This is a genomic window from Paenibacillus sp. FSL K6-1566 (assembly GCF_038050475.1).
Classification (GTDB): Bacteria; Bacillota; Bacilli; order Paenibacillales; family Paenibacillaceae; genus Paenibacillus_AQ; species Paenibacillus_AQ lactis.
In genome coordinates this window covers 3795831-3853501 of sequence record NZ_JBBOSR010000001.1, presented here as the reverse complement: position 1 = coordinate 3853501, position 57671 = coordinate 3795831, and the positions used below count along the sequence as shown (strand labels likewise).

General features: G+C 47.2%; 47 protein-coding genes and 2 riboswitches (2 of these 49 cut by a window edge). Of the genes, 41 read left to right on the top strand and 6 right to left on the bottom strand.

Annotated features, from left to right (window positions below; all coding sequences use genetic code 11):
* The 3 genes from NST08_RS16910 to NST08_RS16900 all read right to left on the bottom strand — a co-directional run.
* On the bottom strand, positions 1-18 hold the 5' end (the start) of the coding sequence (locus tag NST08_RS16910) for a carbohydrate ABC transporter permease (RefSeq protein WP_210094938.1). Its footprint begins 873 nt before the window's first position; 18 of the gene's 891 nt are visible here — the first part of the coding sequence; it begins with the start codon at positions 16-18; the stop codon falls past the left edge of the window.
* 65 nt (positions 19-83) lie between these two features.
* Positions 84-974, bottom strand: coding sequence for an ABC transporter permease (locus tag NST08_RS16905; protein ID WP_007131906.1), 891 nt, complete (start codon positions 972-974; stop codon positions 84-86).
* Positions 975-1074: 100 nt separating this feature from the next.
* Entirely contained in the window at positions 1075-2775 is a 1701-nt protein-coding gene (locus NST08_RS16900) for an extracellular solute-binding protein (protein WP_341033526.1), read from the bottom strand.
* Between the two features lie 439 nt (positions 2776-3214).
* Here NST08_RS16900 and NST08_RS16895 point away from each other — a divergent pair, with 439 nt between their 5' ends.
* The 7 genes from NST08_RS16895 to NST08_RS16865 all read left to right on the top strand — a co-directional run bounded on the left by NST08_RS16895 (position 3215) and on the right by NST08_RS16865 (position 11918).
* Positions 3215-4960 carry a sensor histidine kinase gene (locus NST08_RS16895; RefSeq protein WP_007131908.1) on the top strand — a complete coding sequence of 582 codons (1746 nt, stop codon included), beginning with the start codon at positions 3215-3217 and terminating at the stop codon, positions 4958-4960.
* The gene (locus tag NST08_RS16890; protein ID WP_341342031.1) at positions 4957-6381 is read left to right on the top strand and encodes a response regulator transcription factor; all 1425 of its coding nucleotides are present in this window, start codon (positions 4957-4959) and stop codon (positions 6379-6381) included. Before NST08_RS16895 ends, NST08_RS16890 begins: the two co-directional genes overlap by 4 nt.
* Before the next feature lie 448 nt (positions 6382-6829).
* Entirely contained in the window at positions 6830-8299 is a 1470-nt protein-coding gene (locus NST08_RS16885) for a serine hydrolase domain-containing protein (protein ID WP_251535266.1), read from the top strand.
* Positions 8300-8439: 140 nt separating this feature from the next.
* Positions 8440-9234, top strand: a complete 795-nt coding sequence (locus NST08_RS16880; protein WP_251535040.1) for a DUF2935 domain-containing protein — start codon at positions 8440-8442, stop codon at positions 9232-9234.
* A 274-nt stretch (positions 9235-9508) separates the two neighbouring features.
* Positions 9509-10078: a YdeI/OmpD-associated family protein gene (locus NST08_RS16875; RefSeq protein WP_144867722.1), complete on the top strand. Its 570-nt coding sequence runs from the start codon at positions 9509-9511 to the stop codon at positions 10076-10078.
* A gap of 279 nt (positions 10079-10357) precedes the next feature.
* On the top strand, positions 10358-11104 hold the full coding sequence (locus NST08_RS16870) for a GntR family transcriptional regulator (RefSeq protein ID WP_007131913.1): 747 nt from the start codon (positions 10358-10360) through the stop codon (positions 11102-11104).
* A gap of 82 nt (positions 11105-11186) precedes the next feature.
* Positions 11187-11918 (top strand): sugar isomerase domain-containing protein, encoded by a 732-nt coding sequence (locus NST08_RS16865; protein WP_007131914.1) that lies wholly within the window; start codon positions 11187-11189, stop codon positions 11916-11918.
* A gap of 122 nt (positions 11919-12040) precedes the next feature.
* Here NST08_RS16865 and NST08_RS16860 read toward each other — a convergent pair whose 3' ends face one another.
* On the bottom strand, positions 12041-15121 hold the full coding sequence (locus NST08_RS16860; protein WP_341342030.1) for an FIMAH domain-containing protein: 3081 nt from the start codon (positions 15119-15121) through the stop codon (positions 12041-12043).
* Between the two features lie 511 nt (positions 15122-15632).
* On the opposite strand from NST08_RS16860, the gene NST08_RS16855 reads away from it, so the two are divergent.
* Positions 15633-17036, top strand: a complete 1404-nt coding sequence (locus tag NST08_RS16855; protein ID WP_341342029.1) for an outer membrane protein assembly factor BamB family protein — start codon at positions 15633-15635, stop codon at positions 17034-17036.
* Between the two features lie 358 nt (positions 17037-17394).
* Positions 17395-18165 (top strand): class I SAM-dependent methyltransferase, encoded by a 771-nt coding sequence (locus tag NST08_RS16850; protein WP_341342028.1) that lies wholly within the window; start codon positions 17395-17397, stop codon positions 18163-18165.
* Between the two features lie 227 nt (positions 18166-18392).
* Here NST08_RS16850 and NST08_RS16845 read toward each other — a convergent pair whose 3' ends face one another.
* Positions 18393-18563 carry a hypothetical protein gene (locus tag NST08_RS16845; RefSeq protein WP_007131919.1) on the bottom strand — a complete coding sequence of 57 codons (171 nt, stop codon included), beginning with the start codon at positions 18561-18563 and terminating at the stop codon, positions 18393-18395.
* Between the two features lie 312 nt (positions 18564-18875).
* Here NST08_RS16845 and NST08_RS16840 point away from each other — a divergent pair, with 312 nt between their 5' ends.
* From NST08_RS16840 to NST08_RS16715, 26 genes are all read left to right on the top strand, one after another.
* On the top strand, positions 18876-19571 hold the full coding sequence (locus tag NST08_RS16840) for a response regulator transcription factor (protein WP_007131920.1): 696 nt from the start codon (positions 18876-18878) through the stop codon (positions 19569-19571).
* 2 nt (positions 19572-19573) lie between these two features.
* Positions 19574-20509 (top strand): sensor histidine kinase, encoded by a 936-nt coding sequence (locus NST08_RS16835; RefSeq protein WP_213614032.1) that lies wholly within the window; start codon positions 19574-19576, stop codon positions 20507-20509.
* A gap of 178 nt (positions 20510-20687) precedes the next feature.
* Positions 20688-21611: an ABC transporter ATP-binding protein gene (locus NST08_RS16830; protein ID WP_341342027.1), complete on the top strand. Its 924-nt coding sequence runs from the start codon at positions 20688-20690 to the stop codon at positions 21609-21611.
* Positions 21604-22302 carry an ABC transporter permease gene (locus NST08_RS16825; RefSeq protein ID WP_007131923.1) on the top strand — a complete coding sequence of 233 codons (699 nt, stop codon included), beginning with the start codon at positions 21604-21606 and terminating at the stop codon, positions 22300-22302. The genes NST08_RS16830 and NST08_RS16825 overlap by 8 nt, the downstream gene beginning before the upstream one ends.
* Positions 22303-22486: 184 nt before the next feature.
* On the top strand, positions 22487-23062 hold the full coding sequence (locus NST08_RS16820) for an RNA polymerase sigma factor (RefSeq protein ID WP_341342026.1): 576 nt from the start codon (positions 22487-22489) through the stop codon (positions 23060-23062).
* Positions 23016-24338, top strand: coding sequence for a DUF4179 domain-containing protein (locus NST08_RS16815; protein WP_341342025.1), 1323 nt, complete (start codon positions 23016-23018; stop codon positions 24336-24338). The genes NST08_RS16820 and NST08_RS16815 overlap by 47 nt, the downstream gene beginning before the upstream one ends.
* Before the next feature lie 331 nt (positions 24339-24669).
* Positions 24670-25278 (top strand): hypothetical protein, encoded by a 609-nt coding sequence (locus tag NST08_RS16810; protein WP_341342024.1) that lies wholly within the window; start codon positions 24670-24672, stop codon positions 25276-25278.
* Positions 25279-25321: 43 nt separating this feature from the next.
* Positions 25322-25765 carry a peptidylprolyl isomerase gene (locus NST08_RS16805; RefSeq protein ID WP_341342023.1) on the top strand — a complete coding sequence of 148 codons (444 nt, stop codon included), beginning with the start codon at positions 25322-25324 and terminating at the stop codon, positions 25763-25765.
* Between the two features lie 256 nt (positions 25766-26021).
* A complete protein-coding gene (locus NST08_RS16800) occupies positions 26022-29222 on the top strand; it encodes a discoidin domain-containing protein (RefSeq protein ID WP_341342022.1) in 3201 nt (1066 codons plus the stop codon).
* 254 nt (positions 29223-29476) lie between these two features.
* Entirely contained in the window at positions 29477-29713 is a 237-nt protein-coding gene (locus NST08_RS16795; RefSeq protein WP_007131928.1) for a DUF896 domain-containing protein, read from the top strand.
* Between the two features lie 128 nt (positions 29714-29841).
* Complete coding sequence (locus tag NST08_RS16790) at positions 29842-30774, top strand: helix-turn-helix transcriptional regulator (protein WP_341342021.1); 933 nt, start codon at positions 29842-29844, stop codon at positions 30772-30774.
* A gap of 64 nt (positions 30775-30838) precedes the next feature.
* Positions 30839-31375, top strand: a complete 537-nt coding sequence (locus tag NST08_RS16785) for a DinB family protein (RefSeq protein ID WP_210094985.1) — start codon at positions 30839-30841, stop codon at positions 31373-31375.
* A 151-nt stretch (positions 31376-31526) separates the two neighbouring features.
* Positions 31527-31613, top strand: a riboswitch (cyclic di-GMP riboswitch).
* Positions 31614-31675: 62 nt separating this feature from the next.
* Positions 31676-31763: riboswitch (cyclic di-GMP riboswitch) on the top strand.
* Positions 31764-31776: 13 nt separating this feature from the next.
* On the top strand, positions 31777-32577 hold the full coding sequence (locus NST08_RS16780) for a transglutaminase-like domain-containing protein (protein ID WP_341342020.1): 801 nt from the start codon (positions 31777-31779) through the stop codon (positions 32575-32577).
* A 170-nt stretch (positions 32578-32747) separates the two neighbouring features.
* The gene (locus NST08_RS16775; RefSeq protein WP_341342019.1) at positions 32748-36443 is read left to right on the top strand and encodes a collagen binding domain-containing protein; all 3696 of its coding nucleotides are present in this window, start codon (positions 32748-32750) and stop codon (positions 36441-36443) included.
* Positions 36444-36762: 319 nt separating this feature from the next.
* Positions 36763-37350 (top strand): TetR/AcrR family transcriptional regulator, encoded by a 588-nt coding sequence (locus NST08_RS16770; protein WP_251535022.1) that lies wholly within the window; start codon positions 36763-36765, stop codon positions 37348-37350.
* A gap of 202 nt (positions 37351-37552) precedes the next feature.
* On the top strand, positions 37553-38983 hold the full coding sequence (locus NST08_RS16765) for an MFS transporter (protein WP_341033494.1): 1431 nt from the start codon (positions 37553-37555) through the stop codon (positions 38981-38983).
* A gap of 201 nt (positions 38984-39184) precedes the next feature.
* The gene (locus NST08_RS16760; protein ID WP_040739603.1) at positions 39185-39625 is read left to right on the top strand and encodes a helix-turn-helix transcriptional regulator; all 441 of its coding nucleotides are present in this window, start codon (positions 39185-39187) and stop codon (positions 39623-39625) included.
* Positions 39619-40353 carry an ABC transporter ATP-binding protein gene (locus NST08_RS16755; RefSeq protein ID WP_007131276.1) on the top strand — a complete coding sequence of 245 codons (735 nt, stop codon included), beginning with the start codon at positions 39619-39621 and terminating at the stop codon, positions 40351-40353. The genes NST08_RS16760 and NST08_RS16755 overlap by 7 nt, the downstream gene beginning before the upstream one ends.
* Positions 40350-41087, top strand: a complete 738-nt coding sequence (locus tag NST08_RS16750) for an ABC transporter permease (protein WP_251535018.1) — start codon at positions 40350-40352, stop codon at positions 41085-41087. Before NST08_RS16755 ends, NST08_RS16750 begins: the two co-directional genes overlap by 4 nt.
* Before the next feature lie 392 nt (positions 41088-41479).
* Positions 41480-42496: a helix-turn-helix domain-containing protein gene (locus NST08_RS16745; RefSeq protein ID WP_144878919.1), complete on the top strand. Its 1017-nt coding sequence runs from the start codon at positions 41480-41482 to the stop codon at positions 42494-42496.
* Positions 42493-44331, top strand: a complete 1839-nt coding sequence (locus NST08_RS16740) for a cache domain-containing sensor histidine kinase (RefSeq protein ID WP_341033493.1) — start codon at positions 42493-42495, stop codon at positions 44329-44331. Before NST08_RS16745 ends, NST08_RS16740 begins: the two co-directional genes overlap by 4 nt.
* A gap of 121 nt (positions 44332-44452) precedes the next feature.
* Positions 44453-45979 carry an extracellular solute-binding protein gene (locus NST08_RS16735; protein ID WP_245256025.1) on the top strand — a complete coding sequence of 509 codons (1527 nt, stop codon included), beginning with the start codon at positions 44453-44455 and terminating at the stop codon, positions 45977-45979.
* 80 nt (positions 45980-46059) lie between these two features.
* The gene (locus tag NST08_RS16730) at positions 46060-46956 is read left to right on the top strand and encodes an ABC transporter permease (protein WP_341033492.1); all 897 of its coding nucleotides are present in this window, start codon (positions 46060-46062) and stop codon (positions 46954-46956) included.
* Between the two features lies 1 nt (position 46957).
* Complete coding sequence (locus NST08_RS16725) at positions 46958-47824, top strand: carbohydrate ABC transporter permease (RefSeq protein WP_210094958.1); 867 nt, start codon at positions 46958-46960, stop codon at positions 47822-47824.
* A gap of 41 nt (positions 47825-47865) precedes the next feature.
* The gene (locus NST08_RS16720) at positions 47866-48615 is read left to right on the top strand and encodes a glycerophosphodiester phosphodiesterase (protein WP_341342018.1); all 750 of its coding nucleotides are present in this window, start codon (positions 47866-47868) and stop codon (positions 48613-48615) included.
* Between the two features lie 384 nt (positions 48616-48999).
* Positions 49000-50253, top strand: a complete 1254-nt coding sequence (locus tag NST08_RS16715; RefSeq protein WP_341342017.1) for an MFS transporter — start codon at positions 49000-49002, stop codon at positions 50251-50253.
* Positions 50254-50319: 66 nt separating this feature from the next.
* Here the strand turns inward: NST08_RS16715 and NST08_RS16710 are convergent, their stop codons facing one another.
* On the bottom strand, positions 50320-51123 hold the full coding sequence (locus NST08_RS16710) for a phytanoyl-CoA dioxygenase family protein (RefSeq protein WP_028404232.1): 804 nt from the start codon (positions 51121-51123) through the stop codon (positions 50320-50322).
* Positions 51124-51301: 178 nt separating this feature from the next.
* On the opposite strand from NST08_RS16710, the gene NST08_RS16705 reads away from it, so the two are divergent.
* From NST08_RS16705 to NST08_RS16680, 6 genes are all read left to right on the top strand, one after another.
* Positions 51302-52102: a helix-turn-helix domain-containing protein gene (locus NST08_RS16705; protein ID WP_341342016.1), complete on the top strand. Its 801-nt coding sequence runs from the start codon at positions 51302-51304 to the stop codon at positions 52100-52102.
* Between the two features lie 100 nt (positions 52103-52202).
* A complete protein-coding gene (locus NST08_RS16700; protein ID WP_341342015.1) occupies positions 52203-54710 on the top strand; it encodes a WG repeat-containing protein in 2508 nt (835 codons plus the stop codon).
* A 289-nt stretch (positions 54711-54999) separates the two neighbouring features.
* On the top strand, positions 55000-56316 hold the full coding sequence (locus NST08_RS16695) for a hypothetical protein (protein ID WP_341342014.1): 1317 nt from the start codon (positions 55000-55002) through the stop codon (positions 56314-56316).
* 245 nt (positions 56317-56561) lie between these two features.
* Positions 56562-56666, top strand: a complete 105-nt coding sequence (locus tag NST08_RS16690; protein WP_232239234.1) for an ATP-binding protein — start codon at positions 56562-56564, stop codon at positions 56664-56666.
* Between the two features lie 49 nt (positions 56667-56715).
* Positions 56716-57462 (top strand): AAA family ATPase, encoded by a 747-nt coding sequence (locus NST08_RS16685; RefSeq protein ID WP_341342013.1) that lies wholly within the window; start codon positions 56716-56718, stop codon positions 57460-57462.
* Positions 57463-57472: 10 nt separating this feature from the next.
* Positions 57473-57671, top strand: the 5' portion of a protein-coding gene (locus NST08_RS16680; RefSeq protein ID WP_007131293.1) for an RNA ligase family protein. Its footprint extends 434 nt past the window's final position; the window shows 199 of its 633 coding nt (coding positions 1-199); it begins with the start codon at positions 57473-57475; its stop codon lies off the right edge, out of view.

Below are 57671 nucleotides of genomic sequence, written 5' to 3'. Positions count from 1 at the left end.
CGTCCGATCTCTGACCACGGTCAGCACCTCCTACTCTAGTTGGAATGGGATGCGTTTGTATAGCTTTGCATCAGGATGAATCCTTAGAATATGCGATAGTTAACAAAACGGTAAGCCAGATAATACGAGACGGATATCAGCAGGAAGCCTACAACGGACTTCAGCAGGCCGACGGCGGTCGCAAGTTCATACTGCAGGTTGAGCAAACCTGTACGATAGACCCAGGTGTCAATAATATCACCTGTCGAATAGACGAGCGGGTTATACAGATTGAAGATTTGGTCGAAGCCCGCGTTAAGCACATTACCCAAGCTAAGTACCGTAAGCAATACGGCTGTCGTGCGGATCCCGGGCAGCGTGATATGCCAGAGACTTCTCCAGCGTCCTGCGCCATCGATGTTAGCAGCCTCGTACAGTGCCGGGTTGATTCCGGTAAGCGCAGCAAGATAGATAATGGTACCAAAACCGAATTCCTTCCAGACGTCACTGCCGACTACGAGGAACGGAAACAGCTGGGCATCGGCAAAGAACAGTTTGGGCTGGAATCCGAACAAAGCTGTCAGTTGATTAACGGGTCCGTTATAGGAGAACAGATCGAGTACAATGCCCCCCAGAATAACCCAGGATAAAAAGTGAGGCAGATAGACAATGGTCTGAATCCAGCGCCTGAGAATCATCAGACGCAGCTCATTGAGCATCAGTGCAAACAGCAGGGGCGCAATCAGGTTGGCGACAATCTTCATGGACGCGATGACTAGCGTATTGCTGAAGACTTCCTGTGTATCCTTCAGCAAAAACATATACTTGAAGTGTTCAAGCCCCGCCCAATCCGAGCCCAGTATTCCTTTGCCTGGATTAAAATATTGGAACGAAATGATGATGCCGAACATCGGAACGATGCTGAAGACGAACAGCCATAGAAATCCCGGAATCAGCATCAGATAATAATGTTTGGCGAAGCCTTTCATTCGCATGACAGCACTCCTTTCCCCGCATCCTGCATCGAGTGTTCCAGAGCTCCTGACAGGTGCCTGAAGCTCTGGCTATATGATTCGTTGTGAAGCCTTAAGATGATTACTGCGCAAGCGCATCCTTAACCTCTTGGGTAATCTGGTCGCCGCCTTGACGCTTCCAGTTTTCGACGAAGGTGTCGAATGTCTCTAATGGAGCCGCACCCATGATGATGCGCAGAAAGGTCTCATCCTCTAACTTGCGCAGATTCACCCAACGGCTCTCCATTAGTGGCGTTTGCTCATACAGAAGACTGGACACCGCCTCAAACTCGGTATCAACCAGCGGCCTGCCGCCCACCATGATGGAGTACGCTCGAGTCCATGCTCCCCAATTCGCTTCCGGGTTCCATGTTGATATATCCATAGAATCGTAAGGCTCCTTTTTGATCGTCTTGATGCTTGCGATGTCCGAAGGCAGCAGTTTGTAGGCTTTGTCATTCGCAAAATCCTCTGCGGTTTTATTGCCTGCCAGCACATCACGGAGGGCTTTGACCGTAAATTCAATTTCATCGGATGGAGCGTACACCACGCGGAGCGGATAATAACCAGGACCGCCTTTGCTCGGGTCAAAGGTGTTCTCCTGCTCGTTTTTAAACAAATTGTTTAGTAATTTCATAGGAACTTCCGGATGCTCGTAATTTTTCCGAACCACCACAAACTCAGTTGAAGGCGTGGCAGCATGTGGTCTAAATTCGCCATTTTGATTTAAAGGCAGGGCGTAAGCTTGCCAGTTGGCTTCGGGATCGTTTTTTACGGCATTGGTTAGCGGACCGTAAGCCATCCACCAAGGCGCAAAAAACATTCCGGATTTTCCGGCGATAATGGGTTCATCCGCTTTGTTACGAACACCCATCTCTGGATCAATAAGTCCCTTGGAATACAAATCTCTCAAATTAGCTAACGCCTCGCGAGTCTCCGGCAGGATTGACCCGTACACAGGGCTGCCATCCTCGCCCTCGAGCCAGTATCCAGGGAACGCGTCATGCGCGGAGAAAATGGGGTCAAAACCGTACAAATTGTTCTTCGACTCAAGGAAGTTCGCGTACAGCTTACCGCCGCTCTCCGGTCCGGTAATCCCAATCGTGTCGCGCTTACCGTTGCCATCCGGATCATCTTCGACGAAAGCACGGGCGACGTCCTCAAGTTCTGCCATCGTGGTTGGCGGTTCAAGGTTCAGCTTATCCAGCCAGTCTTGCCGGATCCACAAGAGGTGAATGCCATCGGCATTGGCTTGAACACCCGGAAGGGCCATGATTTTGCCATCGAAGGTTACTGCATCCAAGGCAGCACCGTTGGTGTTTTCAATGATGCTCTTTATATCCGGGGATGCATATCGCTCATACACCTCCGTTAAATCGGCAATCTGGTCGGCTTCGACCAATTGGCGCAGCTCAACGGCATTAACGACCATGGCATCCGGCAAATCGTTACTTGCAATAGCGAGACTAATTCTCTGGCGAAGATTCTGGCCGGCGGCAGCAAATTGATGATCGACGTCCACATTAAGCGCTTCCTTAATCTGACGAGTGTATTGATTGTCCAGCGGCGTGTCGCCAGGCGGCAGCTCATTATCGGTGGGATCGATTTCAATACTGATGCTGATCTGGACAGGCTCTTCGTAGCGGCCAAATGGATCAGCGGGTTCGCTTGACTCCGCGCTTTTCTCCGGTGCAGCCGGCGTGTTATTAGTTGTGTTGCTGCAAGCACCTAGCACGAGAAAGCAGGCCAGTAAAAGCGCTAACGGTTTTGACTTGTTTTTCATAATTACACCCCTTCTACGAGATTGAATGGAATAACTATCCTTATGGACCATTTAACTGTAACACAATGAAACCGCCTTCAAGGATAGAAGGTGGTTTCTAAATGAGGGGGTCATTTGTACAAAAATTTACGGCTGCTCCGGATGGTTGGACATTTCACCTACTAAGGAGAAGACATTTGTCTACCCGTGATTTTTTCATTGGAAAGATAACAGCTTAGGCATCTGATTTATTGAATTCTTTGCTCAATAATCATTTTTATTTGTGTTATATTCTAGAAAGATTTTTCACCTGTTTCTGTTGTATGCACGTCATAAGCAATACCATTCAAAGAGAGGAGGAGTCTAGTTCAATTGGAAGACCCAATAAAATGGCAGGACCCAGGAGAGCACTCGAATCTGCAGTCATTCTTACTGAGAAAGTATGGATGGGGGTGAAACGATGGAACCGGAAAAGGATTGGAAATCCGGCCTGAAGCGATTGACCTTGAAAAATAGAATTCTTTTACTGTTCGCCGCAGCAACATTGATCCCGTTCATCTGCACCTGTTATCTTTCCTACAACACCATTACATCCATTCTGAATACGAAGTTGCAATCCGGCATTCAAAGCAATTTAAAGCAGGTCAGATTGTCGCTTGAGAACACGCTGAACAATCTGAACCACGTTTCCCAACAACTGACCTTCAAGGGGAATGTCGGTAGGCAGCTTGAAAAGTTTTTGACAGCGAAGCAGCCATATGACCGGAGTTATCTGACGGACGAGATCAAAAGTCAGCTGAATCTCATCACGTTCACTAATCCCAATGTAGGATTAACGTTGTATTATTTACGCGACGATCAGACCACTCTTTTTGAGAATACCGGCATGAAGCAGCCATTCCATATCGATAATCTTCCAATCCTCGCAGAGTATTATGGCATCACCTATTTTGGACCGCATATCAGTCAAGACCGTTTCAACAATCAATATGTGCTTTCCGCGTTGCGAAAGGTGGATTTGCCGGAGAGGGAGGATGCCTATGTCTACATTGAGTCCGGTTTCAAGCTGACGCAGAGCATTCTTGATTTGGATGAAGTCAGCAAGCATACCAATCATTTAATTCTGGACAACAACGGAAGAATTTCTTACAGCGAACTTCAAGATATCTTCCCTGAAAATTCATTTTTTTCGGACACACTATCGCCATCCCTGGTAACAGGTATTACGTCCGACTATTATTGGTATCGACAAGTCAGCAATCAGGGCTGGAGCGTGGTCTCGCTTATTGCGAAATCCGACTACAACCGCGAGAAAAACCGCTGGATGATGCAGATGCTGGGGCTGGCGCTGCTGTTCGCCGTAGTCAGTCTGACGATTGGCTGGCTTCTATGGAAAATGGTGTACCGGCCGCTGTCGCGCTTCCATAAGGAGATCAAATCGATTGCGGGCAGCAATTTTAATGCGGCAGCCACGCAATCGAGCATACCGGAATTCGAGATGTTGTTAAACCAATTTCAACATATGAAGGTTCAGATTACGCAGCTGTATTCTGAAATCAAGGCCAAGGAGAAGCGCAGAGCGGATCTGGAGATTGAGAAGCTTCAGTATCAGATCAATCCGCATTTCTTGATGAACACGCTGGATACTGCTCACTGGCTTGCCGTTATGAACGGTCAGGAGGAGATCGACAGGCTTGTCACTTCGTTGAACAAACTGCTCTACTACAATCTCCGCAAAGGCAACAGTGTCGCGACGATCAGGGATGAGATTGATTCACTGAAACAATATCTCATTCTCCAGCAAATTCGATACAATTTTCAGTTCGATGTCAAAATTTACGTGGACGACGCATTGCTCGAAGTGACGGTTCCCAGATTCATTCTGCAGCCGTTGGTTGAAAATTCACTCTATCACGGGCTGGATGACAACGGCAGAATCGAGGTGGTGGTTAGAAAGAATGACAGACTCGAGATCGAAATTCGGGATAACGGTGGGGGGATCTCTGAGGAAACGATTGAGGCATTGCTTGAGCAGGAACAGACCGAGCACCATCGAGTGGGAATGGGAATCGGACTGAATTATGTCAAACGAATGTTAGCCTTTCATTACGAAGGGAAAGCGAGTCTTTCGGTAACAAGCGAGCTTGGCAAAGGTACCCGCATCATCATTTCGATACAAATCGGGGAGGGGAAATCAACAAAATGATCCATGTTCTCATCGTAGACGACGACAAGCTTGTACGTAAGGGACTGATGTCCTTTTTGCCTTGGGAATCGTTCGGAATGAGAGTTGTAGGCGAAGCTGCCAACGGGGAGAAGGCGCTTGATTTTCTGAAGGCGAATCGGGTAGATCTGTTAATGACCGATCTGGCCATGCCCGTGATGTCGGGCATCGAATTAATTCGGATTGTACGCAAGTTATATCCGGATATCGCGATCGCCGTGCTGACGCTTCATCAGGATTTTGAATACATCCAGGAAGCGCTGCGCCTGGGCGCCATTGATTACATTGCCAAGGTAGAGCTTGAAAAAGAACAGTTCGAAGAAGTGTTTCAGCGCATTCACTCGCGCATTATGGCAGAGAAGCAGAAGCACAAGAACGAGGCGGATTCGATCGTAGAAGTTAATTCTTGCGAAACGGCCTATGCGCTATTGACGTATCCGGATGAGCCAATTACAAGCAGAATGGTTGCGGATTGCGTATCCTTGGGCTGGATAGCCGAAACGGAAGGCTCTATTCTGTTGTGGTTGACCGATCTTACCAGGGAGGTTCAGCCTCAAAGTCCCTATGAAGATGCCCCGTTGCCGCCGCTTCCAAACGGAGTGGGAAGCACCGGATGGCATTTGGTACAGCTGCGGCATACTGCCGGTTTATCTCCCTCCGATCTGTTTCAACGGATCCGCGCCTATAGAAGAAGAGATTTTTTCTACGACTGCGACGGCCATGAGCCCTATCCGATTGAGAAGTCTGTCATGGACCTGCTGGTGGAACAACCTGAACCGGGAGAAGAAGAGACGGAGACTGTGAAGGAATTACTGCATGCCTTCACATGGGTCCATGACGACGAGGCTTTTGATAAGCTTTGTAGCCGATTCAAACAACTGCGTATACCTGTCTCCAAATTAATGCAATGGATCTACGGTTTTATGGTTGACTGGAACCGGCTATTTAGAGCGATACAACCTGATGAGATCAAGATGCCTGACACATTTACGTGCTGGCGGGAGGTGGTGGACTGGCTGAAACATTTCAGGGAAATGGGGATAACGCTGTCAGGCAGCCTGCAGCTGAGCCCGGAAGTGAGCGGCAGCATTATGAACGCGGTCAAGATCGTACACGACGAACTTGATACTCCGTTATTCGCCATCGATGTAGCGAAGCGGGTCAATTTGAGCCGAAGCTACTTTTATCAATGTTTCAAAGAAATCGTAGGCTATTCCTTCAATGAATATCTACGCAAGGTACGAATCGATAAAGCGCGGGAATATCTGGAGCAGACGTCGAGGCCAATTGTCTGGATTGCCAAGCAAACCGGATACGAGGATGAGAAATATTTCAGCAGAACTTTTCGAGAGCAGACAGGCATGCTGCCGAGCGAATATAGACAGCAGAATAAGGTGAGGTAAACGATTGCTTGAAATTCCCGATGAATCCTCCTGTGCCTGTTAACTCATGAAATATATAAATATTTTGGGTGTAAATTATAACTTTTCAGCCTAAAAGTTGAGTCAATACTTTATTCTTCATAATGACGTTTAGGCTGATTTTCCAAAGAATAAGAAGAAAATCAAATATGTAGCAAGGTTAATGGAGCCACTTGGAAAGGAGCCAGGTGGCTTAATTATTTCATATATAATTTATCAGTCTACTAACACAAGCTAGCTCGGAGGGAAAGCTGGTAGAGGAAGTGACAGATTTGTCATGCTCCAACCGAAGATTGTCATGTCAATCGATGGCACGGTATTGGAATCTCGCTTTATATTAAGCTTATTAAATATAAAGCGAGGAGAAAGCCATTTGGAAAATCCTAAAGGAAAAGAACTAGCCCGTAGATCATCCCTTCCTAAAAGCTGTATGTTTTTTCTTGTTGTCTGTCTGCTCTTGTCCGCAGCAATCCCCAGCATCGCTCGTGCCGAAGCCAATGATCGGATTCATCAAATCGAGCGTTTTATTCAAGAACAACACGATCTAAGTAAAATTCCAGGACTCTCGGTTGTCATTGTAGAGAAGGGAAAAACCGTATATCAAAAAGGATTTGGCTATGCAGACGTAAAAACCAAAAGCGAAGTCACACCCGATACATTGTTTGAAATCGGCTCCACGACCAAAGCCTTTACGGCACTCGCTATCTTACAGCTGGAACAGAAGGGACAATTAAAGCGAACCGATGATGTTCGGACCTATATTCCCTGGTTAGAGTTAAAATATAATGGAGAGCCTCAAACGATCACAATAGATCAGTTGATGCATCACACAAGCGGGATTGCTTCAAACACCATCGTCAAGATTCCTGCAAGCAAAGCCGATAACGCACTTGAGCTCACGGTTAGAACCTTGGTGGATCAGCCGCTAAACCGAAAACCGGGCAGCTCATTTGAGTATGCGACCATCAATTACGATGTGCTGGGATATGTAATTGAGCGCGTTACTAAACAGCCTTTTGACATGTACATAAAGCAGCATGTTCTTGATCCAATTGGGATGAAGGACTCCTACGTAGGGCTGCATCAGCTTCAATCCGAGGTAATCGCTACCGGTTATAAACTAGGATTTATGAAGGAACAAGCTTACACCGCACCTGTATACAGAGGAAACATCCCTGCCGGTTATATCATCAGCAATTCAAACGATATCGCAAAATGGTTACATCTCCAATTAGGGCATATTTCAACAAGCGAGATGGACCAGCACCTCATTCAAAAATCGCACGAGCCCGATCTTTCCGTTGAGCCCTTCGACCAGAATACGCATTATGCTGCAGGATGGGGAGTTCAACATGGCTCAGGACAAACATATCTCCTTCATGCCGGCGAAAATCCGACGTTCAGCTCCTATTTCATATTGAAGCCTGACGAACAAGTAGGTGTGGCGATCCTGGCCAATATGAAATCAAGCTATACAACAGCCATTGGACAGGGAGTTATGGATATATGGGAAGGCAGAGAAGTAGCGTACCGCCATGCCGACAGCTATCAGCAATTGGATCAGATATTAACCTATATTTTGGCTGCTATTGCGGCTATAGGAGTTTTGCTCCTGTTTCTATCGGTTAGAGTCATTTCAATGACAATCCGAAAACAACGAATCTATAGGCCTTTCAATTTAAAAAGAGCTTTATGGATAAACTTGCACACATTATTCGTAACCATTGTAATCCTGCTCTTGATCAAGGCTCCGAAAATGCTGCTTGGAGGGGTGACTTGGGGATTTATTAAAGTGTGGGCACCAACGTCGGTCACCGCATTGTTTTACAGCATACTTGCTTTAAGTGCAATCTATTATATCTATATATTATTGCTAGTCCTCACTAGAAAATCCAAATGACAAATTACCCTGCATAAGAATATGCAACATTGCGGTACGTAGGAAGAGCTTTTTCCATATGTTTCGGCGCTCTCTGGTCTACTCCGCCTGCAGCTGCATATATTTCTGGAGAATAAAGGCTGCGGGAGGAGGCAAGGCGGATGAGAGACCCCTTGTATGAACACCGGTTTTGGCTGCAGATTCTTGGCGACCACTGCCGGTTTATTTTTACTGCACTTTCACCGAAGGAAAAAACGGATGTTGCGATTGCTGAACGGTTAAGAGACAACTTCGATGCCCTGCTCGGCGAGGCTAGGCGACCGGATGCATCTGCGTTCATCGACAAACTGACGCAAGAGGCCAGTCATGCTGTGCATGAACTGCGCGAGTTCAAGCTGAATCTGCTGGAACGTCAGCTCGCAGGCAAGATAGACCTGCTTCTGACTCCATCTTTCGTGAATCATATGGTGAACGAATTGGAGGAGTACCAGCGAATTCTGGAATCGCTTCTTGAAGGACGCGGCGTTCCCCGTTTTCATGCCTTGCATCACGATCTGCTCTGGCTTCAGGATGCCTTTGGTCATGCGGCAAGCATCGCGGCCGATTTGGATTTTGCGGAGAAGTCCTTGATTGCGAAAAGCATGGCGTTCCAGAAGGATTTTGAAGGCTTTTATCTGAAAGCCGTTGAAATGGTCGGTTATTTACGGACCCATCTTAAGGAATTTCCGGCTATGCACAAATTCCATGCGGATATTGACCTGGAAATGAAGGTGTTCATGCACTTCCTATCGGAGCTTGAGGAGCTTGAATTAACCGGGGAGGTGCTGGATCGGATTAACCCGTTAATGCCTGACCATATGTATCGTGAAGAATGCTACTATCTGTCCAAGCTGGCCGATTTGGGTGAAATAAAGAGCCCGAACTGCGACCCGACTAAGCCCCGTGTTTCTGGTTGATGGAAGCCGGATTGAAAGAACGGTTTCCCAATGTTCTCAAATTTTATGAAGATATATGACGGTAAGCTGTCATATATCTTTTTTTATTCTAGAACTAGGAAGACAACCACAACGAAAGAAGGTAAAAGGAGAGGAAGGGAAACGATGGACCATCCCGTAGAACTGCATAACTACCATACATGGATGGATTTAATTTATCTGAAAAGACCGATAATTCTAAGAGTAGAGACGCGACCAGTTTTATGCTAATCATGCTTAGAAAGGAGAAGGGTTGATGGAAATAGAAAATGTGATTTCGGGAAATTCGAGAGAAGAATTGAGGGCATGGCTGCTGGCACATAGCAAGACAGAGAAATGCTGTTGGGTCATCGTTGGTATGAAACCTAATCCCGAAACGCTGCTGTATTTGGATGCGGTCGAAGAAGCTTTGTGCTTTGGATGGATCGATAGCGTCAAGAAGAAAATTTCTGAAACTGGGCTAGCGCAGAGATTGTCACCCCGAAGTAAAAAAAGCTCCTGGACGGAATTGAATAAAGAACGAGTCCGCCGACTCGAAAAGCTGGGATTCATGAGAGAGGAAGGAAGACGGGTACTTCCCGATATGGGCCCCGATTCTTTTAAAATAGATGAGGTTATTGAGCAAAGGATACAAGAGGAGAAGTTAGTCTATGAGAACTTTATGGCACTCCCAGAACTATATAAAAGAGTTCGGATCGACACGATCCAAAGCGTCAAAAATCAGCGGGAATTATTTGGCAGCAGACTAGAAAAATTCATAGAAAACACGAGAGAAAACAAAATGTACGGTTCATGGCATGATCATGGTCGGCTGCTGGACTATTAAGTTGAGTTTTCATAACAGCGGAGGTGACACGGTTTGGAGAGCGGGAAGTGATTTCTACTGACTCCGCTGGCTGAAGGCGTTAACAACAATAGTAACATTTTTGCAAGACTAATCATCATGGTTTTCGTTACAAAATCATACATGTGTCATGAGTCGCCAGGTAGGCGGCTTTTGTTTTTTTATAGAATGTATTGACAGCATAAACAACCATATTTATAATTCTCCATAACAACTGGTATAGACAACTATATCTCTAGATGTTTGGAGGTGGATGATGCGATGAAAGAAAAGAAGAGTGTCATTGATAAGAACAGCGTGATACCACTCTACTTTCAAGTGAAGGAGTATTTGCGAAACGAAATCGCAACCGGGCATTATATACCCGAGCAATTAATACCGTCGGAACGGGAGCTGGCAGAAGAGTTTGAGATCAACCGGCTGACGGTTCGCCAAGCGATCAACGAGTTGGTCCAGGAAGGGCTTCTATACAGGCAGCGTGGCGTAGGCACGTTTGTATCACAGCCGAAAATTGAACAGCCTTTGACTTCGCTGACAAGCTTCAGTAAGGATATGGAGAATCGGGGAATCGTTCCGGGAGCACTGGTGGTGTCGATGAAGGTGATCCCGGCAACCAAGCAGGTTGCTTCCCGGCTGCAGATGGATGCTGATGAGGAAGTGCTCGAGTTGGTAAGGGTACGCACCGCAGACGGAGAGCCGATGGCGCTTGAACGTTCCTACCTGCGATACGATCAAGTAAAGCCGCTTTATGGTATGGATATGGAGAACGTATCGCTCTATCAGAAGCTGGAGGAGGTTTGCGGAATCAGGCTGGTAAAGGCGATCCAAACGATCGAAGTTGCAAGCGTTTACCCCGATGAGGCGGGCATATTGGAGATCGGACCGCATGAGCCTGCAATGCTGATTGAAAGAATCACGTACACGGAGGGTGCAGATAAACCGCTGGAATTTGTCCGATCTCTATACAGGGGTGACCGATACAAATTCAAGATCGAAATGAATCTATAAACCGGAACTTGCTGACATCTATTCGGGTAACCTTCAACGATTGATCATCAATAAGAAATGTGACCAGGGAGGGGAAAACCATATGCTTGCCTACAAATTTGTCTCGACCATGATGGATCATATTGAACTTATTACGCGTGAAGAAAGCGAGTCCATAAACAAGGCTGCAGAATGGATTGCCGATTCCATAGCAAAGGATGGGCTGCTGCACCTGTTTGGCTGTGGTCATTCACATTTGCTGGTGGAGGATTTCTTTTATAGAGCCGGAGGAATGGTGCCGGTAAATGCCATCCTCGAAACTAGCATCATGCTGCATGAGGGGGCAGTTAAAAGCTCTAAGGTGGAGCGGATGTCCGGTTATGCCGAACATATTCTGGATAACTATATCGTTCATCCCGGAGAGGTTATTATTGTGATTTCCAATTCCGGAATAAACAGTCTGCCAGTAGAAATGGCAATGGCAGCCAAGGCAAAGGGACTGAAAGTTGTTGCCTTATGCTCATCCGCTTATTCCGGCGATGAAACCCGCCACCATTCGGGTCATCGGCTTCGGGATATAGCCGATCTGGTCATTGACAATCATATGCCGCATGGAGATGCGCTGGTCGAGCTGCCATCATCGGGGGTTAAAATGGCGTCGGGGTCAACGGCCATTGGCAGTATTATCCTGAATATGGTGATGACTAGCGTTGCCGAGAAGCTGATCGATCGTGGGATTGAACCGCCAATATATGTAAGCGGCAATATCTCGGGCGGCTTTGAACACAATCAGGCATATATTGATCGCTACCGCTCGCGGATTAAGCATTTATAACGGCCCCTTGTTACAAGCTGCTCGGTGAACGAGGCATGAAACCTACACGGGTTTCGAAACGAAACGCAAACAGCGTGTACCTTGCGGTACACGCTGTTTAGGCTTATTTTTAGCACCGATTCTCAGCTGTCCAGCTGTTGATTTAAAGTATCCAGCAGCTCGGCTGCCTGGAGCTCTAATGCCTCCTTTGCGGCCGGAGTGATATACGCATTCATTTTCGGATCCTCAAGATCTCGGGTGAATTTCTCAAGATGGTGAATGGCCTGGGCTACTTGTCTTTTGAGTAAATGATGTTCGGTCTGCTTCAGGCTGTTCGCCAATTGATTCTCAAGCGGTTTCAGAATCTCTCCCGAAGCGGCGCGAAGATTGAATTCCTGTTGAAGCTGTTCCATCACTTGTTCCGCTGTTGCACGGACTTCCACCACTACCGAGTTGGAACGGACGCTGACACCGTTCAGAACAACCGCGGCTTGAACTTCAGCCCTTCCTGCACGGATCGCTTGAATGGAACCGGAATCGGACACGGTGATGATGCTTTCGTCAGAGCTCGTGTAGTTGATCGAAGCTTGAGCCAAGTCTGCGGGTTTTCCATTAAACAGGGTTCCGCTCATTGCAAGCTGTGCCTGCTCTCCAGCAGTGAGCACCGACGTATCCAGCTTCAATGCGACTTCTTTCAATGCGACAGGGAGCTTCTTGAGATGGGAGCCTTCCGCATAATAGATTCCACCATCCTCTGCCAAGGTCATGAGATGGACGTTGTCGGCTATTTTTTTGGATTCCATCGTTTCCGGATTGATAACCGTTAGTGTACGTCCGACCGTGGTGTAGAGCAGACCATCGTCGCCAAAACGGAGAAAATAAGGTCTCCATGTACTTCCGGACGGAGTATTCGGATATAGCAGCTTGCTCTTTTCGATCACCTGTGAAGCTGCGTCCATAGCGAACACGGAATATACGGTGGTTCCTGACGCTGTTTTCCCCCAAGTCACACCCCACAAGCGGCCGTCTGGCCCTTCCTTCAGGTCACCGATCAACTGATGTGATGCCATGCCGGGGATCGCAGGAGAGAATTCCTTGACTTTGCTTTTGGTTTTAGGATCAAAAATGAACATTTTGGCTTCCGAAGCCGCGGGGGTAGAGCCACCGCCTCCATGGATCGTTGTTCCTCCATAGACCAGTCCGTCTTTATAGGCAACGGACATCACGCTTTGATTCTCCACAATATCCGGAATGGTGGTCCAGGTATCGGTTGGTTCATCGTACATAGTCAATGCCCCTTTAACGAGACCATAGTCGGCGATTGTTCCGATGAACAGCTGGTCCTCGCCAGTTGCGAAAGCGAACGGCCTGCTCTGACCATCCTCAATATTGAATGCGAGCGAAGGATTGACGTCTTTCTTGTACGGCTGGGATGGATCGTATTTGTAGATGACAGCACCTCCATAGGTGCCGAAATATATTTTATCGTTTAAAAATCCGATCCCTTCGATTTGTGGAAAGACACGTTCCTGCAGCTCATAGGCATTGGATTTTGGATCAAATATGGATAAGGCTGTATGGAAGCCTCCCATATACAGTTTCCCGTCCGGCCCCATCTCCAGGCTCTGAATATCAATGCCTTCGGCTTCAATTTCAGGCATGATCGTCTCCACCGCCTGATCTTCAGGATCAAACAACACGTATTCCAGCTTTTCTGTTACCATGGCCAGCAAGGTTTTGCCGGCTTTATGCCCGGTTTGCAGAGTGACCCAATCATAGGCCCGGACCGTTGAATTTGGCAGAACGACACCCTCTAAAGGGATAATTTCATTGGTCGCCGTATTATAGGTCACCAGTTCACTGTTCACCACGTTCCGGAAATACACCAGATCACGGTCTAGTGGGGAAGGAGGAGAGATCATACTGTCAAAACGGGTTGGTGAAGGCCAAGGGAGAGATTGAAGCACTTCTTCGCTCTCTTCATCCAAAATAAACAGGGTAGTAGCGCCGGAACGTACGAACAGCTTTCCATTATACGACCAGATGTCGGCGATCATGTCATTGGCTCCGGAGTTCGGAAGCTTCACTTCAGATTTTTCACCTGTTTGTCGATCAATCTTGTATAAATAAGCAGGGTTTCCCACCCCGACATAGATATAACGGTCTGTCACCCCAATACCGCGGGCGTACATGACATCCTCTCGAACGCTTCCGAGATCACGGAATTGATTGGAGGCAATATCATACTCGAAGATTTTGGAGTTTGGGTACGTTGCACCGTAAATTTTGCCGTCCGAGGTGGCCGCCAAATCCCAGACCAGCTTTTCCGACGGATTGACGCCTACAGATTCCAACGTTTTCGCAGCAGGGGAATAACGATACAGCATGCCGTTCTCCACGCCGGATAGATATACATTGCCGTCGGAACCGGATACTACACCATACACCGTGTTCACACCTTGAACCGGAGAGGAATAGAGGACTTGGCCGGTTGCGGCATCCAGTGCGTAAAAGGTCGAAGGCGTTCCGTTGGTTGCGAAGTAAACCTCACCATTGGCCATCGCAGCCCCGCTGGTTTTGACCGTTTTCGTCGCTGCTCCCAGATCAATCGGATCTCCGAAGGCAACGGGTACATCTGCTGCTGTGGCTGCAGACACCGTCATATGGTCGAAATAGGCGGTACTGTACCCGGCAGTTCCGGAGTACAGCATGATCTTGGCTGTAACGGCACCGGGAGGAGCGACGCCTTCATGCGTAAGATCCAACCAATCGCTGCTTACGGAGGATAGGGAGGCGCGGCTGTTGCTGATTTCCTTATGATGAGCATCGTAGTAGTATACAATCATCGCCACCGAGCCCTGTTCCAGCAAGGTTTTCACCGAGGAGACATAGCTGGTTCCTTCCGTGACCGGAAAGGAAGAACTGATTAATCCCAGTGATTTTGGTCCTCCGTCGACCATCTTTAAAGCATAGTTGCCTTCGTAGCTTTTGGAGTCCGTGACCGAGATGGAATATTCGTCCGTCAGTGGTGACCAATAATAGGTCCAGCCCGGAATTTCACTGCCATTTCCCAAGTCTTCAAAGCCCGCGTTGTTAATGACGGGTGAGTAATTGGAGACCATCTCGGGGGTGCTCTGGGCGAATCCAGAGCCAAGAGGCGCAAGCGAGCTTACACTCATGGAATAAACGAACAGGATGGCCGTTTTTTTTATCCAGGAATTCATGAACTTCCTCCTTTTATATGGACAATTTCGAGAAGCCATTTGATTGTTGTTGATTGTTCTCTCCTTTCCGGTTCCATCGTGGGAAAAAATTTAAGTAGATTATAGGTGGGGCCATATATAAAGTCAACGTCTTTAAGTCTTCTATAAATAACGCTGAGGCAACACCCCCTCAAGGACTTGTTCATCCTTTTATAGACGGAGATATCATCAACTCAAAACCCCAAAACATCCTCTCATAGAGTTACAAGACCTGGACTGCAGGAGATATCGTCCCGTTATCGAAATAAGAGGTCAACGAGATGATGGAGGTAAACCAAATGGCGGCTCAAAATATCTGTGGTAGACTGCCTCTCTTCTTTGAAAAAGGAACCTTCGAGATATCAGTTGTATGGGATGAAGATCGTAAGTGTTCGATAGAAGATAAAATCAAGGTACTCGGATGTAACCTTTCCCTTTAATGAAGCGTTTTATTGTCTAGTGACAAGAAACTGTTACCTATGGGAGGACACATATGCGTAAAATGAAGAACAACCGATTAACGAACAAAAAAAGCCCTCAACGCCTCCGGCGACTAATCGCGGTTATTGCCGCTGGAGCCCTTACAATCCATGGCGCAATGTCCATACTACCTTCGCAGGCGAACGCAGAAAGTGCAGATATTTCGATCCGTAATTGGCATCCTTCTTCCGTGCTCACTGTTCCCGAGCTGAAACCTTCCTGGACGGCTCAGGTGGATAACTATCTCAAAATGGATGAGGCCTATTCAGGACGCCATGCCATTGCCGAAGAGGGCAAGGTGTTCACATTCGCCGGGAGCAGGCTGATTGCAATCGATGCGAAGACAGGTAAAAGGCTTTGGAGCTACGGCAAAGACCTGAAACCATATCTTGTATATGATCATGGCGTTATTTATGGTCTAACTGCAGATCAAAGGCCCTACGCCGTAAATGCGAAAACTGGAAAATTGAAGTGGCAGTCGAAGACATCCATCTTGATTGATGCACGTTACGGAACAGAGGCATTGGTGCCGACATCCGACACGCTGTATGCGATCAAAGGGAGCATGACCTTTGCATTGGATAAGGCAACGGGTAAGCTGCGTTGGAAAATGAACGAGCCGGCGGGAGAAGGTAACGGAACAGATTACTTACATGAGGCGGATGGCGTCGTCCTTCGGACTTTCCTTGTCCAAGGCGCGCTCACGTCCATCCAACTGAATGCTTATGACAAGAAGACGGGGAAGAAGCTATGGGAGGATTTCGGTCAGGGAGATGCGCTTCAAGTCAAAGACGGTCTTGTCTATTCGGTTGATTATTACTCGCCACTGTTGTTTGATTATCAGTCGCTGCCGGACCGCAAATTGATCGTCAATGTGTTTAACCTGAAAACCGGTGCAAAGAAGGGTACTCGCGAATATAACTGGAAACTGTCGGGAGAACCGCCATATCAGTATGGTGGAGGTAGCTCGTTTATGACCGGAGGGAAGTTATATATCGATCAAGGCGATAAAGTGGCCGAATACCATTTTGATGCCTATAAAACAGGATTAGCTCCTCTACGGACGTTTCAACGTCCCTATGGGGAAGAATGGGAGCTGATCGGGCTCGTGCAGGAACGGTTGATTTTTAAGAACAGAAATACCGGCGGATTGGCCGGCTCCAAACTTGTGAATGGCAGAGTGATTGGATGGAACAGCGATGCACCAGCTGCCCAGATTGACGTGTATGGGAAAGGAATATATCGGGCTCAACGTAATGGTACTTTACTTGGCATCAATTTGTTGACGGCAAAGCCGGTTTTTAGAGTAAAGACGGGTGCGGATTTACACGAATCCACGCTAATGACAAACGGTATGATCATAATCCAGGCGGAGGGCAAGCTCCTCGGTGTAAAAGTACCAGCATCGCTGAGATAAACAAAGAGAAGCCATGTAAAAATAATCTTTTAGCGCACTTGATGACAGGGACTGGAAATGAGGATATCGCACAACACCGTAATCGAGGTCGCGAACGATATCGGCATATATTCTTAAAGAGATAAGGTAACACAGGCCTTCTGTCGGCGTTAACCCGAGTGGACTAGATCTTCCCCAATTTGTCTATGCAGGTCTGGGTGGATAGAACCATTAAATACATTCTATTCCTTTAAACAGTCAAGGAAACCGCCTATTCTATGTGTATGCAATTAATATTAGTAAAGCAATCCGAAAGAGGGGATGGGGTCATGGAATCAATCCTTGATCAGCTGAACCATCGGGGAAGGAGAGCGGCTCATTGTTACCATTCGATAATTTAGAAGGCTATCGCGACGCGGAAGCTTATGATGCGCTGAATGATTTGGATGAGACCATGGAAGGCAAGTTTTTCTTGGACCTAAGCAATCTTTCCGGCGGCCCTGTATTGGATGTTGCATGCGGGACAGGGAGGCTGACAATCCCTTTGGCTCAACAAGGCCATGATACGACAGGGATAGATATTACGTATGAAATGTTAGAAGCTGCAAAGCGAAAGGCAGCCGAACTAAATGTCTCAATAAATTGGGTCCACGCTGATGCAAGACAATTTGAATTGGGTAGGACGTACCGGTTTATTTACACAACCGGTAACTCATTCCAGCATTTTCTTGATAGAGAATCGGTGGATGGTTTGCTTAGAAGCATTCATAGACATCTGGATCAAAACGGCGTATTTGCATTCGAAACGCGCAACCCCATTCTTTCGCGCTTAGCGGTGGACGATGAATCGGAAAGGGATTCAGGTTCATGGGAGGATAAGGAAGGATTTCAATGCAGCAGTACGTACCTTCGCAAGTATGATCATAGAAATCAGTTGGAATTTTATAAGTTTACAAATCGGAGATGGAAGGCCGGGACTGATGTCACGGTTACCGAAGAAAATTTTGCACTTCGTTACTTTTATCCACAAGAACTTGAAAGTTTATTATATTATAACGGATTTACGCTTGAAGAGATGTACGGAAATTTTGATAAAAGTGTATTCCAAGCCGATAGTCCGCTTATGGTTTGTGTCTGCCGGAAGCGTTAAGAAGGTTGAAGCCTCAAATATTATTGACCTTCTGTCGTAAATACGGTTGGATCTTTTTTGATAGATGCCTTAAGATCTAAAAGATTGCTCATAGGAAGTACATCCCCCACGTAAAGTCGGGATTTGTACTTTTATCTCGAAATTTAGCTCTAAAAAAATCCCATCAGGATCTCCAGATGGGATTTTTTATTTCAATGAATAGGGTTGGATTTGCAGACTGACTCTGTTTACTTCGAAACGTCTTTCAATGGATCCGAATCACGGCGAGCGGCTTTATCGATTTCTCGGTCCAGCTTCGATTGTCCTTGGATTTCTTCAGCTGCTTCCATTTGATCATTTAACTGGTCTTCGATTTGTCCGATTCCATGCGCTTCTTGATGCTGTCTGCTTGTAGCCATTAGGTTCCCTCCAAGTTGTATCTTTATAGTCTCTGCATGACTACATTGCACCAAATCGCGAGATCTTATGCAGCCCTGAAATAACGATTTCATGGAATAAACATAACTAATCTAGACTTACTTTTTCCATTTTGTTATCATTTGGAAAGACTTAGCTATTTACATCGTTTTTTGATTTCAATTTATATTTCAGGATTTAAAGGCCATCCCTGCAGGATGGCTTTTGCTAAATGATGAGGGAGCAGCGAATCCGGGCTTTACGGCGGGTTCCCAAAGATCGATTGATGTATAGAGGTGCCTGGGGGGAGTAACATGCCGAAGCGAATTCTGCTTATCGAAGACGATAGGGAAATCAGCCAGCTGATTGAAAGCCATTTAAAACAGGAAAGCTATGAAGTGCTTATTGCAATGGACGGAGAGGAAGCGGAATCCTGTATTGACAAGGAAGAGTTTGACCTGGTCTTGCTGGATTTAATGCTCCCTAAAGTTAATGGCATGGACGTTCTAAAGCGGATCCGGGAAAAAAGCGTCGTTCCCGTGGTGATTATTTCCGCAAAGGGAAGCGACCTCGATAAGGCGCTTGGACTTGGATTTGGCGCAGATGATTATCTAAGCAAGCCGTTCTCCATGATCGAGCTGACCGCCAGAGTGCAGGCTGCCATTCGCAGGGCAACCCAATATATACGGACCGAAAGTCAGCCAATAGAGGATCGGATTCATTTTAGGGACCTCATCCTTGATTTAAGTACGTTTACTGCACAGGTCCGAGGTCAGAACATAACACTCACCCTCAAGGAATTTCATATTTTGAAACTGTTCTTAACAAATCAGAGCAGGGTGTTCACGAAAGAGCAAATCTATCAATTTGTCTGGCAAGATGATTATTACGGGAATGAAAATGTGATTAACGTTCATATCCGCAGGCTTCGTGAAAAAATCGAGGATGATCCGTCAAACCCGCAATTTATTCGCACTGTTTGGGGAATCGGATATAAATTGGGTGGGTAACCATGATTATCTTTCTAAGCGCATTGATTGCTGTTCTGCTCCTGATGAATATTTGGCAGTATGTTTCCCGAAGAAATTGGAATCGGCACATCCAGGAAATATCGAACAAAATGGCGGACATCATCGAACACCAAACCGCCGAGAAGGTGCTGCTCCAAACCGACCAGCCAGCGGTTCAACATTTGCTCATCCAAATGAACCGTCTTCTGGATTACAACCAAAGAGTGATTGCGGATTACGCCAGAACCAAGGATAGCCTGAAGAAAATGATATCCAACATGTCCCATGATTTGAAGACGCCCCTGACGGTAATTCTGGGGTATGCCGAGAAGCTAAACCATGACGAATCGATCACCGAAGAAGAACGGAAGCAGATGATCCAGCGGCTCAACGATAAGGTGAACAGTCTGGTTGCATTGCTTAACCAATTTTTTGATCTTGTAAAAATCGAATCGGAAGACTATGAAATCCCGCTCAGCAAAATTTCTCTCAATGAGATTTGCCGCCAAAGCGTGCTTGAGTTTTATGAGCTGTTGATATCCCAAGGTCTTCGGGTGGAGCTTGATATTCCGGAGCGTCCCCTTTACATACTTGGCAATGAGCAAGCGCTGCATCGAATATTGAGCAATTTAATATCCAATTCGATCCGGTATGGGAGTGACGGAGGCGTGTTTGGTTTAACTCTTCGGGAAGATGGAGATTCGGTTGCTGTCGATGTGTGGGATCGCGGAAAAGGGATTACGGAAGTCCACCAGGACCGCGTGTTTGAAAGACTTTACACACTAGATGATGCCCGAAATCCGCAATTCCAGGGAAGCGGGCTGGGCTTAAGCATCTCGAAACGTTTAACGGAGTCCATGAAGGGTTCGATTCAGTTAACGAGTACACCGTTTGAGAAAACGATGTTTACGTGCGTTTTTAAACAAGTGTCATATTAGTCCTTCCCAAGAGAGGTGTTCGGTCTGAACGCCTCTTTTTTACGAACTACAGGATGCAACATTTGATTCCAGCCTCACTTAAGAAACTTGTAAGGAATGAGTAAGAAAAATCATCCATTCTTTGCTTTAGGATAGAAGTAATCCAAAGAACGATTATAGACGGGAGGATCAAGCTCGCATGAATGAAGTCATTCGAACCCATGAGCTCACCAAAACGGTAAAAGGCAAAACGATTACTTCGAACGTTAATCTCACGGTAAAAAAAGGAGAAACCTACGGTTTACTAGGACCAAACGGTGCCGGTAAAACGACGATTATGAAAATGCTCACCGGGCTCATCATCCCTACATCCGGAGAGATTATGCTATTTGGCAAGAAGCTTACGGAATCAGCAAAGGACGGGTTAAAGCGAGTAGGAAGCATCATCGAGTATCCGATTTTTTTCGAGCATTTAACGGCGATGGAGAACCTGCGGATCCACTGCGAATATCTGGGCTTTTATGATCGAAAGGCAGTTTCCCAAGCGCTGGATATGGTCAATTTACACGGGATAGATGACAAGAAAGTGAAGGATTTCTCACTGGGCATGAAGCAGCGGCTCGGGATCGTCCGCGCTATGATTACGAAGCCAGAGCTGATTGTCCTGGATGAACCCACCAATGGGCTGGATCCCATCGGGATCAAAGATATGCGGGAATTGATCCGGATGTTAAACAAGGAATACGGCATCACGTTTCTTCTTTCCAGTCACATCCTGGGCGAGATTGAGCAGATGGCTGACCGAATCGGGATGATCCAGCAAGGGAAACTGGTAAATGAAGTGGCACTGGCGGACATACAGAAGCTGCGTACCGATTATATCGAACTGGTAACCTCGAATGTACAGAAAACGGTCTACTTGCTTGAGCATGATCTTCAAATTTCCAATATCAAAATCGTAAAGGACACAAGGATCCGCATATATGATATGAACCGATCCACAAGCGACATTTCAAAGACGTTGATATCGAACGATATTGAAATCGAGGAGATCCAGAAGCATACGAGTACGCTGGAGGACTATTTTTATAATCAAATCCAAGGGGGCGGTAAGGTTGGCTAAACTGATTGAGCTCGAGTGGAGAAAATTAGATCAAAAAAAAGTTATTGGTGAAGTGATTGTCTACTGGGTAATTATTATGTTTTTACCAACCTTCTTTATAAAAGTTATCTTTGCTGATATGGCTTTTGTGGATTTCTCAAAAAGCTATGCAAATGCGTTAGAGCTGATGCTGCCGATTCAAATGGGACTTCTTCTGTTTGGCGCTTCCATGATTAATCATGTGTTTATCGAAGAATATAAGAATAAAACGATGTCTTTATCTTTTGGATATCCGATCAGCCGAAAGAAGCTGGTTATGGCAAAAGTGTGTTTTATCTTCCTGGCGGTTTTCCTCTGCACGCTTGTATCCTTTGTCCTGTCCGGGATCACCACCTATGTGATTGATCAGATATTCGACGTGATACATGGACAGCCAACGCTGGAGGACTTCATGGCCTTTACGGTCAGATCGATTGTTCATTCCGTCGTTGTCGCCCTGATCAGCTTTGTTCCGCTGTTTTTGTTCGGAATATGGAAGCGGGCAGTGATTCCGACCGTGATTTGCGCCGTGTTTCTTGCGCAGTTCCCTAACTTCACCGGACTGCTTCATATTACGCTAAATACGGATATGCTATATGGCGTGCTGAGTCTAATCGGCGTGGCCAGTGTGTACTTGTCGGTTGCCAAGGTGAATCAGGTGGGGGATATCTAGCGATGAAGACTTAGGCGGATTTTCGTATACTGCGATTATGCATCGAATCAGTTACCAGATAATCGCTCTCCGCAACCTCTCTCGGGATGAAAGATCTATCCTGTGACCTGGTTGTGGAGTTTTTTTATGCAAAAATGAACTTTTATTGCCTTTGCCAACTCTTATCTATGGAAGGAGGGGGAACATGAGAATAAGCCGTCTTGTCAAACAAGCCCAAAGAGGCAGCAAGGAAGCATTATTGCAACTCATCATGGCCGATCAGGACGCTTATTATCGTCTTGCTTATTCATATATGGGAAACGAGCATGATGCGATGGATGCCATGGAAGACATGATTGTATCCATTTATGAAAAGATCGATCAGCTGCAAAATGGCGGAGCCTTCTACAGCTGGAGCAAAACCATTCTCGTCAATCGTTGCAAAACATTGCTTCGCAAAAAGAAGCGATATTTACCTATGGAAGAGGATCAAGAGCCATCACTTGCCGGATTAACTGACGATAATCCATTTCGCTATACAGAGTCTGCAATGGACATGGAGGAGCTGTTATCCCATCTTAATGCGAAGCAGCGGGAAGTAATCGAGCTTCGATATGTTCATGATCTGTCATACCAGACGATTGCGGACATGACCGGTGTACCAATAGGCACCATCAAATCAAGAATGTCACAAGGAATCCAAAAGCTCAAAGTCTTGATTGGAGGTGATCGTTATGAGAACGATCGAGGAGAAATTACAAGAGCACAAGCAGAGCATTAATAGGGTGCAAGCCCCACCAGAACTTGAGGGAAGACTTCGGAATGCACTTCAGAATGTTCCCGTCAAATCGAGAAAAAGGAATAAAGCTCTGCTATGGGTTGCATCAGCTGCTGCAGCATTCATTCTGATTGTCGGTATGTATCAATATCCTGCATTCGCTTATTACGGTGCGAAGCTGCTTGATCGAAACGAGTTGATCTCGTTCAGCTTTTCAGAAGTGGCGGAACAAGGCTACGGGCAAACGGTTAATAAAAGCAAAAAGTTTGACGACGGCTCGGTCATTACCATCAATGGTGTCATTTCGGACGATAATGCATTCTTAATGTATTACACCATCGATTTCCCTGCAGGCACTCGATTTGGTCCCGAGGATCGTTCATCTCATTACAACGTGGATAAATTACACGGATTCTTGACGGATTCGGATCCGAAAGCGGGATATGGAAATTATAGCAAAGACGGCTCGCAATACAAAGGAGTGTATAAATTCGAGCCTGTTAGTCCATTCTCCAGAACATTAACGGCGACTTTCAGTAAGTGGCAGGATAACGGGGAACAGGCATCTTCTACGATCTCCTTCAAATTTGAAGCAAATAAAGCAATGAAGAGTATTATAAATCAGAAAATTTCAAAATCCGTTGCTGTGGATCAGGGAACTATTCACTATGACACCATTACGGCCTCGCCAACCTCAACCATCGTGAGAGGGCATTATGAACTAGAGAATAAGGGACACCCATGGTTTTTTGCTAAAACAAAGCTATTGGTGAATGGAACCGAAGTGGAGTACTGGGGAGGAAGATCGAGCAATTACACCAACACGGGATTCCCTGGATTTGAGCTTGAATTCGATGTGCTTCCAACCGACAAAATTGAAACCATCGAGTTTGTCCTCGAAAATTTCGATGGATATCAAAAAGTAGAGGAACCTATTTCGCTAGTCTCTCCATCTGATCAATCCATCCGAATAGGCGGCGAAAAATTATGGATTCGCAGTGTAACAAAAACCGACAGTGGTTATGACATCGTGATTGCCAGAAAGCAATTTATCATTTTGGAAACGGACAGTTTATCCATACAAGTGGGGTCGAACGTTGTTCCCGTATCATCAATTTCCGCTGCACGGCCTTGGGATCTGAACAACGGTAACATTCTGTGGGAGCAAACGTATTCATTTAACACATCGGATAAGCCGGAACGCCTGTTGTTGGATGGATTCAAATATATAAAAACCTATAATAAAAAGATAACTATTCCTGTAGATAGCAAAAAATAAGATTATACGTTTTTATAACATCTTTGGTTTGAGGATAACGTTTGTAACCCTAGAGGCTAGTCACTTCCTAAAGAGAATGGCTGCCCTTTAGGGTTATTCTATTTTTAATATAAAACCATAAAGAGGCATACTTGGCTCGAAGAGCTTCCAAAACACCAAATAAGTAAAAAAAGTGAAACTATTGTAAAAAACACGAAATTGATAGCGCTTTCTTTTTGCGCCTATAATGAAACCACATGAAGCAGAATTAACACTTTGTTGGAGGTGCTTGGATGCATCAGCGTGGTTATTCGAGGACCAGATTCAAGTACGTGAAAGGTGATGGATGCTTATGAGTATTTTGACACCTAATAAAAGCAGCCTAGTATGGCTGATCACGGCCGGAATTTTAACCCTGGTTTTCCTGAGTGTCGCGATCCTCGCGAAGCCGAAACCTTCAAATGCAAATCAGGAAGACGCATTTATTGCAACGGTAAACGGTATTCCGATTCATACAAGTGAATATCAAAGAGCCATTCATGCCAATAAATCCGGGATCATCCATTATTTCCACGAGAAATATGATGCTGGGCAGTCGGCCACATTTTGGACCACTTCCTTCGGAGGAGAAATTCCGCTGGAGTTGTTAAAAGAGAAGGCACTGGAAAATAGCGTGAGTCTAAAAATTCAGCAAATCATCGCCAAGGAGCAGGGAGTGCTGCCTGAGATCAGTTACGACAGTTTCTTACAAAATCTCAATCATGAAAACGAGAGAAGACGAAAAGCCATCAAAAATAACCAAGTGGTTTTCGGACCCGCCCAATACACCGAGGAGGCTTATTTAGAATATGTGATGGGAAATTCCATTTTATCCGTCAAAAACCGCCTGATGGATCAGGAATGGAAGCCGACTGAACAGCAAATGAGAACGTTCTACGAGACCAGAGACCAAAAAAGATAAGTTGTACAGAGCGCCGGCAACTGTGAAGGTGCAGCAAATATCCTTGTCTTTTCTTGATGCTAACCTGAGTACCGATGAGGAGCTCAAACGTCAGAAAAAGAAGAGAATGAATGCGGTTCTGGGGAAAATTGCATCGGGATTGTCATTTGAGCAAGCAGCCAAAGAACTCGGTCATGAGGGGAAAGTTACGGAGCAATCATACAATCTGGATAGTTACAGACATAACGCTAGGAGTCCGGTTGCTCAAGCAGCCGAAAAGCTTCAAATAGGTGAAGTTAGCGGAATTATTGAAGAAAACGGCCATTTTCATTTAATTCAATGTATTGAAAATGAGAAGGCTGACTCGAATTTCCTGTCATTTGATGAGATCAAGGAACAGGTGCTAAGAGATTACATTGATCACAGATATGAAGAGTATGTGCGCACGCGAATTGCAGATGTGCAGGTTGTTGTGAACGAAGAGTCCTACCAAAACTTCAAGATGTAACGTCCTATATAAGTTGATTATAAGAATACGACTCAGGCAAGGGAGTAAAATGATTCCGAAAAAGTGGAACGGTCGCCTTTGGTTTCAGATTTCTACTGTACTCGCTTATATACAATCAAGAAATCTGGAACCAACAGCGATTGCAGGAACATTTTACGTACATGCCCTGACATCGATCCATTCATTTGTTCAACTTATATAGTTGATTTTACATAAATAAAAAATGAAGGGATGATTTGCTTTGAGGCCAAGGTATATGAAAAAAGTGATTTGCATGGTTTCGATTTTCTCCTTGTTCTGTACGTTCTTCACCGCTTTGCCTGAACCAGCGAATGCTGCCGGAACAACGTATTATGTGGACAGCACCGGAGGAGACGACAAGAATAGCGGCACAACCCAAGACGCTGCATGGAAATCGCTGGATAAGGTCAATGCGACTACTTTTTCTCCAGGCGACAAGATTTTGTTTAAAGCCGGGGAGAGCTGGAACGGCAGACTGTGGCCAAAAGGTTCCGGCGAGAACGGACGGCCAATCATTATTGATATGTACGGAACCGGCAGTAAGCCGTTAATCGCCGGTGTAACGACCGAACTTGAAGCCGTCTTTTTGAAAAACCAGCAATATTGGGAAATCAACAATTTGGAGGTGACCAACAGCTCGCCATTGCCTTTTGATCGGGATTGGGAGAATCCGCGGGGACAAAGGCGAGGTGTCTATATCTTAAATGAGGAAGCGGGCATACTGAATCATATTCATATTAAAAATATGAACATCCATGATGTCGATGGTTCCTATACCACACGTTCCGGCGGAATTATTTTCGATTCAGTCGGGTCGAATACGCCAAGTGCGTTTAACGATATTCTCATTGACGGAAATAAATTAACGGATGTGGATGCCTATGGGATTTTCATAGGTTCTAACTGCATTTTGCGCTATGGGATGGGCGATTTATGGCCTTGGGTACCGAAGCCTTACGGGCCGTGGACTCCGTCTACCCAAGTGAAAATTGCCAACAATACCGTCATTAGAGCCGCCACGGGCGGGATTGCTTGGAATGTTACCGATGGAGCTATTGTCGAGCATAACACGGTGCAGCAAGCCACTTACCTGGCCACGAATGCTTCGATTTGGTGGGCTTATGCGGACAACAATCTCGTTCAATTCAACGAATCTTTTGCAAGCGTTAACGGTGCAGAAGACGGCCATGGCTTCGACGTGGATGCAGGGAACTTCAATTCGCTCGTCCAATATAATTACAGCCATGATAACGCCGGCGGCTTTTTGCTTTTTGTTAACGATACCTATTACACGATCAATACGATCGTTAGGTATAACATCAGTCAAAACGATAGAAAAAGTATCTTCAGGTACAGCGGTTCGATTGATAATGTGTATAACTACAACAATACGATCTACGTAGGAGAATCATCGGGCAACCCGGTCATGAGCGATTATTTTACCAAGGCTTCAGGTGCTCCGCGCAATATTAAAAACTATAACAATGTGTATTACAGTGTCGGTGATAAAGGATGGGATTTAACGGGCCAAACGTTTGACTATAACGCTTATTACGGTGGGAACACGCTGGTTCAGGCCGATGCGCATGCGGTAACTGGCGATCCACGGTTCGTGGATCCCGGAAGCGGCGGCAACGGTATGGACACCGTAGATGGGTACCAATTGCAACCGAATTCGCCTCTAATCGGCGCAGGTATTCGCATTCACGATAATGGGGGGCGGGATTATTTCGGCAATCCATTATACAATGGAGCTCCCGATATTGGTGCCCACGAATACGGCGGTACCGTTCCTCCAGCGGGAGATATGCCGGATCCGATCGTCATTGTTCCGAAACTGCCCGATAGCACGCCAATTGACAATCTAGCTACACAGGCAGCTGCAAGTACGACCTTTGCAACATCAACTTCGCAGCCCATAGAAAACATCAACGATAACTATTATGACATGGCTTGGTCTACCGATCCTTCGCCTTCATTCCCGAACTATATTACGCTCGATTTCGGTGATCAAACGATTTCTGCTAACCAATTGAAGTTAAATACAAGATTCGGTACAGAAATGGGAATCACGAATTTTGATCTTGAATATAGTAACGGTTCTGCATGGATTCCAGTTCGGACGAATATTCACCTGACTTGGGATATGAATGATGGATCGGACGAGATCAAAACCGTGGAATTCCCGCTCACTCGATTTTCTAAAATAAGATTGAAAGTAAATGAGGGGAACCGCCAATCGGGACGTATTGCCCTGAACGAGCTAGAACTGTACAACAATCCGGATTTATCCAAGGACATGGTGAGCACGACCTTTGCTACAGGAGCAGGCACAATTGCCAATATTATCGACAATAATTTAAACTCGGCGTGGGGGAGTACGGGCGATGTGAGCTTTCCAGGTTATATCACGCTAGACTATGGCGAAAATGCTGTGCCCGTCAACGAAGTCACTTTGGTTACCTTCTTCGGCATTGGCCAAGGGATTACTCATTTCGATGTTGAGTATTACGATGGCAGCAGCTGGAACACGGCTTTATCCAATGCAAGGATTGAATGGAAGCTGAACGACAGCACCAAAGAACGGCATACGGTTACTTTTCCAACGGTTAACGCCTATAAACTTCGATTGAAAGTTAACGATGCGAATCGGATATGGGGAAACATTGCGCTTAATGAGCTTATTGTTAGCTATTCCTCTGCATCCGTACCCGTTACAGGAATTTCGCTCGATAGACCAGCGTTGACCTTTAATTCTTTGTCGGATCGCACAACTAAGTTACTTGCCACGATTGAGCCTGACAACGCGAGCAATAAAAAGATTTCATGGAGTACGGATCAAGCTCAGATCGTTACGGTTGACGATAACGGATTGGTAACAGCAGTAGGGGAAGGGAAAGCAGTCATTACGGCAACGACGGAAGACGGGAATTTTCAGGCTGCAAGCAGCGTTACTGTCGATTGGACAGCTCCTGAAATTACGATCCATCCTGTAGTCACAACGGAATATAACTCAGGTGTTTTTCAACCGAAATTTGAGCTCTCCGACAACCTGACCGGAATCGACAATATGAAAACAGAAGTAATGTTGGACGGGAAAGTGCTATACACTTTAAGTGATATCCCTTTGTACAAGCTTGATCTTGGAACACATACCTTTACGGTAACGGCCTTTGATTTGGCAGGGAATACCGCAACAAGGTCTATTGAGTTTCAAGTCAACACAAGTTACGAGACGCTTGAGGAGTTAGTTCACCGTTTCGCAGACGTGGGTTTGATTGACAACCAAGGCATCGCCAACAGTTTGCTGAAGAAATTACAAAAGCAAAACCTTAGCAGTTTCATTCAGGAAGTACATGCACAGAAAGGAAAACATATAGCTGCCGAGGCTGCGGGTTATTTACTTCGCGATGCAAAGGCTCTTCGCAATCAATAGAAGACAATCAATCAAAGACCAGGTTCCATGGAAAATGAAATAGGTAATCCAAAGTGATGAATAAGATATTTACATTGAGATCAATTGAAAAACACATCGAATCCAATTTGTTCGATGTGTTTTTCGCTTACGCAACCACCTAGAATAAAATATCTTCATCCCAGGAAGGCCGGGACTGGTTCTATTGCAAGTTCAATCCTTTTACAGTAAACTAACAATTACATCTTAATTATATGGAAGGATGAACGATAACGATGACCATTCCTTCATTGCATAGAATCAATGAACTGAGCCGCAAGCAGAAATCCGAAGGCTTGACCCAAGAAGAATATACCGAACAGCAAAAGCTTCGCCAGGAATACTTGAAAGACATCCGGGGCCAGGTTCTCTCCACGATGTCTACCCTGAAGGTTGTAGACCCGAATGGTGACGATGTTACCCCTGAGAAATTGAGAATAACCCAGCAACAGAATCGGTCAAAGCTGAATTAAGCTTCATCTCATAAAGCAATGGTCCGTAATATGGATAATTGACCAGGACCCATTTATGATCCCGGAAGACAGACAATGTTGGTTGTCCGTTTTTCCGGGTTTTTATGTACTAGCGGAGGGGAGAAACGATGAACAAAACCGAGCGCCAGTTCGCCATCATGCTTGAATTGCAGCGGAGCAAGGTGCTGCGGGCGGAAGATTTGGCTGCCCATTTCGAGACAAGCGTGCGGACAATATATCGAGACATGCAAGCGATCAGCGAAGCAGGGGTTCCGATACTTGGGTCTCCAGGGCATGGGTATTCCCTAATGGAAGGGTACTTTTTGCCGCCGGTTGGTTTTACTGCGGAAGAGGCGGTGGCATTGCTCATGGGGACGGATATGATTGAGCAGCGGCTGGATGGCGACTACAAAGCAGCTGCGAGGGCAGCTCGAAGCAAGATTGAAGCGATACTTCCTGAACCCATTCGTGAGGCCTCAGCGGATGTCCGGGAAACGATGCAGTTTCTTCATCCCGGCGGACAGGGGGAGAACGAGCTTGGACAGGTTCGGGGTGCCATTTTGGAGCGGCGGAAGATAAGGATGCGTTACCTGAAAAAAATACCGGATTCGGATGGAAAACGGATGAGCGACCGGATCGTTGCTCCATATGGCCTTGTGCTCGTCCAAGGGAATTGGATCATGATCGCACGCTGCGAGCTGCGTCAGGAGATCCGTCATTTTCGATTATCGCGCATGAGGGATGTTACGGTCTTAGAGGAAAGGTTTAACCTTCCCCAAGGATTTAAGCTGAGTCAATATCGTCCGCCTGACGATCGTAACGTTCATGTGACGATTCAAGTAAATCCGGAAATTGCCGATAAAATCACCGAGACCGCGAGCTTCTATATCGAAGCTTCTGAGCAAATGGAACACGGTCTTCTGGTCCGCTTTCGAGTCAGACAGCCGGAAGAATTGCTCCCCTATATTCTCAGCTGGGGTGGGGACGTGGAGGTGCTGGAACCTGATTCCTTTCGTAACCGGATTCGAGAAGAAGCTGAAAAAATACGAAAACGCTACTGACACGCTGTTGTCAGGAGCGTTTTTTTATATTGGGTATATACCAGATGGAAGAGGAGATATCATGATGAGAAATACAGTAGAAGCTTTGCAGGCGTTTGAAACAACAGTAGCGGTGTATTTAAACGAGCTGGGACACCTGGAGCTGGAGGAGCTGCATATCAAGCCGAACGAAGAGGAATGGTCCATTGGGCAAATGTACATGCATTTGATTCAATCGGCTCAATATATGCATCTGCGCAATGTCGACCAATGTTTGGCCGGAAACGAAACGGCCGTCGAATCCCCTGGGGAAAAAACGGAGAGAGGCAAGGCGGTATTCGAGCTTGGAAGTTTTCCTCCTGTCAGGATACGAATTCCGGCGTCTCCGCAGTACACGCCGCAGCAGCCGACGAGCAAAGAGCAGTTAGTTGAAGGTCTTCAGGGCGTAGTGGAGCGGATGAAGCGAACGGAACCGGTTGTGCGTCAAGCAGACAGCAGCATCACGATTCCTCATCCCGGATTCGGAGCCTTAAACGCCAAAGAGTGGTTTCTGCTGGTAGAGATGCATTACAGGCACCACCTGCTGCAGCTCGATCGGTTAAAAAAGGAGCTGTCCCTCTAAGGACTCCCCTAATGGATTGATGATCAAGCGGAATTGACAAAAGAGCGTCTCAGTGGAGACGTTTTTTTGTTGTCGATCCTCGTCTATGAATCTCAAAATTTGCTTGATAGAATTAGAGATATTTGGTATGATGAACTCACATAAAGCTACTCACGATAAATGGCAAACTTGTCGAAAGGCAAGGACGCAAAGCTATAGGGCCTTCTTGATAAACCATCAATGGCAGCCAGCTACCGAACGAAGATGCTTTTTTTGTTTTTTATATGAGATTTTTATTCAATTAATTCTTTGAAAACTCTACTACGATAACGGCAAACTTGTCGAAAGATAAGGACGCAAAGCCACAGGGCCTTCTTGATGAACCGTCAATGGCAGCCTGGCTACCGAAGGGAGTTTACAGTATGCGCAACATGGTGTTGGCTATTGTAGGGTTTATTGCGTTATTCGTATTGGCTCCGGTTGTACATGCTTCCCAAACGGGAGATTGGCTGGATCTGGAGCAGCTTGATCGCGGAGTCATCGCCGTTCGCTATGACGTGAAAGCGGACGTGAAGACGAAGCTTATGATTGCAAAAGGGCAAAACAAGTATACATATACGCTTTTAGCGGACAAGCAGCAGGAGACCTTTCCGCTGCAAATGGGAAACGGTCGTTATACCATAACAGTGCTGGAGCAGGTCAACGGTACCAAGTATAAGATCGTTCAAGAAGCGGAAGTTAAGCTTCAACTGACCAATAGCAGCAAGGTATTTTTGAACTCGGTACAAAACATCGATTGGCGTTCAAGCGACAAGGCGGCTCAGCTTGCAAAGAAGCTAACTCGGTCCGCAGGCACCGACGAGGAAAAAGTAAAGTTGATCCACGAATATATCGTCGATACGATCCGGTACGACAAAGCACTCGCATCCAGTGAGCTGACGGACTATCTTCCCGATATTGACCGCACGCTGTCAGGGAAAAAAGGCATGTGTTATGATTACGCCTCTCTGTTCGCATCCATGCTGCGGAGCGTGGACATTCCGACTAAGCTTGTAATGGGGACAACGGATTATGTTGACGTTTACCACGCTTGGAATGAGGTTTACCTGAACGGGCGGTGGGTAACGATCGACACGACCGTTGATGCGGGATGGAAGAGCAAGGGTGCCGGTTTCAAAATGATTAAAGAGGCATCTCGCTATTCTGCAGCCAAGTATTATTAAAATAATTTTATAGCTAAAACCTTAAGCTTTGGACCATTGTCCAAGGCTTATTCGGGTTTTTATTCAGAAAATATTCAGAATCGGGCGTTACAATGCTAGAAGCTCAATTGGTTCTTAAGGAAAATACAGGCACCAATGTATCGTGCGCCAAATAAAAGTATGCGGAGGTGATGGACGAACAAATCTCTTATCGGCATATGATCCGAGAGATGGTTGGCTCGATTTGCGCACGCGAAAGCGACATCGGAACCAAATATATTGAGGGTAATGGAGAGGCTGAGGGAGAGATCATGAAGAAAAAAGTAAGTGGAATCGTATTGGCTCTGCTGCTTATGATCCAAACGTGGTTTGGAGGATCGGACTGGACGGTCAATGCATCGACTAATGTTCCAGAACCGGTAAGCGTGCAGGATTCAGTGTATGGAGTGACGGATGATGTTTATGGCCCGTCCGAATCAGAAATCAATAATGATAGCATTTTAACCAAAGTTGTGTTAACCGACATGGATGGCACCGTCATTGATGCCGTTTATAATCCGGACAGCAGCCTGGATATCGGTGCAGCCGTTAATCTAGGCTACGAATGGGAGCTGCCGAACGGTCACAACTACAAAAATGGAGACTCATTTACCTTCGAGCTGCCGCAGCAGTTTGAAATCTTCACGGAGATTGACTCACCGCTCGTTACCGGTCAAGGTGAAGTTGGCCGTTTTACGGTGGACCGAAACGGCAAGGTTGTGATGACCTTCAATGATTACGTGGAGAGCCATTCCAACATCAGCGGCAAGCTGGAAATTCGCACTGAATTCAAGAAGGAAGTTCTAAAAGGAAGCACCGAAATCATTATTGCTATTCCGATAAAGGGCGGGGTTCAGACCGTCATCGTGAACCTGAAGCCGCAAGGCGGAAAGCTGATCGAGAAGCAAGGGAAAGCGATTGGCAAAGATCGGATCGATTGGTCGGTTCAGATCAACAAATCGTTAAATAAAATCAAGCACGCAGTCATCACCGATGAAATGCCTGAAGGCTTGGAGCTCATCGCGGATTCCGTAGAGGTATACAACCTGCAGGTTAACGGTGACGGCTCAGCGGTTCTTGGCGATCAGCTGGATGCCGGCAAGTACACCGTCCAAACAGGCGGTGGCGGCAAACTGGAGCTTGCATTCTTGGACGAGACGATCAGCAAAGCCTACGAAATTCGCTTTTCGACGAAGCTTGTCGGCGAACAGTCCCGTTTTGAGAACACCGCTGTTCTAACTGGCGACGGGATGGAAAATGCCCAATCGACGGCTACAGTAACAGTAGATCGCGGCAGTTTCTTGGATAAGACATATAGCCAGGACAAGGACACAGGGATCATCACTTGGACGGTGAAATACAATTTCAACGAGAAGAAGATTCCGAGCGCTCAAGCCATCATTACAGACCAAGTTAGCGAGAACCATTCCTGGATTGCCGATTCGCTGAAGGTGTATAACGGGGATTCGAAGGATGCCAGCGCTTTGGTATCAGCGGATGAATACACCGCTGTAGCTAAAGGTAAGCACGGATTCGAGCTTCAATTCAAGAAGGATATCGATTCGCCTTATACGATTGTTTACCAGACGGAGCCGGTCGATCGCTTGAGCTCCGAGGGGAACGCAGTCAAGAACAAAGTCGTATCGGGTGAAGCGTCTAAGGAAGTAACGGCTCCGGGCTACGGAAGCCGTGCCCTGGTAAAAGGATCCTCGAACGTCAATTTTGACACAAAAGCCGCGAAGTGGATAATTACCGTCAATGGCGATAAAAAGCCGGACGGCACCAAATACATCATGGAGAATGTAGTCATCACGGATACGTTCCCGCAAGGCGGACTTGAATTCGTTCCGGATTCGGTAATCGTAAAAGCGGACGGTAAAGTCGTTCCAGCGAGCGAGTACACGGTGAAGTACAATGATTTACGCGAAGGCTTTATCATCGAGTTCTCCAAGATTGACACCACCTATACGATCGAATATGAAACGAAGTTTAACATCAACTGGCTGAAGGATCGCAAATGGGACTTTTTAAACAGAGCCTCGATGACATGGGTCGAGGAAGGCAAGGTGAAAGGCCCGATTGTGCGGGATGCAAGCTTCTCCGCTGATGGTTATACGAAAAATAACGGCGGTAAAGACGGCAGCTACAATCCGATCAGCAAAGAAATTACGTGGAACGTCAAGATGAACTATAATCTTGATTCGCTTCAGGAAGCGATCGTTACCGATGTGCTGCAGCAGGATCAGAAGCTTGTTCCGGGTTCGGTCAAGGTCTATGAAATGAAGCTGACTGGAGGACGGAATGGCGTTCAGAAGGGCTCGCTAGTTCCCGCTTCTCAATATGAAGTGACAGGACCATCAGAAACTAATGGCAACAAGCTGTCCATTCGCTTTGTCGGCCCGATCTCATCCGCATACTGGATTGAATTCAAAACATCGCTGGAAGGTACATTGATTGTCAACAAAATCGATAATACTGCGGAGCTGTCCGATGGCAGCGCGAAAAAGGCAACATGGAACGCCAGCGTAACGATTCCTCACGGCGGGGAATATGTGAAGAAGAGCGGCTCCCAGAACGGAAACAAAATCGACTGGGAAATTCGCATCAACGAAGGTCAGTCGCATATTTCCAACGCAAAAATTATCGATAATCCAAGTCCGAACCAGATCTTGATCGAGGATTCCTTCCGCTTGTATGCGACCAAGATCAATGCAAACGGAAAAGCGGAAAAAGCCCAAGAACTGACTAAAGGGAAGGATTATACCTTAACCATCCATAGGCTTGATGGTGATAAAGAGACATTCGAGTTGAAATTCACAAATGACATCTCTACGGCCTATATTTTGGAATATCAGTCGTTCATTATTGCTGAAGATAAAGAGGCAGTACAGAATAAGGTGGCTCTTGAAGGAGATCAGCTGAAGACGGAGATCCGGGAAACGACGGAAGAGGTTATTGTCCGTACTTCCTCCGGTTCAGGTTCGGGAGGCGGCGTAACGGGAAGCCTGGAAGTAACGAAGGTGGATCAGGACGAACAGACGAAGCCGCTGGCGGGAGCCAAGTTTGCGCTTTACGACAAAGCTGGCAAACGTGCGCCGATCGTAAAATCCTCGGATGATGAAGGCAAGATCCTGTTTACAAAGCTGCTGTACGACGAGTATATTTTGGAAGAGCTGGCCGCTCCTGAAGGATATAAGATCGAGCAAGCGAAGTGGGACGTAACGATTGACTCCAGCATCAAGAATCAAGATCATGTTAAGAAAATGATCGTTACAAACCGCAAGGAAGAGCCGGTTATACCTGGCGAGCCTACGGATCCAACAGATCCAACAGATCCGGAGAACCCAACGGATCCTGGCAATCCGACCGATCCAGGCTACCCGGGGAGCCCAACCGATCCGGGCAATCCGACGGACCCAGGAAATCCGGGGAACCCAACGGATCCAGGCAATCCGACAGATCCAGGTAACCCGGGGACCCCAACGAATCCTGGCAATCCGACAGACCCAGGTAATCCGGGCAATCCGACCGGTGAGGTAGAGGTGCCGGACGAGGACATTCCAAGAGGTGAACCAACAACGCCTCAAACGCCGGAGACACCTCCGACAGAGCCGGAAACGCCTACCGTCGATATTGACGAAGAGGATATTCCCCGAGGAGGCGTCGAGCCTGAGCCTCAAAAGCCGGAAGCACCAACTCCTTCTGAGAACGCTTCGACACCGCAGCCAACGGTTCCTATGCTTCCAAAAACGGGTGAATCGAGTCCTTATCCGTTCTATTTGGCGGGTCTCGGGCTGATCGCTTTCGGTGTATGGTTAGGTCGCAAACGGATGAACATGAAACAATAGCACGTTGTACTTCGGCTCTTCTTGTCCAGTAACCTGGGCAGGGAGAGCTTTATTTCTTGCAGCATCCCGTCATATGCTTAAGCACTGAACGGCAAAGTTCGAGAAGAAAATTTTATGATTTATTATTGACTGAACGATCTATAATTGATATGATGAAGCCATCAAAAGGAGGTGCTAATAAGACAATATAGTTGAAGCAATGGTATTTTTTTAATTAATATAGACCGAACGGTCTGGAAAGTCGTTTTCTTGAACCTTCATTCTTGACTGAATAATCCGATAACGATAGTATTATGGGAGTGAAGGAGGCAGACGAAAATTGGCAAGGAACAAAGAATTTGACACGACATTGGTCCTACATAAGGCTATGGAAGTATTCGGTCATTACGGTTATGAGGGCACGTCACTGCAGCTTTTGCTCGAAGGATTGGGTATAGCGAGACAAAGCTTGTATGACACCTACGGAACGAAGCGAGATCTCTTTATCAAAGCGGTTAAGTATTACCTGGACGAGAAATCGTCTGCCGTCATCGCCCATTTGGCTCAACCAGGCTCTGTCAAGGATACGATTGCCGAAATCTTTGCGATTATCGTCGATACATTGAAGGATGAGCAGCGCCGCAAGGAGTGCCTAATTCTGCATAGCGCAATTGATCAGGTACCTCATGATCCCGAGATTGCACAGATTTTCGAGCAAGATAAGATTCGTTTGGAGCAAGCGCTATACGAGGCATTAGCCCGTGGCCAAGAGCAGGGAGAGTTAGGATTGAATCAGGATCTTCGCTCGCTGGCACGATATTTATATCATTCGCGTTATGCACTGACGCAAGTAGCAAAATTAACGGACGACCCTCTCGTCATCGAACAAGTTGCTGCAGTTACTCTATCTGTACTTGATCATAAATGAAGCGTCCTTTTTCGCGCTTCATTTATTCATGCGAATAATAGAATGATCAGTCCGTAATGGCGATCATTTTGGATTATTCAAGTCTACAATCGCGCATATATTAGATCGATTGGTCTATAATATTGCGCATATTAGATCGATTGGTTCGTAATTATGTTTATATTAGATCGTTTAGTCTATAAAATGGAAGGGGAAATTGTATATGAGTTCAAGTAAATTCAAAGGCTTGGCACTTTTCATTCTAGCCATCTCCCAGCTCGTTATGGCACTCGATTACACCATAATTTTTGTAGCGATGCCGTCTCTCGGCAACGAACTCGGGTTTTCGGCAAACCATCTGCAATGGGTCGTCAGTGCATTTTCACTCGCTTACGGCGGTTTCTTGCTGCTTGGCGGGCGCTTATCGGATCTTCTTGGCAGACGGCGCATGTTTATAATCGCCATGGCACTCTTTGGCCTAGGTTCGCTGCTTGGAGGATTATCTGAATCGCAGCTGATGCTCATCGTCGCAAGAGGGGTGCAGGGTCTTGGAGGAGCTCTGCTCTCTCCCGCAACGTTGTCATTGATTGTGTCTAACTTTAACGAAGGAGCGGAACGTAACCGTGCAATGGGCATATGGGCTTCCATGGGCGGTGTCGGCTTGTCGCTTGGATTACTCCTTGGCGGTGTGCTCACCAGCTATATCGGATGGGAAGCAACCTTCTTCGTTAACGTGCCAATCGCGCTTATCGTCATTATTCTTGCACCCATTGTACTTGCCGAGAGCAAGGTATCCACGGCAACCAGGCACTATGATGCTGCCGGAACGATCTCCGTTACTGCTGGGTTAATGCTCGTCGTATATTATCTAATACAGTCACCGGTGGAAGGCTGGTTCAGTGCATCGACACTTCCTTATGTGCTGCTTGGAGCGGTGCTGTTTCTCGCTTTCATAATCATTGAGCGGCGTACGAAAGAGCCATTGATTTCCTTCGGATTGTTCCGTAATCGCAATTTGACCGGAGCAGCACTCACTGCATTTCTGTTGTCGGCCTCGTTCGGGTCACTGTACTACTTTCTGACGCTGTATACGCAGGGTGTCTTGCACTATTCGGCCATTCAATCCGGCCTTAGCTTCCTGCCGCTTACGCTTAGCGCTTTACTTGGTGCCCGGTTCATTAACAAAATACTCACTAGGATCGGCGTAGCAGGTACAATCGCTGCCGGCATGGGTCTGGGAACGATCGGTTTTTTACTTCTGACAAGACTGTCGGAAACAGGGACGGCGTGGGGGATCATACCAGGCACGGTTATTATCGGCCTCGGCCAAGCGCTTGTGTTTACAACGATGTTTATCGCCGGAAGCACGGGAGTGGATCCTAAAGTACAGGGCGTTGCTTCCGCGCTCATTTCGACCGGCCAGCAAATTGGAGGTGCAGTAGGCTTGGCCGTGATCATGGCCATGATTTCGGCTGGTATGGGTACGAACGAAAGTCTCGAAACCATGATGGCGACGGAGCTTAACCAAGCGATCCGGACTGCGTTTCAAATTGCGGCTGTCACTACGGTGCTTGGCATCGTAGTAGCTTTCTTGGTGCTTAAACAGCCTAAGGCATCGAAGAATGCAGATACGGAAGTGACCATTTCCCATTAAAAAACGCAGTAATATTGAGAATAAGGAAGAGGGGCCGCGGATAACGCGGCTTCTTTTTTACGGCCGAACAATACCGCTATGGCATAAAGCACCCTTTGAACATCACCGTAAAAGGCAACCGAGAACAACATTTCATGTTAATGAGCATTGGTGGTGCATTCCATTCAGATCGATATAATGAAGACAAGGGATGTGAAAAATATGATTAGTATGAATTTAAAAACCATGCGCAAGCTGCACCGATTGACTCAAGAAGAAGTGGCTGAAAAGATCGGCGTGTCCAGGCAGGCCGTAGCTAAATGGGAAAATGGAGAGACCGTGCCGGATATTCAAAACTGCTTAGCTCTAGCCGAACTTTACGATGTTGTATTGGATGACTTGGTCAAAAATTCCGATAAGCATGTCAAAATAGGGATTCGGCCGAAGGGAAAGCACATGTTCGGGATGGTAAAGGTTGGAGACCGGGGACAGATCGTGATACCCAAAAAGGCAAGAGACATATTCGATATCCGTCCTGGGGACAGGCTTGTGGTTCTGGGGGATGAAGCGCAGGGAATCGCCATTTTGAAGAGCGAAGGCTTGCTGCAGTTTGCCGAGGAGATCCTTCAATCGCAGAACGACGAGGAGGAAGATGAGTGTTAGCTATTGAAACGAAGAATTTATCCAAAAGATACAAAACCAAAACGGCCGTCGATTCGCTCAATCTCTCGATAAAGCAGGGCGAGTTGTTCACGCTGCTTGGCGTGAACGGCGCAGGAAAAACAACGACCATCAAGATGCTGACTTGTCTGAGCAAACCTACCAGCGGCGATGCGATTCTATTGGGAGACAGCATTATCTCCAATCCCTTTGCGGTGAAGGAGAAGATTAACATTTCGCCGCAGGAAACGGCAGTCGCTCGCAACTTGTCCGTCAAGGAAAACCTCGAGTTTACTGCAAAAATCTATGGATTCGACCGGAAAGAAACAGCCTTGAAAGTACAGGAAATGCTCGACACCTTCAGTCTTGCAGAGGTGTCCCCAAACAAAGCAAAAACGTTATCAGGTGGTATGCAAAGACGGCTTAGCATTGCAATGGCGCTGATTTCTGATCCCCAAATCCTGTTTCTCGATGAGCCTACCTTGGGCTTGGATGTTATCGCTAGAAGGCAGTTGTGGTCAGCCATTGAAAAACTAAAAGGCAATATTACCATCATTTTAACAACACATTACATGGAGGAGGCGGAAGCGCTCTCGGATCGCATCGGAGTCATGTCGAAAGGTAAACTGAGGGCTGTCGGTACGACGGCTGAATTGACGGCAAAGACTAGCACGGGATCGCTAGAGGATGCATTCGTATCTTTGGCAACACTAGAGGAGGCAACTGGATGAAGACGGCAGCATTTTCCGCACGAAACCGGAAGGAAATGATTCGGGATCCGTTGAATATGGCTTTCGGTATTGGTTTTCCACTGGTCATTTTGCTGCTCTTAACGGCGCTGCAATCGAATATTCAAGTTGAATTGTTTGCTATCGATCAGCTGGTTCCGGGAGTCGCCGTATTCGGATTATCGTTCATCTCGCTTTTTTCAGGGATGCTCATTGCTAAGGACAGAAGCACTTCATTTTTAATGCGATTATTTACGGCTCCATTAACGGCTCCGGACTATATCCTGGGATACACGTTACCTTTAATTCCGATGGCGGTTCTTCAAATAACGATAACCTTTATCGCGGCAGCCTTCTTGGGACTGGCGATCCATTTTAATGTTCTGCTGTCCATCGTTGTGCTGATTCCGGTAGCCATTTTATTTATCGGCATTGGGCTGCTGACAGGAAGCCTGTTTAACGATAAACTCGTCGGGGGCGTGTGCGGAGCTTTATTGACGAATCTCAGCGCATGGCTGAGCGGGACATGGTTTGATCTTCATCTGGTGGGCGGTTGGTTTAAGGGGATAGCCTACATGCTTCCTTTTGCCCATGCGGTTGACGCGGGAAGGGCAGCCATTTCGGGAGATTACACATCGATTTTACCTCATCTTTGGTGGGTGATCGGGTATGCCGCTGCCGTGCTGATTGTAGCGATCTTTGTATTCAGGAAGCAAATGAGCAGTGATAGCGATTAGACTATTGAACGAAAATCGATGATATAATTGCGTATCGTGTAACAAGATGTCCATACGGCCTGTTGGAGGTCAAACACATTTCTGTAAGAAAGGTCGCCGAACTGGCGGCCTGAATTTTTGATAATCCTATACATCAATCAATGTATAGTCTGCGCTCCATCCAATACGGATGGGGCATATTTGTGTTTAACATCATTTATGCCTTTACCAAATTTGGAATTCTAAAAATCTTTGATCAAAATTAACAATGATTTTATATGATTGACGGGAAATCGGTAAAGGGGAAGTGCTGTGCGTAAAAAAAAGCAGGAAAACCCTATTCATTAACGAAATGCTCTTTCAATAAACGGAACATCTTGAATAAAAGCAAATCGATGGAGGTATGTCGCTAAATGTACACCGTTCTGATCGCCGAGAATGAACCATGGGTATTGAAAGGAATCGTCCAGATGGTGAAAGCTGCCGGGATGGAATTCCAGGTTGTTGGAGAATGCAGCAATGGAAATGAAGCATGGAACATGATACAAGAAGTGTGGCCCATGCTCTTGATCACGGATATCATGATGCCTGAGCTGGATGGGTTATCTTTGATTAAACGAATCGCCGAGCAGCGAATTCCCATGGTATCCGTCATTATCAGCGGCTATGACAATTTTCAATATGCACAAAAAGCCATGAGCTATGGTGTATCCGAATATTTACTGAAGCCGCTGGAATATGAAATACTGACTGAAGCATTAAAGCGATCCAAGGATAAGCTGGAGTCGCTAAAGGATCTGAACAACTATATCGTCAGGTTCCAGTGTTTATTGGAAAACAGTCAGGGTTTGGCGCTCGATACCATCATGCAGAAGCAAAACCAATTGATTCAGTCGATCTTAAGGTTACATGGTCTGAACAACAATGCCCGGGTCGGGCTGCTGAATATATTGGACAACAAATTGAAGACCCTGCTTAATGATTTTGGCATTGAGTTTAGGGATATCCCGAAATCCAAGCACCAGGATGAGACCTCCATCTTGAAATACTACATGGCGATGCTGGAAAAATGGTATCTCGAGTATCCCCGAATGGTGAAATCAAGCATGCCTGAGGCCATCGCCCAATCATGTCGCTACATTGAGACCAATTTTAAAACGAACCTATCGCTCGCGGAAATGGCGAACCTAACGAATTTCAGCATTTCCCATTTCAGTATGTTGTTTAAAGAACATACGGGCAGTTCGTTCGTCAGCTATGTGAACCGATTGCGTGTTGATGAAGCCAAAAAGCTGCTGAGGACAAGCTCCTACGCTGTATCCGAAATTGCGGACATCGTCGGATACGCTTCCGGTCCGTATTTTACGCGAGTGTTCAAAGCACATACCGGCGTGTCGCCCCTCGAATACAGAAGGAGGATGGGTTCATGAAATGGCGGAACTGGCATTATCGATTCTCATTCAAAACGAAAATCCTCGGGCTGGTATTCTCCGTTAGCATGATTTCCGTTTCGCTGATGGCGGTGTTCACATCGTATTACTATACCGAATCAGCTAAAAATGATTTCTACATGATTGCCCAGGATTCTACGGCGAGAATGAACCATCAGCTTGACCGGTATTTCACGCAAATGGCCCAATCGACATATGCATCCATTGCCGGTCCATTGCCCTCGAATTCCATGCTCGGCGACAATCCGGAAAGCGGGCTGCTGCAGAAATGGCTTATTCGTGGTCAATTGTTCAGTCGGGAGCAGGAGGCACTGGTTGAAGGGATCATGTCGAAGTATATTGCAATTAACTACTCCAACGTCCTGGGGCTTGTGCTCCGTTCACACGACAACCGGCTGATTTATTCGAAAGACCATTCTTTAAGTCATCCCATGATTAGATCCTCACCTTGGATTAACGATACGTTGGCCGACACATTAACCATCGTTCCCTCCCATTATCGTCCGCAAAATACCCTCATGGCGGCATACCCCTATATTACTCTGATCGTTCCCGTCTTTGATCCAAATTCACTTAAGCTCGTCGGCAATTTGAATATCGCCTTATCCATGACCGAAATCGAGGATATTCTTGGACAGACGCGACTCGGGAGAACCGGATTCTTCTTTATTGTCGATTCCTCAGGGGAGATCGTTTATCATCCGGACGTCAACTTAGCTGGTCGTCGTGTTGAAGACACCGCAATTAGAGCTCTCCCGCTTGGAGGGCAGGGGGCTGTTATCAAACGAAATGGGGAGAAAATTCTGATGTCCGGCAACCGGTCGGAGCTGACAGGCTGGAATCTGGTTGCTTCCGTCCCTATGCACGAGATGGCGAGCGGTCTGGACTTCGCGCGAAAAGCAACGTTGTTTGTCATGAGCGGCATTATTGTTATATCCCTGCTCTTTATCCCAAGGATGGTCGACCAAGTAGTACGTCCCATTCTTCGCCTGCGAAATCTGATGAAACAAGTGGAGCAGGGGGACACAAGCGTCTACGCGGAGGTGATTGCCGGGAAGGACGAGATTCAGCAGCTTAACGGAAGCTTTAATCAAATGACGACCAGGCTGAATGAACTCATACACACGGTTCATCGTCTGGAGATCAACGAGATGCAGCTTCAGCTCAGGCAAAGAGATGCGCATATTCAGGCATTACAGAATCAAATCAACCCTCATTTACTCTACAATACACTGGAAATTATCAAAAGCATTGCTTTTATAGAAAAGGTTCCGACGATTGAGAAAATGGTGACCAGTCTCGCAGCCGTATACCGGTATTCATCAAAAATGCCCGGGGCTGAAGTGCTGCTAAGGGATGAGCTGAAAAATCTGCAGCATTATTTAGAAATCATACATATTCGTTTTGAGCATTTTCAAAGCCGCATATCGGTGCATGAATCTTGTTTGGATTGCCGCGTGATCAAGCTATCCCTGCAGCCGATCGTAGAGAACAGCGTAAAGTATGCCGTAGAACCCAAAAACGGAAATGCCCAAATCACGGTTACGGCATATGAGAGCGACGGTGACCTCATCATTGATATATCGGATAACGGGAATGGGTTTCCTGAAGAGGACCTTGCCCGGATTCGTCATCGAATGAAACTTGTGGAGCAACAGCCGGAGCCTGCCTCCCACGAGGAATCGGTTGGACTCATCAATGTCCATTCCAGAATGGCATTAAGATATGGCCCGCCATACGGCGTTAGTGTGCATTCATTACCGGGAAGAGGAAGCAAAGTGTCGCTTCGATTCCCAAATAAGATAAATTCATGATCAGAAAATCGGATAAAAAGATCATCCATTTGTGAAAAAATGACCCCCGGCAACAAGATATATTAAATGGCATAAGGGCAAATCAAAAATTGTGTAATGGAGGTCACCCGAAGTGAAAAGAATGCTTTCCATGATCATGATTGTGAGCGTCGTATTATTGTCGATCGTAGGATGTACATCGACGGGACAACAGGATGCCGGCACGGCTTCCGGAGATAACGGGGACAAGGAGAAGAAGAAAATCAAAATTGATATGATGATCGCCTCTTGGAAGGGAGGGGGCTGGCCGGACAACAACCATCCGATTATCAAGCACATTAATGAAAAATTTAATGTGGATTTGCAAATTCAGTGGGTACCGAATGCAAATTTTGCCGAGAAGCTGAACGTGATCGCTGCATCCGGCAAGCTGCCGGACGTCATAAGGATGGATAGTCCAAGCCTCTATTTAAAATGGGTAGAACAGGGAGTATTCCTGGATTTAAAGCCCCATTTAGCCGAGTATTCAAGCTTGCAAAACATCGCTAAACCTGAGGAATGGGCATTGCTGAACCCGAAAGATCAGATTTTCGGCATTCCGATATACGCCACAGCTCAAAATACCATTTATGTAAGGGAGGACTGGCTTGCTAAACTGGACATCCCTATACCGACCGCGGAAGAATTTACGATCGATAAATTTTATGAAATTGCCAAGGCGTTCACCACTCAAGATCCGGACGGCAACGGAAAGAATGATACCTTTGGGTTTTCAGCGCTCGGCAATTCGAGTCTCTTTGGCATTCCGGAGTTGTTCGCAGCCTTCGGATTGGCGAATGGCTGGAAGGAAGAGGGCGGCCAGTTGATTCCAATGCAAGTACAGTCGGATGAATGGAAAGCATTCCTGACCTTTATGAGTCGTGCATATAAGGAAGGAGTCCTTGACAAAGACTTCATTACCAACACAAATTTCAATGAGAAATATGCGCAAGGTAAAGTAGGTTTTGCCGACATGCATTATCAGTTCAGCCAGCAAACGAACCAACAGCTGCAGACCATTTCCCCTGGTGCCGATTTTGTGGAACTCAGCCCGCCGATGGGAAATAACGGGTCAAGGGGCAACTCAACGCCGACGAGTGGAACGATAAAGGTCGTGTTAAGCAAGGACGTGGATGACCAGAAGCGGGATCGCATTTTGCAGCTGTTTGATTGGTGGGTATCTCCAGAAGGCGAAGACATCCTAAAGAATGGAATTGAAAATATTCATTACAAGAAAAACAGCAGCGGAGCCTATGAGATGACCGGCGAGTTGAAGGCTGAAGGCGAGGGGCGCCAAAGCCTCTTATGGAACTGGGTGCTACGGAACAACAACAATACGTTTAACACGTATAAATGGAGCGATCCTACTTGGGCAAAGGAAATGGAGCAGTCCATTGCTAATGCTGGCAAATATCCATATAAGAACGCGTCGGACGCCTACATCTTCTCGTCAAGAACCTATCTGGAGAAGGGGTCGGCATTGAATGAAAGCTTCCACAAAACCGTGATCGAAATCATCGCAGGGAAGAAGCCGATTGAAAGTATCGATCATGCGATTACGGAGTGGAAGAGTAACGGCGGGGATAAGATCATAGAGGAAGTGAATGCCGCGTTTACGGCGAATAAATAACGTTCGTCTGAAGCTCCCGAGCGGCAGCAACCTTTCGGGAGTGTTATTTTCCAGACAGGCTTAAATGGAGGAGTGCAGTAATGAATGCGTACTGGAAGAGAGCATTTCCGATCTATTTCATGATCTTGCCGGGTTTTCTCTTTTTTATCATTTTCAAGTATATCCCGATGATCGGGATCTCCATTGCATTTATAGATTATAGCCCCTTCAAAGGGATAACGGGAAGCGAGTGGGTAGGACTTCATTATTTTCGCAGATTATTTGCTGAAGGCGATTTCCTCGTGCTGCTCAAAAATACGCTGCTGCTAAATCTGCTTGACGTTGTGTTCTTTTTTCCTGCTCCCATTCTAGTCGCCTTGCTCCTTAATGAAGTTAGAGCGAAGCGCTTCAAGACGGCGGTTCAAACCATTCTGTATGCACCTAATTTTATTTCCTGGGTCGTCATCGTCGGCATTACCATTCTGCTATTCGCAACCGGCTCCGGAGGGATCAATCAGATTCTGGACAATTGGGGGCTTGGCCCGCTGGAACTGATGACGGATCCCCAATACTTTCGGTGGGTGTGGCTGCTGCAGAATATTTGGCAAGGCGCGGGCTGGGGAGCGATCATTTTTCTCGCTGCTTTGTCTACCATTGACCCCACCTTGTATGAGGCGTCCACGATGGATGGCGCGAACCGCTGGCGCCAGGTCTGGCATATTACGCTTCCCGGCTTGCGAAACGTAATTGTCATCATGTTTATATTACGGTTCGGCCATATCATGGATCTCGGCTTCGAGCATATTTTCTTGCTCCAGAATCCGATGAATCAAGACGTTTCCGAGGTATTTGAGACGTTTATTTACAAAACGGGCCTGATCCAAGGTGATTACAGTTACTCAACGGCTGTCGGTTTATTTAAATCCGTTGTCGGATTGGTGATGGTATGGTTCGTTAACCGGCTGGCCAAACGAATGGGGCAGGAGGGAGTTTTTTAAGATGCGGCATGAAAAAGGCCTTGACCGGTTATTTACGATTCTTGTGTATTTCATACTTATCCTTGCGGCAGCCATGGCGATCTTTCCCTTGTTTTACGTGCTCTCCGTTTCCTTCTCAACAGAAATTGAGTATTTAACGCGCGGGTTCTTCGTGATCCCGAAGCAGTTCACCCTGGAAGGATACATGTATTTATTGGGACATCCCGGGTTTACCTCCGCATTTCGAAATGCGGTTATTCTTAGCGCGGTTGGAACGGCGCTGAATATTGTGCTGACCTCCCTCATGGCATACGGATTGTCCAAGCGGTGGCTTAGATTTCGCAGTTCCTTGAATTTTATGGTGTTCTTCACATTGTTATTCTCGGGCGGAATGATCCCAACCTATCTGGTCGTGCGGTCTCTCCATCTTTTAGACAGCTTCTGGGCGATTTGGTTAAGCACCGCAATAGCGCCGTTCAATGTTATTGTGATGCGAAGCTTCTTCCAGTCCATGCCTTCCGAGCTTGAAGAATCGGCCAAAATCGACGGAAGCGGGGAATGGCGTTTGTTTTTGTCGATTATCGTCCCGCTCTCCAAACCCGTGATCGCTACGTTTACGTTGTTTTATTTGGTAACCAATTGGAATACGTATTTTACTGCGATTCTTTATTTAAACGATGCTGACTTAATGCCGCTTCAAGTATTCCTAAGACAGATGCTGGTTGAGGACGATCCTACAATATCCAATGCGTCCAACGTCATGTATAAGTACACGCCTGCAGCCAAAATGGCGGCGATTATTTTAACAGCCTTGCCGCTGCTGGTGATCTTTCCGATCTTGCAAAAGCACTTCAATAAAGGAGTAATGCTTGGATCGGTTAAAGGATAAGTAGCAGATTAAATTAATATCGATACGAGGTGAGTAATAACATGATTAGTAAACCGAAATATGTAGCCCATCGCGGATTAAGCATGTTCGCACCTGAGAACACCATTGCAGCATTTGAATTGGCGGGCAAATCGGGCTTCTGGGGGATTGAATGCGATACTTACTGCACGACGGATGGTCGCTGGATTGTCCATCATGATCGGACCGTCGACCGAATGACGAACGGGACGGGGAGGACTAAGGATTTTACGTTTGAGGACATTCGCAAATTGGATATCGTTGCAGGCAACGGAATTGACGACTACAATGGCTTGTACATTCCAACGCTTGAGGAAGTGCTGTCTGTCTGTTTATCCTACGGGATGCACGCTTTTGTCGAAATCGAGGAATATCATCAAGACGGTGATCTGGAGGTGCTGGTAGAGCTTGTGCGCAGTGTGGGCATGGCGGAACAATGCAGTTTCATTTGTTTCAATGCCGATGATCTGTTCAAGGTGCGGGCGATTGATGAAACGGTGCCGCTTGGCTTTTTGTCAGCCAAACCACCTGCTGCTGAAGACCTGCAGCTTATTGGCCGGCTGCAGCCAGCTTTTCTAGATTACGACTACCGGACAACGACGCCCGATGACGTACGCAACTGCATCAGGGCTGGAATTGACGTCTCGATCTGGACCGTTAACGAAAGAGAGATATCTCGGCAGTTTGAAGAAGCGGGAGCAACATATATAACAACCGACACGATTTTGTGGAAAACGATGGAGCCAGGTGATATTTACTTACCAAAGAAATGACAGAAGCCAAGAACGTACATGAACAAGAAGCCGTGATCTCCACGGCTTCTTAGTATTTAAGGATAAAGAAACTCAATGAGCCAAAGTATGCGGAAAGCGGATGTTTGAAAAAATACTGGAATGTTCTGTGGCTTGGCGTCTTTTTCCCGGCTTTGGCAATGCTATACTTTTTGACGGAACGAAGGGTGCGGCAAGACCGCAAATAAAAAGCGATGCATGTTTTTAACAAGAGGTTATAAGATAATAACTTAGAAATAATCTGTAGGATGTATGGGTATGGATCGCAGGTGGCAATATTGAGCAATCAAGAAGAAATGTCTCCTCTCGATACACGCTATAATAAGTGTAATTTGCGTGAGAGAAAACATATGAAAGGGTGGGACGATGTCGGAAACCGAAGATGCTCAGAAAATCCATTGGAAAAGAAACATCATTCTCTTTTTAAGCAGCCAGACGCTCTCGCTGTTCGGTTCTGCCTTGGTGCAGTACGCCATTATGTGGCATATTACGCTGACGACACAGTCAGGCATTATGATGACGCTGTTCATTATTTGCGGTTTTATACCGACGTTTCTACTATCGCCGTTCGCAGGCGTATGGGCGGACCGGTTCAATCGAAAATCGCTCATTATCATTGCGGATGCCATGATCGCGGTGGTAACGCTCATCTTGGCCATCACGTTTTTGCTCGGTTACCAAGCCGTATGGCTGCTGTTTGTCATCGCCGCGGTACGCGCACTTGGTGGAGGTATTCAGACACCCGCTGTTGGAGCGATATTGCCTCAAATCGTACCTCAGGATAAGCTAACCAAGGTGAACGGCATTAACGGAAGCTTGCAAGCGCTCATGATGTTCGTTGCGCCTATTGTCAGCGCTGCTTTGCTAACGATGGCTACAATCGAAATGATTTTTTTCATCGATGTCGTTACAGCGGCGATCGCGATCTTTATCTTGTTCTTTTTCCTTAAAATCCCGTTGCATAAAAAGGCAGCTGACACGCAAAACACAGGCTATCTCGACGACTTCAAACAGGGCTTGGTGTATATTGGACAACATGCCTTTCTCAAATCATTCTTTATCTTTTTTGCCATCTTTTTCGTGCTTATGGCACCTGCGGCATTTTTGACTCCGCTGCAAGTCACACGCACTTTCGGAGACGATGTATGGCGCTTGACCGCGATCGAAATCGCGTTTTCGGTAGGCATGATGGCAGGTGGGGGGATTATTGCGTCTTGGGGCGGCTTCAAAAATAAAGTCTACACGATGGCGATTGCCAGCCTCGTAATGGCATTGTCCACATTCGCGCTTGGCATCGTCCCAGTCTTCTGGTTGTATCTAGCCATTATGGCTGTATTCGGGGTAGCCATGCCTGTCTTCAATACGCCGACGACCGTCATGCTGCAGGAGAAGGTGGATGAAAACTATTTAGGACGGATCTTTGGCGTCTTTGGAATGATCTCGACTTCCATGATGCCGATCGGGATGTTGATCTTTGGACCGCTTGCCGATGTGGTCAAAGTCGAATGGCTGTTGATCGGTACCGGATTGCTTATGCTCGTGCTGACTGTATTCTTCACCCGCAACAAGCGATTGGTCGAAGCCGGGAAGCCGCTTGTGGTCGCAAACGCCCCTGAGTAAGTATCGGATATCCATTCTAATACGAAGCCCGTAAATGCTCAGGCATTAGCGGGCTTCATTACTGTCTCAGTGATAGGCCGGCGTTTCGATGCCGCAGGGGCCTCCGTCAGGATTGCCTTCGAGCTCAAGCGTAGTCCCGTCGGCACGGTAGAGCGGATTATACCAGCGCGAAATTTTGTCGGCACTGGAGTTGGCGTAGTGACAAATGAACGCCCGGCGGAATCGGTCCTTTGATTTGTTGCGATATGAGCCGTGTATCAGATTTCCGTTGAAGAACAGCACATCACCTGGATCCATGACGGCCGGCACCGGCTTCTCGTCTTTTGGCGGTTTAACATAGTGCGTTGTGAACGACTCCTTAGAATCCGACACATCGGGACAGACGATCTCGTACGTGTTCGTTTTCGGCACAAGCAGCATGCAGCCGTTCTCCTCGTCGCACCGGTCGATCGCCGTCCAAGCGGCGATGCAGTTGCCCGGCTCAACCTTCAGATAGAAGTTGTCCTGATGCAGCGCCTGTCCTCTGGAACCCGGAGGCTTGTAGTAGAACATGCTCTGTGCTGCGTAGGCTTCCTCGCCGTACAGGTCCTCGAGAATCGCCATGACGCCGGGATGTAGCATATACTTCATGGCCACCGGATTGAACCGATGCGGATGCATGACACGGGGGAACCGCTTCAGCGGGTCGGACCGGTCCGCACTCAGATCCGGTTCGAAATGGCCCGGGATCGTTGTTTGTCCGATCTCATCGAAAGTCAGGCGGATCTCATCGACCTCTCCCGGATGAAAAACCTCTTTAACGATTAGATAACCTTCCGTTTCAAATTGCTTCATTTGCTCTGTGGACAACGTTTTTAACACCTTTGACATATTGACTGCTCCTCTCCGAGATGAATTATCTACAGTTTAATGGAAGAGAACGCAGGCTTGAAGTCGCATTCATGCTCATAACAGGTTGGATTCTGCTATCCTGCTGGACAGAATGTGCAGAACACCTTATTTTATCAGGAGAAGGAATCAAGGAATATTCTCATGGGAGGAGAACGCATTGGTTGAAAACCAACAGCAAAATGGAGCTAAAGACGGGAGGATATTGATTGGTCATTTCCGGGAGAATGAAGAATATTCGATGACGCGCTCGAACGGAATCGATGACTGGCTTATCTTTTACACCATCGAAGGGGGAGGGTATGTGCGAACCCCCGCGGGTGAGAAAACATGCGGCCCGGGTGATGTCGCAGTCATACGCAGAGGAGTGCCCCACACGTACGGGACGACGTCGGGCGGGATATGGCATTTCATGTGGGCGCACTTCCAGCGGCTGCCGGAGACAACGCTGCTGCCCGATGACGAAGTATCGGTCTGCAAAATGCCGAACGGCACCATGCAGCGACGCGTGCTGCGGATATTCCGGACGCTGCTGCATGATTTCCGCGATCGCGGGAAGCTGTGGCAGGAGCTGTGCGAGAATCAACTGAGCAGCGTGCTCCTGCTTGTCGCCGAGCAGCTTGCAGACCGGCATGACCCAAGGGTTAGCCAGGTGCTGCGCATTCTATCCGTTCGGATGCAGGAGCCTCTGACCATCGATGAGCTCGCAGCTGCGGTGAGGTTGTCAGCTTCTAGGCTATCTCACTTGTTCAAAGCAGAGACCGGACAGACGATCCTGGAAACGTTGAATGGCATGCGTCTTGAGCAAGCTGCGCTGCTCATGACCCACGCCGGCCGCACGGCAAGTGAGGCGGCAGTCGATGTTGGCTTTCAGAGTTACAATCATTTTGCCGCACTGTTCCGCAAACGTTACGGCGTCGGCCCGGCGAACTATCGCAGAAAAGGGTCGGCTGCAAACTAAGAAAGAACTGGGATTATGTCACTACTCCCATGAGGGCATATTTGACCATCGTCAGCATACGATTAGGCGAGACTGCTTCTGAGCAAGGGAGGATACCCAAATGACCGTTAACGATCAGCAGCTGGCGCAAATCGCTAAAGCCTATCTGCCCCATGGTGCTGAGCTTGTCACCATTGGAAAGCCTATGGAGCATGCGGCAGTTATCGCTGCCGACATCACGGGAGATCGGATTCCCGAAATAGCCGGTGTATATCGATGGAATGATGAGCTTTATCTGTTTGTGCTGCAATACCGCAATGTCGGCTATGAGGTCATGGCCAATATCATGGGGCAGGGGTATGCGGTCACTTTATTAGGTGCGGTCCCTGTGATGGCTCCCGGCAAGAACCAAATTATCGTTGGCTGGCAGGTTGGCTCCATCTGGTCCAAATTATCAATTTACGACTGGACATCGGAGGGACTTAAGGATATCGCACCTCCTGAAATGAGTTACAGCTATATCGATGTGTTGGATATCCCGGGAGGTTCGGGACCTGATGGCCAAGCTGAAATTGTGTTATGGATACACGATACGGGCGAAGCCTATCGAGTCGAAGTCGTCAGGTGGAGCCAAGGAAGGTTTGTGACCGCGCCGGATGTTTACCCTCATTACTTTCCTGTTGTCGTAAGATACTACGAGAGGCTGACGCAAAAACATCCGGATTATTCCTTCTATTGGTATTACTTGGCGGATGCCCAATATCGGGCGGGGATGCCCGAGGCAGCTTTGGCGTCGGTTCGCATGGCACTCCGTTTCCCGGAGCCTTACCCTATGCGCGAAACGCTGTTAGAGCTTGAGAGCCGGATCAAGCAAATGCTGGCCGGCAGGTGGGAGCCCCGGCAGCCGGTCGGATTATTTCCGGCTTCCGTAAAGACCACGAGTGGAACCAAGTGGGGATATATTGATCGCAGCGGAAAATTAATCATACAACCAAAGTATGAGGATGCACAGGATTTTCAGGATAATGGACTTGCCATCGTAGGGATGCACGGCAACTATGGTCTTATTGACAGATCTGAACGTTATGTAGTGGCACCCATATATCAGTCCATTAGTCCGTTCTCGGAGCATCGGGCGATTGTGATCGATCATCAGGGATTTAAAATGATTGACGAACAGGGAAATGTGCTGACACGACGAGCATATCCGTACATTTCGGTACTGAAGGAAGGCAGGGCGGTTTATTATGTAACCGATCAGGGCAGCGGTAATGGAGCGGCCAGCCGATACGGATATCTTGATGCAGAAGGTCGGGAGGTGATACCTGCCCAATTCGAGGAAGCAAATGATTTTGCCGATGGGAAAGCCGTTGTGAAGATAAAAGACAACCATTACGCCCTCATAGATCCCCATGGCCGGCGATTGGCCGACTATCCATTTGCCTATGTCGGACCGCTTGGCGATGGGCTGCTGGCTTTTCAGCAGGATCCAAATGGCAAATATGGTTACATCAACGAGCAGGGGAATATCGTTATATCGCCGACGTACACCTCGGCATTCCCGTTTCATCAAGGCAGAGCGATCGTGAACACGGCGGAGGATTACAGGTGGAAGTACGGGGTCATTGATTCACAAGGTAAATGGATCATCCAGCCGGAGTATAACGATATTCGGGATTTGAATGAAGAACGGTTTGCGCTTGGGCGTGCAGTTGATCCCGAACAGCCGTATATTGGTTCGATCTATGCCATTGCAGATTGGGAAGGGAAGAGACTTTCTGAATTTATGTATCGTGATGTCTCGGACTACCAGCACGGCTTGGCTTCGGTTTATGACGGGAAGCAGACGTATTTCATTGACCGTACAGGACACCCCGCCCCAGGATATCCTCGAGTGGACGGCAGCGGTTCGCTCACGCTGGAACCCGGAGGGCTAATTAAGGCATTGGTCGATCAGCGCTTGTCTTACCTGGACCGGTCAGGTCACGTCATATGGAGACAGAACACGGTAATTCCCCTGAACCCGCCTTATCAGGTTAGGGAAGAGAAGTATAAACCCAATCCGGATTACTTAGTCTATTATCCACAGCTCGAAGGTATGAGGGATCAAGCAGCTCAGCAAACGTTGAATACGAAGCTTAAAGACATGTCGCAGGTGAAGTACATTCCTCCGAACCAACAGCTGGATTACTCGTACACGGGTGATTTTGACGTTATTTTCTACAAGCACCAGCTTCTTGAACTGGAGCTCACCGGATACAACTATCCCTTCGGTGCCGCTCATGGCATGCCTTCCAAAGTGTTTGCCGCGATCAATCTTGACAATGGGAGGATCTATGAATTGAAGGATTTGTTTAAGCCGGGCAGCGATTATGTGAAGGAGCTCAGCCGCATCGTTGGCAAGCAGATTCAAGAGGATCCGCAGTATTCGTATGTATTTCCGGATAGCTATAAGGGAATTGCGCCGAATCAGCCCTTTTACGTGACCGAGGACGCGCTGCATCTTGTGTTTGCCCCCTATGAGATCGCTCCTTATGCCGCTGGTTTTCCGACATTCACGATTCCATTCACTCAGATCATGAACATCATCAATACCGAGGGTGAGTTCTGGAGAGCATTTCATTCTTAGGACTTTATACTCAATTATCAATTGGGTGGCCGTGTTTAATGCTTCTCCCAGATGGAGGGTTGGAGGAGGAATTGTTAGAGTACAGTCACAAAAATACAAGGGATTCCCCTTAGGCGCTGACTTACCCGATCGACCCATTCCTTCTCCGTTCGTGCGTATGTAGGATCTCCCGCCATTCTGAATACTTTGTACCTACCGCTTCCTTGCTTTTCCAGTGTATCATGAAAAGATGGTCATAATGCTGCGGCATGAACACAGCTTCATGATGTACATAGGGAGACGATTGGATATGAATTGGTTGAACACAGAGATAGCACAGCGTTGGCGGACAGAAGGAAAGAGATACGCTTCCGAGATCAACGAATATGTGCGCATCGGCATGGAGAACGGTTGGCCAGAAGAGCTGCAGCCCCCTGAGGATGATCAGCGCAGAAGCATTGCCGGGGATATTCTTCGCATGATCCAGGGCGCCAATCAGGCTGGGGAAACAAAGAGGCTGCGCGAGGAAATTCCGCCGGCATCCTGGCCGATCACGCCTGAGTTTGGAGATCGGCTGCAGCCGATAAACCCGTTGACCTTTTTACGGGATGGGAGCTTGCTGGTCCATGCCGGCAACCAGAGAACACGCGGGACGCTTTATTTGGCGCATGGGGAGCAGCTGACCACGGTACCGGATGCAAACTTTGCCGGAGGCTCACGGGATGGCGCATATGTGGCACTTGTCAATGAAGAAGGCATTCGGGTTGTCGAAGGGATGACCGCCGATTCGGATGGAGCACAGGTTGCCGTGTATCCGTGGGAGGAAGTGCAGAGCAAGCTGAAATTGGCGCTTCCGAACCTCGAATCCCTTGCCGATGTGGAGCACCCCGAAAATGTGGTAGATGAGCTGATCCCTTTTGACGGGGGAAGAAAGCTGCTGCTCGTTTGCGGATACGGCATTTATTTGGTAGATCATAAGGGCGGGGTCGAACTGCTTAATCCTGAACATGCGGATCTCATCGAGTACGAGGAAGAGGATACGATTGTGGATATGGCTCACGGAGATGTTTCTCCTGATGGCCGGTGGCTGGCTTACGGCTCGCAATCCAGTTCGCATTTTTTGAAAGACCTGCAAAGCGGAGAGGTACATGCATTTGAACCGGCGTCAAGCTATCCGCACTTCGCGCGGTTTTCGAAGGATAGCCGCGAGGTATGGTATAATGCGTGCCATTTTTACAACGGGGCGACGTTCAAAGTGCCGCTGACGGAGGACGGACAGGAGAGCTACGGCGATATCGAGAAGGAATGGCCTATGATGAATGAAGAAATGCGGGTGTACGCGGCTGCCTCGCTGAAAGATGGATTCATCCTCGGAGATGCCTACGGCTATCTTAAGTATATCGATAGAGATGGCCGAGAGATCTGGCGGTATTTCGTCGGCAGCACCATATTTGGCATGACTGCTTTCGCGGATGAATCGATGCTGGCTGTCGGCACATATGGGGGCATGCTCCATCTACTGAAGCTGGATAGCGGCCAAAAAAGCGAATACAGCATTGGAACCGCAAATGTTATAGAGACGGGGCGCTGGGTGCTGTGGCGGGATCAGGAGCCATTGCGCTGGTAAGAAGATTCAATTTGGTCCGGAGTGCGATAACAATTGAATGAAATGAAAACTGCACCAATGCAGAAGGAATAGACACGTAAATTTTGCGGGATAGCAAGCCCCTCTATTTTTGTTCAATCGGCGAATGAATGTGTTGTATCCTTTCATTCGCCGATTTTTTTGTTTTTATGTGGAGAGCTGCCTGTATTTTTGGGCGGAAATGGTTGATTTACTATCATTCAGCACACGGAAAGGAGGTGATGAAGATGAACACCATTCATATGCTGTCCGGCATTCCCGGCAGCGGTAAAAGCCAATACGCGAAAGAATGCTGCAAACGGGAAAGAGCCGTACACCTACCGGATTTTTGATGAAGCTTTTGCCGAGATTGAGCAGGCGCTTGCGTCCGGGAGAAACGTCGTGTTTGACGCTACCAATGTTGCCCGCAACCGAAGAGTTCAATTCCTGAAGCGATTTAACAAGGTTCCGGTGGAATGCCATGTCTGTAACACGCCCTACGAATTGGCCAGGGAACGGGTGCAGGCGAGACAGCGTAAAATCGAGGACAAGGTCCTTGAGAAGTATGCCAAAAACTTCGAGTTTCCCTTGCTTGCCGAAGGCTTCAATCAGCTGCATATCGTCCATACGCCGGCAGATGTCGGACTTGAGCGGGCCGAGCTGGAGCAGCTTCTTGAACGGAAGCCGGGTCATGACGAGCTGTTTGCTTACTTGCGCCATTCTCCTTATTTCAGCGTGATGCTGGGATATGACCAGGAAAATCCCTATCATTCCAAAACCTTGTCCGAGCATACGCATGCCGTTCTGGAGTATATCCATGCGTTTTACGAAGGGGAGCATATGCTTGAGATGCAGCTGGCGGCTTTGTTTCACGATACAGGCAAACCCCTTTGCAAGGTATGGAAGCCGAACCGGGGATATTACTCATATTTTGGACACGAGCATGTATCCGCAGGGATCGCCTGCCATGTTCTGAAGGAACTGGGGTATGGCGATGATTGTATTTTACATGTGGTGAACATGGTGAGCTTCCATATGGAGATTCTGCACGGCGGTGATGCCGGGGCCTCCAAGATCTACCATCTGCTTGGCGGCCGGATGCTGGCAGAGCTGTATTTCTTCGCGGAAGCGGACACGTTCGCCAAATAGAGGTGATGAGATGAATAAAGTGAAATATCCGAAAACAATGCATTTGCCGTGGTCCAGAAGCTATACGGACGATGATAAAATTTTGCGGAGCACGGACCATTTTGCCGGACAAGAGGTTGTCATAACCGAGAAAATGGATGGAGAGAACACAACGATGTACTCGGACTTCATTCACGCGAGGTCACTCGACAGTAAAGACCACTCTTCCC

Bases quoted from the DNA above. Each gene is read 5' to 3' on its own strand.
- NST08_RS16905 (WP_007131906.1), bottom strand. From the start codon at position 974: ATGCGAATGAAAGGCTTCGCCAAACATTATTATCTGATGCTGATTCCG.
- NST08_RS16900 (WP_341033526.1), bottom strand. From the start codon at position 2,775: ATGAAAAACAAGTCAAAACCGTTAGCGCTTTTACTGGCCTGCTTTCTC.
- NST08_RS16895 (WP_007131908.1), top strand. From the start codon at position 3,215: ATGGAACCGGAAAAGGATTGGAAATCCGGCCTGAAGCGATTGACCTTG.
- NST08_RS16890 (WP_341342031.1), top strand. From the start codon at position 4,957: ATGATCCATGTTCTCATCGTAGACGACGACAAGCTTGTACGTAAGGGA.
- NST08_RS16885 (WP_251535266.1), top strand. From the start codon at position 6,830: ATGTTTTTTCTTGTTGTCTGTCTGCTCTTGTCCGCAGCAATCCCCAGC.
- NST08_RS16880 (WP_251535040.1), top strand. From the start codon at position 8,440: ATGAGAGACCCCTTGTATGAACACCGGTTTTGGCTGCAGATTCTTGGC.
- NST08_RS16875 (WP_144867722.1), top strand. From the start codon at position 9,509: ATGGAAATAGAAAATGTGATTTCGGGAAATTCGAGAGAAGAATTGAGG.
- NST08_RS16870 (WP_007131913.1), top strand. From the start codon at position 10,358: ATGAAAGAAAAGAAGAGTGTCATTGATAAGAACAGCGTGATACCACTC.
- NST08_RS16865 (WP_007131914.1), top strand. From the start codon at position 11,187: ATGCTTGCCTACAAATTTGTCTCGACCATGATGGATCATATTGAACTT.
- NST08_RS16860 (WP_341342030.1), bottom strand. From the start codon at position 15,121: ATGAATTCCTGGATAAAAAAAACGGCCATCCTGTTCGTTTATTCCATG.
- NST08_RS16855 (WP_341342029.1), top strand. From the start codon at position 15,633: ATGCGTAAAATGAAGAACAACCGATTAACGAACAAAAAAAGCCCTCAA.
- NST08_RS16845 (WP_007131919.1), bottom strand. From the start codon at position 18,563: ATGGCTACAAGCAGACAGCATCAAGAAGCGCATGGAATCGGACAAATC.
- NST08_RS16840 (WP_007131920.1), top strand. From the start codon at position 18,876: ATGCCGAAGCGAATTCTGCTTATCGAAGACGATAGGGAAATCAGCCAG.
- NST08_RS16835 (WP_213614032.1), top strand. From the start codon at position 19,574: ATGATTATCTTTCTAAGCGCATTGATTGCTGTTCTGCTCCTGATGAAT.
- NST08_RS16830 (WP_341342027.1), top strand. From the start codon at position 20,688: ATGAATGAAGTCATTCGAACCCATGAGCTCACCAAAACGGTAAAAGGC.
- NST08_RS16820 (WP_341342026.1), top strand. From the start codon at position 22,487: ATGAGAATAAGCCGTCTTGTCAAACAAGCCCAAAGAGGCAGCAAGGAA.
- NST08_RS16815 (WP_341342025.1), top strand. From the start codon at position 23,016: ATGAGAACGATCGAGGAGAAATTACAAGAGCACAAGCAGAGCATTAAT.
- NST08_RS16810 (WP_341342024.1), top strand. From the start codon at position 24,670: ATGAGTATTTTGACACCTAATAAAAGCAGCCTAGTATGGCTGATCACG.
- NST08_RS16800 (WP_341342022.1), top strand. From the start codon at position 26,022: ATGAAAAAAGTGATTTGCATGGTTTCGATTTTCTCCTTGTTCTGTACG.
- NST08_RS16795 (WP_007131928.1), top strand. From the start codon at position 29,477: ATGACCATTCCTTCATTGCATAGAATCAATGAACTGAGCCGCAAGCAG.
- NST08_RS16790 (WP_341342021.1), top strand. From the start codon at position 29,842: ATGAACAAAACCGAGCGCCAGTTCGCCATCATGCTTGAATTGCAGCGG.
- NST08_RS16785 (WP_210094985.1), top strand. From the start codon at position 30,839: ATGAGAAATACAGTAGAAGCTTTGCAGGCGTTTGAAACAACAGTAGCG.
- NST08_RS16780 (WP_341342020.1), top strand. From the start codon at position 31,777: ATGCGCAACATGGTGTTGGCTATTGTAGGGTTTATTGCGTTATTCGTA.
- NST08_RS16775 (WP_341342019.1), top strand. From the start codon at position 32,748: ATGGACGAACAAATCTCTTATCGGCATATGATCCGAGAGATGGTTGGC.
- NST08_RS16765 (WP_341033494.1), top strand. From the start codon at position 37,553: ATGAGTTCAAGTAAATTCAAAGGCTTGGCACTTTTCATTCTAGCCATC.
- NST08_RS16760 (WP_040739603.1), top strand. From the start codon at position 39,185: ATGATTAGTATGAATTTAAAAACCATGCGCAAGCTGCACCGATTGACT.
- NST08_RS16750 (WP_251535018.1), top strand. From the start codon at position 40,350: ATGAAGACGGCAGCATTTTCCGCACGAAACCGGAAGGAAATGATTCGG.
- NST08_RS16745 (WP_144878919.1), top strand. From the start codon at position 41,480: ATGTACACCGTTCTGATCGCCGAGAATGAACCATGGGTATTGAAAGGA.
- NST08_RS16740 (WP_341033493.1), top strand. From the start codon at position 42,493: ATGAAATGGCGGAACTGGCATTATCGATTCTCATTCAAAACGAAAATC.
- NST08_RS16735 (WP_245256025.1), top strand. From the start codon at position 44,453: ATGCTTTCCATGATCATGATTGTGAGCGTCGTATTATTGTCGATCGTA.
- NST08_RS16730 (WP_341033492.1), top strand. From the start codon at position 46,060: ATGAATGCGTACTGGAAGAGAGCATTTCCGATCTATTTCATGATCTTG.
- NST08_RS16725 (WP_210094958.1), top strand. From the start codon at position 46,958: ATGCGGCATGAAAAAGGCCTTGACCGGTTATTTACGATTCTTGTGTAT.
- NST08_RS16720 (WP_341342018.1), top strand. From the start codon at position 47,866: ATGATTAGTAAACCGAAATATGTAGCCCATCGCGGATTAAGCATGTTC.
- NST08_RS16715 (WP_341342017.1), top strand. From the start codon at position 49,000: ATGTCGGAAACCGAAGATGCTCAGAAAATCCATTGGAAAAGAAACATC.
- NST08_RS16710 (WP_028404232.1), bottom strand. From the start codon at position 51,123: ATGTCAAAGGTGTTAAAAACGTTGTCCACAGAGCAAATGAAGCAATTT.
- NST08_RS16700 (WP_341342015.1), top strand. From the start codon at position 52,203: ATGACCGTTAACGATCAGCAGCTGGCGCAAATCGCTAAAGCCTATCTG.
- NST08_RS16695 (WP_341342014.1), top strand. From the start codon at position 55,000: ATGAATTGGTTGAACACAGAGATAGCACAGCGTTGGCGGACAGAAGGA.
- NST08_RS16690 (WP_232239234.1), top strand. From the start codon at position 56,562: ATGAACACCATTCATATGCTGTCCGGCATTCCCGGCAGCGGTAAAAGC.